60 protein-coding genes and 1 pseudogene (2 of these 61 running past the window's edge) are annotated in these 55,178 nt (G+C 68.1%); 17 read left to right on the top strand and 44 right to left on the bottom strand.

What is annotated here, in order from left to right:
- A protein-coding gene (locus tag ACIA03_RS16090) for a hypothetical protein (RefSeq protein WP_396984159.1) crosses the window boundary here: on the top strand, positions 1-798 show its 3' portion. Its footprint begins 444 nt before the window's first position; the window shows 798 of its 1,242 coding nt (coding positions 445-1,242); its start codon lies beyond the left edge, outside the window; the stop codon is at positions 796-798.
- Positions 799-801: 3 nt separating this feature from the next.
- Here ACIA03_RS16090 and ACIA03_RS16085 read toward each other — a convergent pair whose 3' ends face one another.
- Complete coding sequence (locus ACIA03_RS16085) at positions 802-2,400, bottom strand: ABC-F family ATP-binding cassette domain-containing protein (RefSeq protein ID WP_396984157.1); 1,599 nt, start codon at positions 2,398-2,400, stop codon at positions 802-804.
- Positions 2,401-2,463: 63 nt separating this feature from the next.
- Here ACIA03_RS16085 and ACIA03_RS16080 point away from each other — a divergent pair, with 63 nt between their 5' ends.
- Positions 2,464-3,417 (top strand): neutral zinc metallopeptidase, encoded by a 954-nt coding sequence (locus tag ACIA03_RS16080; RefSeq protein ID WP_396984154.1) that lies wholly within the window; start codon positions 2,464-2,466, stop codon positions 3,415-3,417.
- Between the two features lie 21 nt (positions 3,418-3,438).
- Here ACIA03_RS16080 and ACIA03_RS16075 read toward each other — a convergent pair whose 3' ends face one another.
- Positions 3,439-4,350, bottom strand: coding sequence for a phosphotransferase (locus ACIA03_RS16075; RefSeq protein WP_396984152.1), 912 nt, complete (start codon positions 4,348-4,350; stop codon positions 3,439-3,441).
- Between the two features lie 36 nt (positions 4,351-4,386).
- On the opposite strand from ACIA03_RS16075, the gene ACIA03_RS16070 reads away from it, so the two are divergent.
- On the top strand, positions 4,387-4,815 hold the full coding sequence (locus tag ACIA03_RS16070; protein WP_396984150.1) for a hypothetical protein: 429 nt from the start codon (positions 4,387-4,389) through the stop codon (positions 4,813-4,815).
- 9 nt (positions 4,816-4,824) lie between these two features.
- Here the strand turns inward: ACIA03_RS16070 and ACIA03_RS16065 are convergent, their stop codons facing one another.
- From ACIA03_RS16065 to ACIA03_RS16030, 8 genes are all read right to left on the bottom strand, one after another.
- Entirely contained in the window at positions 4,825-5,439 is a 615-nt protein-coding gene (locus ACIA03_RS16065) for an acVLRF1 family peptidyl-tRNA hydrolase (RefSeq protein ID WP_396984148.1), read from the bottom strand.
- 45 nt (positions 5,440-5,484) lie between these two features.
- On the bottom strand, positions 5,485-6,237 hold the full coding sequence (locus tag ACIA03_RS16060; RefSeq protein ID WP_396984146.1) for an OmpA family protein: 753 nt from the start codon (positions 6,235-6,237) through the stop codon (positions 5,485-5,487).
- Complete coding sequence (locus ACIA03_RS16055) at positions 6,234-6,968, bottom strand: hypothetical protein (protein ID WP_396984144.1); 735 nt, start codon at positions 6,966-6,968, stop codon at positions 6,234-6,236. Before ACIA03_RS16055 ends, ACIA03_RS16060 begins: the two co-directional genes overlap by 4 nt.
- A gap of 229 nt (positions 6,969-7,197) precedes the next feature.
- A complete protein-coding gene (locus ACIA03_RS16050) occupies positions 7,198-7,554 on the bottom strand; it encodes an MmcQ/YjbR family DNA-binding protein (RefSeq protein ID WP_396984142.1) in 357 nt (118 codons plus the stop codon).
- Positions 7,551-8,099 carry an ASCH domain-containing protein gene (locus tag ACIA03_RS16045; RefSeq protein WP_396984140.1) on the bottom strand — a complete coding sequence of 183 codons (549 nt, stop codon included), beginning with the start codon at positions 8,097-8,099 and terminating at the stop codon, positions 7,551-7,553. The genes ACIA03_RS16050 and ACIA03_RS16045 overlap by 4 nt, the downstream gene beginning before the upstream one ends.
- Positions 8,100-8,124: 25 nt before the next feature.
- A complete protein-coding gene (locus ACIA03_RS16040) occupies positions 8,125-8,967 on the bottom strand; it encodes a GNAT family N-acetyltransferase (protein WP_396984138.1) in 843 nt (280 codons plus the stop codon).
- An 11-nt stretch (positions 8,968-8,978) separates the two neighbouring features.
- On the bottom strand, positions 8,979-9,623 hold the full coding sequence (locus ACIA03_RS16035; RefSeq protein ID WP_396984136.1) for a maleylpyruvate isomerase family mycothiol-dependent enzyme: 645 nt from the start codon (positions 9,621-9,623) through the stop codon (positions 8,979-8,981).
- Between the two features lie 12 nt (positions 9,624-9,635).
- Entirely contained in the window at positions 9,636-10,907 is a 1,272-nt protein-coding gene (locus ACIA03_RS16030) for a dicarboxylate/amino acid:cation symporter (protein ID WP_396984134.1), read from the bottom strand.
- Between the two features lie 311 nt (positions 10,908-11,218).
- Here ACIA03_RS16030 and ACIA03_RS16025 point away from each other — a divergent pair, with 311 nt between their 5' ends.
- On the top strand, positions 11,219-11,569 hold the full coding sequence (locus tag ACIA03_RS16025; protein WP_396984132.1) for a WhiB family transcriptional regulator: 351 nt from the start codon (positions 11,219-11,221) through the stop codon (positions 11,567-11,569).
- Between the two features lie 30 nt (positions 11,570-11,599).
- Here ACIA03_RS16025 and ACIA03_RS16020 read toward each other — a convergent pair whose 3' ends face one another.
- The 4 genes and pseudogenes from ACIA03_RS16020 to ACIA03_RS16005 form a co-directional block, all read right to left on the bottom strand.
- Positions 11,600-12,841, bottom strand: a complete 1,242-nt coding sequence (locus ACIA03_RS16020; RefSeq protein ID WP_396984130.1) for a glycoside hydrolase family 32 protein — start codon at positions 12,839-12,841, stop codon at positions 11,600-11,602.
- Position 12,842: 1 nt separating this feature from the next.
- Entirely contained in the window at positions 12,843-13,082 is a 240-nt protein-coding gene (locus ACIA03_RS16015; protein WP_396984128.1) for a hypothetical protein, read from the bottom strand.
- A 76-nt stretch (positions 13,083-13,158) separates the two neighbouring features.
- Positions 13,159-13,248: pseudogene (locus tag ACIA03_RS16010) on the bottom strand (metal-sulfur cluster biosynthetic enzyme); the annotation flags it as partial.
- Between the two features lie 191 nt (positions 13,249-13,439).
- Complete coding sequence (locus ACIA03_RS16005) at positions 13,440-14,180, bottom strand: hypothetical protein (protein ID WP_396984126.1); 741 nt, start codon at positions 14,178-14,180, stop codon at positions 13,440-13,442.
- 157 nt (positions 14,181-14,337) lie between these two features.
- On the opposite strand from ACIA03_RS16005, the gene ACIA03_RS16000 reads away from it, so the two are divergent.
- From ACIA03_RS16000 to ACIA03_RS15990, 3 genes are all read left to right on the top strand, one after another.
- On the top strand, positions 14,338-15,111 hold the full coding sequence (locus ACIA03_RS16000) for a hypothetical protein (protein ID WP_396984124.1): 774 nt from the start codon (positions 14,338-14,340) through the stop codon (positions 15,109-15,111).
- Between the two features lie 584 nt (positions 15,112-15,695).
- On the top strand, positions 15,696-16,658 hold the full coding sequence (locus tag ACIA03_RS15995; RefSeq protein WP_396984122.1) for an ABC transporter ATP-binding protein: 963 nt from the start codon (positions 15,696-15,698) through the stop codon (positions 16,656-16,658).
- Complete coding sequence (locus tag ACIA03_RS15990) at positions 16,655-17,122, top strand: hypothetical protein (protein WP_396984120.1); 468 nt, start codon at positions 16,655-16,657, stop codon at positions 17,120-17,122. The genes ACIA03_RS15995 and ACIA03_RS15990 overlap by 4 nt, the downstream gene beginning before the upstream one ends.
- A gap of 230 nt (positions 17,123-17,352) precedes the next feature.
- Here the strand turns inward: ACIA03_RS15990 and ACIA03_RS15985 are convergent, their stop codons facing one another.
- The 21 genes from ACIA03_RS15985 to ACIA03_RS15885 all read right to left on the bottom strand — a co-directional run bounded on the left by ACIA03_RS15985 (position 17,353) and on the right by ACIA03_RS15885 (position 36,520).
- Positions 17,353-17,934 carry a hypothetical protein gene (locus ACIA03_RS15985; RefSeq protein WP_396984118.1) on the bottom strand — a complete coding sequence of 194 codons (582 nt, stop codon included), beginning with the start codon at positions 17,932-17,934 and terminating at the stop codon, positions 17,353-17,355.
- Positions 17,901-18,389: a hypothetical protein gene (locus tag ACIA03_RS15980; RefSeq protein ID WP_396984116.1), complete on the bottom strand. Its 489-nt coding sequence runs from the start codon at positions 18,387-18,389 to the stop codon at positions 17,901-17,903. Before ACIA03_RS15980 ends, ACIA03_RS15985 begins: the two co-directional genes overlap by 34 nt.
- Positions 18,389-19,693: an MCE family protein gene (locus tag ACIA03_RS15975; RefSeq protein ID WP_396984114.1), complete on the bottom strand. Its 1,305-nt coding sequence runs from the start codon at positions 19,691-19,693 to the stop codon at positions 18,389-18,391. The genes ACIA03_RS15980 and ACIA03_RS15975 overlap by 1 nt, the downstream gene beginning before the upstream one ends.
- 34 nt (positions 19,694-19,727) lie before the next feature.
- Entirely contained in the window at positions 19,728-20,969 is a 1,242-nt protein-coding gene (locus ACIA03_RS15970) for an MCE family protein (protein WP_396984112.1), read from the bottom strand.
- A complete protein-coding gene (locus tag ACIA03_RS15965; protein WP_396984902.1) occupies positions 20,969-22,150 on the bottom strand; it encodes an MCE family protein in 1,182 nt (393 codons plus the stop codon). Before ACIA03_RS15965 ends, ACIA03_RS15970 begins: the two co-directional genes overlap by 1 nt.
- Positions 22,151-22,167: 17 nt before the next feature.
- On the bottom strand, positions 22,168-23,190 hold the full coding sequence (locus ACIA03_RS15960; RefSeq protein ID WP_396984110.1) for an MCE family protein: 1,023 nt from the start codon (positions 23,188-23,190) through the stop codon (positions 22,168-22,170).
- Positions 23,187-24,224 carry an MCE family protein gene (locus tag ACIA03_RS15955; RefSeq protein WP_396984108.1) on the bottom strand — a complete coding sequence of 346 codons (1,038 nt, stop codon included), beginning with the start codon at positions 24,222-24,224 and terminating at the stop codon, positions 23,187-23,189. Before ACIA03_RS15955 ends, ACIA03_RS15960 begins: the two co-directional genes overlap by 4 nt.
- A complete protein-coding gene (locus tag ACIA03_RS15950; RefSeq protein WP_396984106.1) occupies positions 24,221-25,459 on the bottom strand; it encodes an MCE family protein in 1,239 nt (412 codons plus the stop codon). The genes ACIA03_RS15955 and ACIA03_RS15950 overlap by 4 nt, the downstream gene beginning before the upstream one ends.
- A 6-nt stretch (positions 25,460-25,465) precedes the next feature.
- Positions 25,466-26,284, bottom strand: a complete 819-nt coding sequence (locus tag ACIA03_RS15945; RefSeq protein WP_396984104.1) for an ABC transporter permease — start codon at positions 26,282-26,284, stop codon at positions 25,466-25,468.
- A gap of 73 nt (positions 26,285-26,357) precedes the next feature.
- Positions 26,358-27,122 carry an MlaE family ABC transporter permease gene (locus ACIA03_RS15940; protein WP_396984102.1) on the bottom strand — a complete coding sequence of 255 codons (765 nt, stop codon included), beginning with the start codon at positions 27,120-27,122 and terminating at the stop codon, positions 26,358-26,360.
- 138 nt (positions 27,123-27,260) lie between these two features.
- Positions 27,261-27,419: a hypothetical protein gene (locus ACIA03_RS15935; RefSeq protein WP_396984100.1), complete on the bottom strand. Its 159-nt coding sequence runs from the start codon at positions 27,417-27,419 to the stop codon at positions 27,261-27,263.
- Positions 27,420-28,323: 904 nt separating this feature from the next.
- A complete protein-coding gene (locus ACIA03_RS15930; RefSeq protein ID WP_045549967.1) occupies positions 28,324-28,659 on the bottom strand; it encodes a metal-sulfur cluster assembly factor in 336 nt (111 codons plus the stop codon).
- 125 nt (positions 28,660-28,784) lie between these two features.
- Positions 28,785-29,237, bottom strand: coding sequence for a Fe-S cluster assembly sulfur transfer protein SufU (sufU, locus tag ACIA03_RS15925; protein WP_396984098.1), 453 nt, complete (start codon positions 29,235-29,237; stop codon positions 28,785-28,787).
- Positions 29,237-30,490, bottom strand: coding sequence for an aminotransferase class V-fold PLP-dependent enzyme (locus ACIA03_RS15920; protein ID WP_396984096.1), 1,254 nt, complete (start codon positions 30,488-30,490; stop codon positions 29,237-29,239). The genes sufU and ACIA03_RS15920 overlap by 1 nt, the downstream gene beginning before the upstream one ends.
- Before the next feature lies 1 nt (position 30,491).
- Positions 30,492-31,250: a Fe-S cluster assembly ATPase SufC gene (gene sufC / locus ACIA03_RS15915; protein ID WP_396984094.1), complete on the bottom strand. Its 759-nt coding sequence runs from the start codon at positions 31,248-31,250 to the stop codon at positions 30,492-30,494.
- Positions 31,247-32,443: a Fe-S cluster assembly protein SufD gene (gene sufD / locus ACIA03_RS15910; protein ID WP_396984092.1), complete on the bottom strand. Its 1,197-nt coding sequence runs from the start codon at positions 32,441-32,443 to the stop codon at positions 31,247-31,249. Before sufD ends, sufC begins: the two co-directional genes overlap by 4 nt.
- Positions 32,443-33,861, bottom strand: a complete 1,419-nt coding sequence (sufB, locus tag ACIA03_RS15905; protein ID WP_396984090.1) for a Fe-S cluster assembly protein SufB — start codon at positions 33,859-33,861, stop codon at positions 32,443-32,445. Before sufB ends, sufD begins: the two co-directional genes overlap by 1 nt.
- Positions 33,858-34,589, bottom strand: a complete 732-nt coding sequence (locus ACIA03_RS15900) for a helix-turn-helix transcriptional regulator (protein ID WP_396984088.1) — start codon at positions 34,587-34,589, stop codon at positions 33,858-33,860. The genes sufB and ACIA03_RS15900 overlap by 4 nt, the downstream gene beginning before the upstream one ends.
- Positions 34,590-34,695: 106 nt before the next feature.
- The gene (locus ACIA03_RS15895; protein ID WP_396984086.1) at positions 34,696-35,274 is read right to left on the bottom strand and encodes a Uma2 family endonuclease; all 579 of its coding nucleotides are present in this window, start codon (positions 35,272-35,274) and stop codon (positions 34,696-34,698) included.
- A 99-nt stretch (positions 35,275-35,373) separates the two neighbouring features.
- Positions 35,374-35,949, bottom strand: coding sequence for a hypothetical protein (locus ACIA03_RS15890; protein WP_396984084.1), 576 nt, complete (start codon positions 35,947-35,949; stop codon positions 35,374-35,376).
- A gap of 187 nt (positions 35,950-36,136) precedes the next feature.
- Positions 36,137-36,520 (bottom strand): hypothetical protein, encoded by a 384-nt coding sequence (locus ACIA03_RS15885; RefSeq protein WP_396984082.1) that lies wholly within the window; start codon positions 36,518-36,520, stop codon positions 36,137-36,139.
- A 69-nt stretch (positions 36,521-36,589) separates the two neighbouring features.
- Here ACIA03_RS15885 and ACIA03_RS15880 point away from each other — a divergent pair, with 69 nt between their 5' ends.
- A complete protein-coding gene (locus ACIA03_RS15880; RefSeq protein WP_396984079.1) occupies positions 36,590-37,186 on the top strand; it encodes a methyltransferase domain-containing protein in 597 nt (198 codons plus the stop codon).
- A gap of 58 nt (positions 37,187-37,244) precedes the next feature.
- On the opposite strand, the gene ACIA03_RS15875 is transcribed toward ACIA03_RS15880, so the two are convergent.
- The 3 genes from ACIA03_RS15875 to ACIA03_RS15865 form a co-directional block, all read right to left on the bottom strand.
- A complete protein-coding gene (locus ACIA03_RS15875; RefSeq protein WP_396984077.1) occupies positions 37,245-38,444 on the bottom strand; it encodes an RtcB family protein in 1,200 nt (399 codons plus the stop codon).
- A 281-nt stretch (positions 38,445-38,725) separates the two neighbouring features.
- Positions 38,726-39,196, bottom strand: a complete 471-nt coding sequence (locus tag ACIA03_RS15870; protein WP_396984075.1) for a PPOX class F420-dependent oxidoreductase — start codon at positions 39,194-39,196, stop codon at positions 38,726-38,728.
- Complete coding sequence (locus ACIA03_RS15865; RefSeq protein WP_396984073.1) at positions 39,162-39,803, bottom strand: glyoxalase; 642 nt, start codon at positions 39,801-39,803, stop codon at positions 39,162-39,164. The genes ACIA03_RS15870 and ACIA03_RS15865 overlap by 35 nt, the downstream gene beginning before the upstream one ends.
- Positions 39,804-40,050: 247 nt before the next feature.
- Here ACIA03_RS15865 and ACIA03_RS15860 point away from each other — a divergent pair, with 247 nt between their 5' ends.
- The 3 genes from ACIA03_RS15860 to ACIA03_RS15850 are packed head-to-tail and all read left to right on the top strand — an operon-like array spanning position 40,051 to position 42,687.
- Positions 40,051-41,007 carry an ABC transporter ATP-binding protein gene (locus ACIA03_RS15860; protein WP_396984068.1) on the top strand — a complete coding sequence of 319 codons (957 nt, stop codon included), beginning with the start codon at positions 40,051-40,053 and terminating at the stop codon, positions 41,005-41,007.
- On the top strand, positions 41,000-41,791 hold the full coding sequence (locus tag ACIA03_RS15855; protein WP_396984066.1) for an ABC transporter permease: 792 nt from the start codon (positions 41,000-41,002) through the stop codon (positions 41,789-41,791). The genes ACIA03_RS15860 and ACIA03_RS15855 overlap by 8 nt, the downstream gene beginning before the upstream one ends.
- The gene (locus ACIA03_RS15850) at positions 41,788-42,687 is read left to right on the top strand and encodes a heme A synthase (RefSeq protein ID WP_396984064.1); all 900 of its coding nucleotides are present in this window, start codon (positions 41,788-41,790) and stop codon (positions 42,685-42,687) included. The genes ACIA03_RS15855 and ACIA03_RS15850 overlap by 4 nt, the downstream gene beginning before the upstream one ends.
- On the opposite strand, the gene ACIA03_RS15845 is transcribed toward ACIA03_RS15850, so the two are convergent.
- Positions 42,635-43,576 (bottom strand): GNAT family N-acetyltransferase, encoded by a 942-nt coding sequence (locus ACIA03_RS15845; RefSeq protein WP_396984062.1) that lies wholly within the window; start codon positions 43,574-43,576, stop codon positions 42,635-42,637. The two genes, ACIA03_RS15850 and ACIA03_RS15845, sit on opposite strands and share 53 nt — an antisense overlap.
- Positions 43,577-43,630: 54 nt before the next feature.
- Positions 43,631-44,569 (bottom strand): heme o synthase, encoded by a 939-nt coding sequence (locus ACIA03_RS15840; protein WP_396984060.1) that lies wholly within the window; start codon positions 44,567-44,569, stop codon positions 43,631-43,633.
- Between the two features lie 170 nt (positions 44,570-44,739).
- Here ACIA03_RS15840 and tkt point away from each other — a divergent pair, with 170 nt between their 5' ends.
- The 6 genes from tkt (at position 44,740) to ACIA03_RS15810 (ending at position 52,827) form a co-directional block, all read left to right on the top strand.
- Positions 44,740-46,851 carry a transketolase gene (gene tkt / locus ACIA03_RS15835; RefSeq protein ID WP_396984058.1) on the top strand — a complete coding sequence of 704 codons (2,112 nt, stop codon included), beginning with the start codon at positions 44,740-44,742 and terminating at the stop codon, positions 46,849-46,851.
- A 3-nt stretch (positions 46,852-46,854) separates the two neighbouring features.
- The gene (tal, locus tag ACIA03_RS15830; RefSeq protein ID WP_396984056.1) at positions 46,855-47,958 is read left to right on the top strand and encodes a transaldolase; all 1,104 of its coding nucleotides are present in this window, start codon (positions 46,855-46,857) and stop codon (positions 47,956-47,958) included.
- Positions 47,958-49,610 (top strand): glucose-6-phosphate isomerase, encoded by a 1,653-nt coding sequence (pgi, locus tag ACIA03_RS15825; protein ID WP_396984054.1) that lies wholly within the window; start codon positions 47,958-47,960, stop codon positions 49,608-49,610. Before tal ends, pgi begins: the two co-directional genes overlap by 1 nt.
- The gene (gene pgl / locus ACIA03_RS15820) at positions 49,607-50,347 is read left to right on the top strand and encodes a 6-phosphogluconolactonase (protein WP_396984052.1); all 741 of its coding nucleotides are present in this window, start codon (positions 49,607-49,609) and stop codon (positions 50,345-50,347) included. The genes pgi and pgl overlap by 4 nt, the downstream gene beginning before the upstream one ends.
- A gap of 150 nt (positions 50,348-50,497) precedes the next feature.
- On the top strand, positions 50,498-51,688 hold the full coding sequence (locus tag ACIA03_RS15815) for an endonuclease (protein WP_396984050.1): 1,191 nt from the start codon (positions 50,498-50,500) through the stop codon (positions 51,686-51,688).
- 170 nt (positions 51,689-51,858) lie between these two features.
- Positions 51,859-52,827: a type IV toxin-antitoxin system AbiEi family antitoxin domain-containing protein gene (locus tag ACIA03_RS15810; RefSeq protein ID WP_396984048.1), complete on the top strand. Its 969-nt coding sequence runs from the start codon at positions 51,859-51,861 to the stop codon at positions 52,825-52,827.
- A gap of 158 nt (positions 52,828-52,985) precedes the next feature.
- Here ACIA03_RS15810 and ACIA03_RS15805 read toward each other — a convergent pair whose 3' ends face one another.
- The 4 genes from ACIA03_RS15805 to ACIA03_RS15790 form a co-directional block, all read right to left on the bottom strand.
- Positions 52,986-53,345: an RNA polymerase-binding protein RbpA gene (locus tag ACIA03_RS15805; protein WP_008357153.1), complete on the bottom strand. Its 360-nt coding sequence runs from the start codon at positions 53,343-53,345 to the stop codon at positions 52,986-52,988.
- 132 nt (positions 53,346-53,477) lie between these two features.
- Positions 53,478-53,708, bottom strand: a complete 231-nt coding sequence (gene secG, locus ACIA03_RS15800) for a preprotein translocase subunit SecG (RefSeq protein WP_008357155.1) — start codon at positions 53,706-53,708, stop codon at positions 53,478-53,480.
- A 30-nt stretch (positions 53,709-53,738) separates the two neighbouring features.
- Positions 53,739-54,548 (bottom strand): triose-phosphate isomerase, encoded by an 810-nt coding sequence (gene tpiA / locus ACIA03_RS15795; RefSeq protein WP_396984045.1) that lies wholly within the window; start codon positions 54,546-54,548, stop codon positions 53,739-53,741.
- A protein-coding gene (locus tag ACIA03_RS15790) for a phosphoglycerate kinase (protein ID WP_396984043.1) crosses the window boundary here: on the bottom strand, positions 54,548-55,178 show its 3' portion. Its footprint extends 593 nt past the window's final position; the window shows 631 of its 1,224 coding nt (coding positions 594-1,224); its start codon lies beyond the right edge, outside the window; it ends in the stop codon at positions 54,548-54,550. The genes tpiA and ACIA03_RS15790 overlap by 1 nt, the downstream gene beginning before the upstream one ends.

The raw sequence follows: 55,178 nt of genomic DNA, 5'->3' as shown, positions 1-55,178 counted from the left end.
CGCGGCGAGGCCGACCTGGTCCAGGACTACGCCGTGCTGATCCCGCTGCTCTCGGTCGCGGCGATGTTCGGCATGGGCCACGAGGTCGGCGACTCCATGCGCAAGGCGGCCCACAAGGTCCTGGGCGGTGGCCAGCTCGCCCAGGAGGGGGTCATCGAGCTGGCCGTGGAGATCGTCGACCACATCGCCAAGCGCCGCAGGGAGCCCCAGGACGACCTCACCTCGCACCTGATCGACGACCCCGGGCTGTGGGACGACAACGAGGTGATGGAGGCGATGATCGTGATGATCATCGCCGGCAACGAGCTGACCATCGCGACCATCACCCAGACGCTGCTGCTGATGCTCTCCGACGAGCGTTTCGCGGGCCGGCTGCGCGGCGGCCGCCTCGACGTGGACCAGGCGATCGAGGAGGTCATGTGGCGCGACCCGCCCTGCTACAACATCACCCCGCGCTTCGCGCTGCGCGACGTCGAGCTCGGCGGTCAGCTGATCCGCAAGGGTGACGCCGTGGTGCCGTGCATCGCGGCCGCCAACCTCGACCCGCTGATGACCGGCGACGACCCATGGCTCGAGATCGGCAACCGCGCCCACATGTCGTGGAGCGCCGGGCCGCACTCCTGCCCCGCGCAGCGGCCGGCCACGATCATCGTCCAGGCAGCCGTACGCACCGTCCTGGAGCGCCTCCCCGAGGTCACCCTCGCGGTGCCGGCCGACCGGGTCGAGCGCAACACCGACTCGCTCTCCTACCGCTACCCGACCTCGATGCCGGTCAGGTTCGTCCGCACCCTGACCTGAGACTCAGGCGAGCGAGACCAGGTCGGCGTACTCCTCGTTCCACAGGTCCTCGACGCCGTCGGGGAGGATGAGCACCTTGTCGGGCTCCAGCGCGTGCACGGCGCCCTCGTCGTGGGTGACCAGCACGATCGCGCCCTCGTAGCGGCGGATCGCGTTGAGCACCTCCTCGCGGGAGGCCGGGTCGAGGTTGTTGGTCGGCTCGTCGAGCAGCAGCACGTTGGCCGCCGAGACGACCAGGGAGGCCAGCGCCAGCCGGGTCTTCTCGCCACCGGAGAGCACCCCGGCGGGCTTGTGCACGTCGTCGCCGGTGAAGAGGAACGCACCCAGCACGGTGCGCGCCTCGGTGTCGGTGAGCTGCGGCGCCGCGGACTGCATGTTCTCCAGCACCGACCGCTTGGTGTCGAGGGTCTCGTGCTCCTGGGCGTAGTAGCCGACCTTCAGCCCGTGGCCCGGCACGACCTCACCGGTGTCGGGCTGGTCGACGCCGGCCAGGATGCGCAGCATCGTGGTCTTGCCGGCACCGTTGAGCCCCAGGATGACCACGCGGGTGCCACGGTCGATGGCCAGGTCGACGGCGGTGAAGACCTCCAGGGCGCCGTAGGACTTCGACAGGTCGTTCGCGGTGAGCGGGGTCTTGCCCGAGGGCGCGGGCGAGGGGAACTTGATCGCGGCGACCTTCTCCTGCTTCCGCTCCCCCTCGACACCCGCCATGATCTTCTCGGCGCGCTTGAGCATGCTCTGCGCAGCGGTCGCCTTGGTGGCCTTGGCGCGCATCTTGTTGGCCTGGTCGGTGAGCGTCTTGGCCTTGTTCTGCGCGTTCATCAGCTCGCGCTTGCGCCGGGCCTCGTCGGTCTCCCGCTGGGTCAGGTACTGCTTCCACGGCATGTTGTAGATGTCGATCACCTCGCGGTTGGCGTCGAGGTGGAAGACCTTGTTGACCGTCTGGGCGAGCAGGTCGTTGTCGTGGGAGATCACGATGAAGCCGCCCTTGTAGGACTTCATCCAGTCTCGCAGCCAGATGATCGAGTCGGCGTCGAGGTGGTTGGTCGGCTCGTCGAGGATCAGCACCTCGGCGCTCGAGAACAGGATGCGTGCCAGCTCGACACGCCGCCGCTGGCCACCCGAGAGCGTCTTGAGCGGCTGGGACATGATCCGGTCGGGGATGCCGAGCGACTGGGCGATCTGCAGCGCCTCGGTCTCGGCCGCGTAGCCGCCGCCGGCGTCGAGCTCGTCGTGGGCGCGCTGGTAGCGCTTCATCGCCTTCTCGCGCACGTTCGGGTCCTCCGACCCCATCTCCTCCTCGGCGATCCGCATGCGGCGTACGGCATCGTCGAGCCCGCGCGCGGACAGGATGCGGTCCTTGGCGATCACCTCGGGGTCACCGACCCGCGGGTCCTGGGGCAGATAGCCGATCTCACCGGTGTTGGACACCGTTCCGGAGGCAGGCAGATGGTCGCCGGCGAGCACCTTCGTCAGGGTCGTCTTCCCAGCGCCGTTACGGCCTACGAGCCCGACCTTGTCGCCGGGTCCGACTCGGAAAGTGACGTTCTCCATCAAAAGTCTGGCGCCGACGCGGACTTCTAGGTCATGGGCAGTGATCATCTCCGTCACTAGTGTATGGGCGGGGCACTCGGCTCCACACATCACCACCTCCAGGGGGACAAGATGCGGTTCAACCCGAAGGCCAGACTCGACACCAGCCGGACGTCCGGCGGAGGTGGCGGTGGCGGGTTCGGCGGCGGTGGTGCCCGGATCCCGATCCCCGGCGGCAAGGCGAGCGGCGGCATCGGCACCGTCATCGTGCTGCTGGTCTTCTTCCTCATCACCCAGTGCACCGGCGTCGGTCCCCAGGTCCTCGGCGACAGCGGGGGCTCCACCTCGGTCGGCACCGGCACCTTCGGTGGCCTCCAGGCGGGCGATGGCGGCGACACCGGTGACTTCAGCTCGTGCCAGACCGGCGAGGATGCCAACAACGACGAGAACTGCGCCTTCGTCGCCCTGGAGAACTCGATGACCGGCTACTGGGACTCCCAGCCCGATCTCGCCGGCCGGTTCCAGCCCGAGCAGTCGGTGGTGATCTTCGCCGACCAGGTCCAGACCGGCGGCTGCGGCTCCGCGTCGAGCTCCGTCGGGCCGTTCTACTGCCCCTCCGACCAGACCATCTACCTCGACCCGACCTTCTTCGACTCCATCTTCGAGCAGCTCGGCGGGAAGGACACCACCTTCGTACGCGCCTACGTGCTCGCCCACGAGTACGGCCACCACATCCAGAACCTGCTCGGCACCATGGGCCAGGTCCGCACCCAGCAGGGCCCCGACTCCGACGCCGTCCGCTTGGAACTGCAGGCCGACTGCTACGCCGGCATGTGGACCGCCGCCGCCGAGGGCGACGAGTTCATCGTCGACATCACCGACCAGGACATCTCCGAGGGCATCTCGGCCGCCAAGACCGTCGGCGACGACCACATCCAGTCCAAGACCACCGGACGCGTGGACACCTCGCAGTACACCCACGGCTCCTCCGAGCAGCGGATCGCGTGGTTCCAGAAGGGCATGACCACCCCCGACTCGATCGCGGGCTGCGACACGTTCAAGGCGCGGGATCTCGACAACCCGTAGCCGCCCTGGTGGGGGCGCGGCTCACATCTCGAGCAGCGCCTCCACCAGCGGAGCCTGCTTCTGCAGGGTCCGCAGATGGGGCGCGACCGCGGGGTGGCGGAACTTCGCGAGCAGGGGGCCCTCCCCCGGAGTGACCCGGCTCAGCGCCCACTCGGCGCGGCTCAGCGCGGTGTAGACCGCACTGATCTGGGCACCGAGGGTCACCTCCTCGCGGGTCGCGATGCCGGGCGGCAACCCCAGGACGTACGCCTCCAGCAGGGGGTCGAACGACTCCCGGGCGTGCAGCAGGTAGAGCCCCAGATCCCCGCCGACGGGGCCGCGGCCCAGGCTCGACCAGTCGATCGCGACCAGTCGCTCGCCGTCGTCGGTGCGGCCGAGGAGGTTCTGGGGCGCGGGATCGCCGTGCTGGGCGACCTGGGGAAGCTCGTCGAGGAGGTCGGTGAAGCGGCCGCGGCGCTCCCACAGGGTGTGGGCGATGTCCGCGGCGGTCGTACGCATCATGGTCGGCCAGCCGCCGTTGTACTCCACCCGCGCCATCCGGTCGCGGAACTGGTCGCGCGCCAGCCAGCGCGCCTCGCCGAGGTCCGCGCCGGCGAAGCGACCCATCGAGAGAGCCGCGAAGAGTCCCGAGTTGGCGGCGTCCTCGACCCAGTCGGTGGTCAGCGTGATCCCCTCGTCGTCCTCGGCGACGCTCGTGCGCGGGCCGATCATGCCCGGGGTGTCGTCGACCAGGCCCGAGGTGGCGACGTCGGCCGCCCGCCGCCAGTAGGCGAAGTGTCGCCGGCGGTTCAGCTCGGCCGGTTCGTACGTCCCGGGCTCACCGAGCCGCTTGACCACGACCGGCTCCTCGCCCACGGCGGTGCGCCAGACCCCCAGCGTGGAGGGTCCGGTGCCTCCGGGAAGGACGAGCCACCCGGGGTCGGGCTGCCACATGCTTGTCAAAGTAGCGCATCCCGTATCGTTGAGCCGATGTCCGAGACTGACTACTGCGAGCTGTGTGACCTGCCGATGTCACAGTGCATCCATGGGCGGCCCCCGGCCCCGCCGGCTCCGGCTCCGGTGAAGAGGCCGACCACCCGGGTGCGCAAGACCACGACGAGCGCGGCGGCCTCTGCCCCGAAGGTCGTCACCAAGTCCGCTCCCCGCAAGTGGACCCCGCCCGCCGCCTTCGCCCCGCTCATCCTCGAGATCCTGGAGGCCGCGGGTGGCTCGATGTCCGCCGACGCGGTCCTCGACGAGCTCGAGACCCAGCTGTCCGACCAGCTTCTCGCCGGCGACTTCGAGACCACCCCGGAGGGCGAGCTCCGCTGGCGCTACGCGGCGCGGCGCGCTCGCCAGAAGCTCCTCACCGAGGGTCTGATGACCAAGGGCGCGCCAGGGGTCTGGCAGCTCCCCTGACCTCGGGCGTCAGCCGTCGGCGTTGAGGACCTCGATGCGCACCTTCTGGGCGTCCTCGATCGCCTGGTCGAGCACCGCGCGGTTGGGGTCCTGGACGGGGAGCCACGGCCCGGTGACGGTGAGCGCCCGCAGACGCCGGTCCTCGAGCACGTCGTCGACGCCGCCGTGGTCACCGCCCGTGACGAGCGGCCCAGTGACTCCCTCGAGGATCCTGGCCGCGTGCTCAGCGGCCGCCTCGTAGGCAGCACTGGCCTGGTTGGCCCGGCGCCGGGCGAAGCGCTGCTGGCTCCAGCCGCCCGCCTTGGTCTTTCCCTGGACGTGCCGCCGCCCGATCTTGTGGTCGGTGATCTCGCCGCCGCTCATCCGGGCGATCGCGAAGCCGCCCTTGCGCACCAGCAGGATGCCCCACGCCTGCGGGGCGGCCGAGGCGGCGATGAAGGCCTCGACCTCGGCCGGTCCGGCGTACGTCTTCTCGAACGGCAGCGCCGCGATGAACGAGGAGCCGTCGGCGGCGACGCCGGTCAGGGCGCCGGAGTCGACCGCGAGCCGGGTCTCGCCGTGGCGTGCGGCGAAGTTGTCGACCCAGCGCTGGATCCGAGCGACCGGGACGGCAACGTTGGGCATGGCCGTACGTTACCGGCCCCGGTCGCGGGGATCAGTCGGTCGAGATCAATTGGTGATGGCGAACTCGACTCGTCGGTTGCGCGGGTCCGGCGTGTCGGCGACGAGCGGACGCGTCTCGCCGTAGCCGACCGCGGAGAGCCGGTCGGCCACGATGCCCAGCTTCACCAGCGTGTCCAGCACCCGCTTGGCCCGGCGATCGCTCAGGTCCTGCGTATGCGCGAGGTCGCCGGTGATGTCGGCATGTCCTTCGATCCGGACGGTCACCTCCGGGTGCTCCGTCAGGGACGCGGCGACAGCGTCGACGAGCTTCAGCCCGTCGGGGGTCAGTACGTCGCTGTTGTGCTCGAAGCCGATCGACCGCAGCTCGTCCAGCTCGGCCTGTGCCTCTTCACGCTCCTCCGCGCTCGGCGCGGACGACTCCTCAGCAGCCGCCGATTCCGACGGCTCGGGCTCCGCGGTCGCCTCGGCGTCGGCCTCCTCCGAGTCCGACTCGCTCGTGGCTCCACCCGTGACCTCACCGTCCGGACCGAAGGCCTGCACGACGCGTACGCCGCTCACGTCCTCGACGAGAGCGCCGGCCTCGACCGCGGCTGCCTCGGTCTTCGCGGTGACCTCGCCGTCGCGCCCGGTGAAGGCGACCTCCACGTCGTCGAGCCCGGCCTCCGACAGCGCGGCGGCCGCGGTGTCGGTCAGCTTGTTCTCGATCCGGTCGCGGAAGACCGTGTCCTGGACCGCCGTGAGCCCGCCCAGCAGGACGACGCCGACGATCACGGGCAGGACGATCCGGCGCAGCCTCATGCCTTTGCCCCGGAGGCGTCGTCCGCAGCGGCTTCGACAGCGGCGACCTCGGCCGCGTCCTCGGCGAGCGCCTCGGCCTTGTCCTCGGCGTCGGTGATCTCGTCGACGTCGGAGTAGTCGACCTCGTCATGGAACTTGACGCCACGGTCCTGGCCGCCGACCAGATAGTCCTGGAACTCCTTCAGACCGTCCTCGTCGCCGTCGGCGAGGAACTGCGCCTGGCGGGCCCACGAGCTCGCCGACGGAGCGAACCGCACACCCTCCGCCTTGATCGCCGCACGGAGCTCGTCCTCCGTGGCCGCGGCGACACTGGCGTACGTCGCATAGCCCTGCGCCTTCAGGGCTGCGTCGATCTTCGGGCCGATGCCCTCGATCCGCTTGAGGTCCTGCGGCTCCGGCTCCTGCTCAGCCGCCTCGCGCGCGACGGACTCGGCCTCGGCGACGACCGCGGCCTCGGCCGCCGGTTCGTGCTCGGGCTCGGGCTCGGGCTCGGGCTCGGAAGCGGCCGTGTCCTCCGACGCGGCTCGAGGAACGGGGACCGCTGCAGCCTCGACGTCGGTGTCGACCGCGGGCTCCGGGGTGGTGTCGGCCTTCGGCGCCGTCGCGTTCGCCGACTCCTCGACGATTGTGGTGCTCTTGTCACGGCGGCCCCAGATCAGCCAGCCGACGAGCAGTCCGATCGCGAATGCGACCAGGATGAATACCAAGCTCTGGGCAATGAACCAGCCCATGAGGAACCTCCAGATGACGTGCGGTGTGTGAGGGATGAGCGGCCTCTGGCGCCGAACAACGGACGCACTGGAACGGACCACCGCAAGTCGCCCCGCAGACCGCCGAACTCGGCCGAACTCGCGGACGCTCCCACATACCTACGCGGCATGGAAAGCCCCGCCACGCGGTGGCTACCGATCCGTTGCCGAACTGTCGGTCAGGGCAGCACGAACAGCCCGGAGTTCGGCCTCACAGCTGGCGTGACAGGCGTCCCGGCGCGATGTGCCGGTAGGCGTCCTCACAGATCTCGGCGACCTCGTCCCAGTCGACGTCGCCGTCGAGCCGCATGCCGATCCAGCCCCGCCCGCCGACGTAGGGCGGCACGAAGAAGCGCCCGGGGTCGTCGCCGACGACCTCGTCCTGCACCCCGGCGGCAGCGGCCGCCCACAGATGCGGCTCGTCGCGCCCGTGATGCCCCTGCGGCCACAGCATCACGAACTGTTTCTTCACGAAGAACCCCGGCGCACCATGGGTGAGCCGTTCGGCGCTCTCCGGGAACCCGAGGCAGATGTCCCGGACCCGTTCGGTCAGCTGCTGCGGTGTCACTCGGGCTTGGGCCAGACGAGCTCGAAGCGCTCGAGGACGACCGGCATGTCCTGGGCGAAACCGTGGTCGTGGCCGGCCTCTTCGGTGAAGAACCGCTCGTGGACCTCGCGCCAGTGGTCGAGGGAGCCGTCGCCCTCGCCCTCCGCCCGGGCGTGCTCGGCGGAGACCTCGTCGAAGGGCACCACCTCGACCGCGGTCGTCACGACGAGAGCCCGCGGGTGCCCGTCGCCGTCGAGCACGATCCCGAGGGTGCCGATGGTCGGGATCGGCTCCTCGGCGGCCTCGTAGTCCCACAGGGCCGAGGCGGTCGCCGTCTTCACGCCCTCGAGGACGAGCTCGAGGAGCTCGTTGGACTGCTCCGGCGTACCTCCGAAGGCCCAGGCCGGCGGCTGCAGCGCCTCCAGCGGGGACGCGCCGAAGTAGCCCGGCGCGGCGCTGAGGTGGGCGTGGTGTTTCACGTCCTCCCAGAACGCGGCGACATCAGCCTCCTGCTGCGAGTCGGAGACAGGGGCTTCAGGCGCAGGGGTCGCGGCGTCGTCGCTCATAGGCGACACTCAACCACAATTGGCGCTAGCCGTGCCGAGACTCCACGGAGGTAGGCGGCGCGGCTGATCGCGCCGTCACCAGGCGGGCCTCGACTCGCCAGCCGAGGCCGGCGTAGAGCGGCTCGCCCATCTCGCTGGCGACCAGCAGGCCGTGGACGGCGCCCGCCTCACGGGCGGCCGAGACGAGCAGGCTCATCACCGCGCCGCCGAGGCCCCGGCGGCGGTGGTCGGGGTCGGTCTGGATGCGGTCGGCGACGGCGTCGGCGCCGATGACCGCGATCGTTCCACCCGCCGCGGCGGCCTCACCCGCGCGGACGGCCACCGTGATGACGCCGCCGTCGCGCGCCACCTCGGCACGGTAGCCCTCCGGAAGGTCCCGTGCCGCGTGCTCGGCGAGGTCGATCGACATCATCGCCTCCTCGGCCTCGTTGGGCGTCAGGCCGCCCTCGATGAACCACGGACGTACGCCGGCGGGCCACTCGGTCACCACCGACAACCACGCCTCGGGCGTGGCCCGCGCGGTGTCGACGAGTCCGGCGAGCGTGCCCGCCTCATCGGTCGCCACCCACTCGACCCGGCGTCCCGGCTCCCCCACCTCGAGGCGTACGCCTCCGGGGACCGCAGCGGGACGCGGGAAGCCGCGCGCGTAGGCCCAGCCGCGGGCCCACCGTGCGACCAGATCGGGGCGATCCGCTTCCTGTCCGGAGGAGGTGGCGACCTGGCGGCCGCGATACCACTCGCCCAGCACTGTGACGCCCAGCATGACACCGGCCAACATGATGGCGCGAAGGTCCAAAGAGAGGAGTCCTACCAGAACCAGTGCGAGCGCGGCGATGTACCCGAACCAGATCCGACCAGGAGCCTCCACGTCCGGGGAGCCTACCCGGGCCGGCCGACCCGCTCCCGCAACGTCGCGACCCCCGGCCCGTCCAGGTCCGCCACTGCGACCGCACGGCCGGCGAGCGCCATCGCCAGCGCCTCGCTGGGGCCCGACACCTCCGCACCCTCAGCCTCACCCCACGCCCAGTCCTGGTCGCTCGCGCGCAGCGCGAGCCCGTCGAGCCGGCCGGCCGGAACCACCCCGAGCGAGGCCTGCTTCGTCGGCAGCCAGTCGAGCACAGCCCGCCAGTCCTCCAGCGCGACGTCGGTGTCGAGACCGAGCGGCCGGGCACAGTCGCGTAGATGGATGCAGTGGTCGGTGAACTGCCCCATCGGACCGACCCCGGGCGCCGGCACCCGCTTCCCGGCGTACGTCCTCAGCAGCCCGGTCAGCTCGGTGACCGGCCGCCGCGCCTGCTCCTCGGCGATCGCCACGGAGGCGCGGTCGATGGAGCCGCCGGCCAGCAAAGTACGCCACAGCAGCCGCCCGATCCCGACCGTGAACGGCATCGCGCTGTGCCCCAGCACCTCCCTCACGGTCCAGGCCGAGCAGAGGCTCTGGGTCTCCAGTTGTGCCTCGCCGAGGCCCTCGAAGAAGTCGGCGAGCAGGCGGCGGTTGGCTGCGGTGCGGGCGGCTACGTCCATGCCGTCATCGTGTCAGGCCGCGGCCTCCTCCTCGGAGACCGCCTCGACCGCAGGCTTGGTCCCCGCGTAGACGTCCCGGTCGATCTCACCGGCACCGTGCGCGACGAGCAGGGCGACCATGGTGTCGCCGTTGACGTTGAGGAACGTACGCAGGATCCCGGTGAACCAGTCCACGGCGATGAGCAGCCCGGCCGCCTCGATGGGCAGGTCCAGCGAGGTGGCCAGGAAGATCGCGACGACCGGGAACCCGCCCGGCACCGTGATCGTGCCGATGTTGAGCAGCACCGCCAGCGCCATCCCGAGGGCGATGTCCCCGGGCGAGAGCGAGACCCCGGAGGCCTGGGCGATGAAGAGCACCACGATCGTGTAGTTGAGCACCGCACCGCACGAGCCCATCGTCATCCCCAGGCAGAGGGTGAAGTCGGCGACCCGCTTCGAGATCCCGAACTTCTCGACCGCGTTCTTCAGCACCGTCGGGAAGGTCACCGCCGACGAGGTCGTGGTGATGGCCACGACGCTCTGCTCGGCCAGCTTGGCGGGCATGAGCAGCGGGTTCAGCCGGGTGACGGCGACGACCACGACGACGTAGAGCGCGGAGATGATCACCACTCCGGCGAGGGTCGCGCCGAGGTAGGCGAGAGCTGTGGTGACCACGGCGAAGCCGACGCGGCCGGCGAGATCCGCGAGGAGGCAGAAGACGCCGATCGGGGCCAGGAGCATGACGTACCTGATCATCAGCAGGACGATTGCCTGGATCTGCTCGAAGAACGTGAGCACGACGGTGGGGCCGTTCACGGCGGTGTAGCGGTTGAGCGCGAGGCCGAAGATCAGGGCGAAGACGATGATCGGCACCATCGCGCCGGTGGCCATCGCCTCGACGACGTTGGTCGACACGAAGCCGGTGACCGTCTGCTGCCACCCGACCGCCGTCTCCGCCGCCGAGTCGGTCAGGGCCGGGTCGAGCGCGCCGTCATAGCGCATCCCCGTGCCCGGCTGGATCAGCTCCGCGAGCCCCCAGCCGACGAAGGCGGCGACCACGGCGAACCCCAGCATCCAGCCGAAGGTCGCACCCGCCATCCTGCCCGCACCCGCGCCGGTCATCGCGCCCGTGGCGACGATCACCGACGAGGCCACCAGCGGGACGATCGACATCTGGATCAGCCGGATGAAGATGTCGCCGACGAACTTGAGGTTCGCCGCCCACTCCCCCACCACCAGGCCGAAGACGATGCCGGCGATCGCGCCGATGAGGATCAGAACGGCTGGGGATCTCAGGACTTTCATCGGGTCTCCTCCGAGTCGGGACAACGGTCTCCCGGACGCTAACGAGGCCGCGTACGCCGCCGGTTAAGCCGTCGTCACCGGCACGTTTCCCGCGACAAACCAGTGGTCCCGGCTGGGGCGGGGTGAATACCATTGATGTCATGCGCGAGACCACGATCTGCAAGCACCTGGGCCGACCGGTCCAGGACGTGGAGTTTGCGCGCTCGGAGCCGCAACGAACGTAGGTGCTCACCGCACCCACCAGGGCCGCTCCGATCGAATCGGAGGCGGCCCTTTCTCATGCCCAGCAGCATCACCAGGAGGTGAACGAGATGGAGATCATCACACTTTTCGGAGAGGGCAACAGCTCCAAGACCTATGAGCTGACGCTGAAGCACCCGACTCCCCGGACCGACGAGTGGGCCTGCGTGGGCGAGGACCCGGAGCTCTTTCACCCCGACGACCTCGCCCAGCTCGCCGAGGCGCAGGAGGTCTGCGCCGACTGCCCGATGCGCCGGACCTGCCTCGACCTGGGCGTCGCCCGGCGCGAGTGGGGCGTGTGGGGTGGTGTCCTCCTGGAGAGCGGCAGACCCCGGGACACCCCCAGGGTCCCCGGGCGGAAGCCCTACAAGCGCAGTCAGGAGGCGATCGCCCGCGTCGGCCGCACGGGCCGCGTCGCCTGAGCTGACGTGGGAGACGCGGGGCCGGGCGGCTCAGGGAGCAGCAGGTCGCGTCAGCGTCCACATGCGCGATTCACCCTGGGTCGGCATGACCTGCTGAACCGGCTCGATCGCCCCGCCGAGCAGGCCGTCCGCGGAGGCGACCTCGATGACGGGCCCGTCGACGACCACACGCACCGATCCCCCGGTCCACGGCATCTGAGCGCTCTTCTGACCCAGACGATCGAGCCGGAGGATGCCGTCGCGGACCGACACGACGGCCCTCTCCGCGTCCTGGGCCCCGAGGACCAGCAGGTCGCCGTCGGGCGCGGGATCCCACATCACGTCGAAGGCGGTGCGGGTCGCCCCGTCCTGCCCGCGGTGAGCGTTCACGTCCGGATGGGGCTCCGCGACCAGCCGGTCCCCATCGACGGAGAGGACGTACGGGAGGCTCAGACAGCTGGCCCAGCCCTCGGCAGGATCACTGACCCCGCGCATCCAGAACATCAGGCAGGGGCGGCCATCTCGGTCACGGAAGAACGACGGTGCGTAGTAGCTGTCACCGAAGCTGAGCTGGCCCCACGAGTCCGCCTCGAAGCGCCCGTCGGCGAGCTGCCCGATCCCGTAGCCCGCGTGATGGAGGACGTCGTCGTCCCAGATCGAGCTCACCATGATCCAGCGGCCCTCGATCTCGAAGAACTGGGGGCACTCCCACAGTGCGCCCATCCAGACCGGGTCGGTCTCGACGGTCGACCGCGACACCGCCACCCCGTCGTAGCCCCAACGCTCGAGGTCGGCCGAGGTGTAGGTGAGTGCCATGGCCAGGCTGGCGCTGTCGGCCGCCCCCACGAACATCCGCCAACCGTCGCCGTCGCGCATCACGAACGGGTCCCGGTAGGCGATCAGGTCGAGATCGTCCGGAGCCTCGAGCAGTACGTCGCCCTTGACCCATGCCGTCCACGAACCGTCCTCGGGCGTGGCCACCCTGATCCGGCCGATGCCGATGCCGGGCTGGACCACCGACGTGTAGAGGATGCGCGTCGATCCGTCGTCGTCCCGGACGAGGCTTCCGGTCCAGATGCCGTCGTCGCCCTCGCCCGGTGCGATCGCGACCGGACGGCGCTCCCAGTCGACCAGGTCGCCACCGACGGCGTGCCCCCAGTGACAGTTCGGCGCCCAGACCATGCTGTCCGGGACGTACTGGTGGAAGAGGTGGTAGGCGCCGTCGTGGAACGTGATGCCGTGCGGATCGTTGATCCAGCCGGTTGTCGCGGTGAAGTGGAGGATCGGCCGCACGTCAGTTCCGCCCGTCGTACTCGCGCCGGATCTCACGGGCCTGATCGAGGTTTCCCTGCTCCCAGCGGTCGACCTCGATGCGGCGCTCCTCGCGGAGCGCGTCCCGCTTGGCGACGAACTCCGCCATCCTCGCGGCCGCGGCTTCGCGGGCCGCCTGCTGGTCAGCGCTCAGCGGAGGGATCGGAACCTCGATGACGCGATCGATCGGACGGAGAGGAAGCCGATCCTCGACCTCGGGCACCGTCAGGTCGGGCGAGGGACTGTCCAGTTAAACGTACAGACCCGGTGACCTCAGGACTCCCCCGTCGGGCGAACCCTCAGACGTTGAACCCGAGCGCGCGCAGCATCTCGCGGCCGTCAGGGGTGATGTTGTCCGGGCCCCACGGCGGCATCCAGACCCAGTTGATATGGGAGCTTTCGTAAAGAAGAACCCCACAACTCTAGGTCGAGATGGCATCAAGTTCGGTACCCCACCCGCTCAGCAACATCCGCCTGCCCGGCAACATTGTCTGATTTGCTCGGACGTGAGCATCATCTACTCCGCCACCAACAGAGGCCGTTGTCGATACCGGGACAGCGGTCATCGCGGCCGTGTGATTCAGGGGCGCAACTCCTGGACCTCGTTCGCGGGCGGTGCCTCGATCTCGACGTCCTCGCCCCACTGGTCCATCGTCATCACCATGGTCTGCCCGGCAATGGAGATCTCGACCTGGCGCATCAGATCGTCGCCATCGAGGAGTGTTGCGAACTCCATCGCCGGCAGATCCCCACCCGCGAGCGCACCCGGGTCCGCACCGAGTTCCGCGGCCTCCGCCCCGACCTGCTTCCGCACGTACTCCTCGTCGAGGGTGAGCCGGTAGGCGTGCAGCTCGACCCCTTTGATCTTCTCCTCGCCCTCGTAGTCGAGGGCAACCAGGCTCTCGGCGTAGTCCGTTGCCATGGTCTCCGGCGATACGTCCTCGAGCAGGGAGGTCATCATCGTGCTGAATCCGGCTGGCATCCGGTCCCATTTCGCTGCACTGCTCTCGCGTACGTAGAGGTCACCGTCGACCAGCAGCAACGCCGTGTCGCCCAGGTCGCCCTTCATCGCGGCATCCTTGCCGCCAATCTCCATCCAGAGGTCGAGGTCTGGGCCCCCCATGTCGCCGCTGACATGGACCGTCCCGTTCTCGGCCATCGCCTTACTGACGGCCGGCCCGAAGGTCTCCTTCGTCAGCGGCTCGTACGACGCGTGCTCGGTCTCGCTGGACTCATCGTCCCCAGAGCACGCGGCGAGAACGGCGAGTAGGGACACCGCGGCCGCAGCCACCCAGCGACGCCCGAGCGGACGGCAGCTCATCACATGTTCACCCGAGCCGTCTGGGGAGCGGCGCCCGGATGCCACGCCAGCGCCAGGATCGCCATGTCATCCAAGACGGAGAAGACCGCATCAACGTCGTACATCGAACCCTCTGCTCGTCTGGCTATATTTTCCATCCTTACAGTCTCATAATGTGATGACCGTCGCAACGGCGGTCGCCGTCCATCGAAGTGAGGCCCCGCCCATGTACGACCCGCAGACCATCCTCGACGGGATCGACGAGAACACGCTGCCCATCATGATCGGGTTCGGACTCGCCATGGTGCTGCAGAACATCGCCATGGTGACCGCGGTCGTGATGTCCCACCGCGAACACTGGATCTCGATCCCGCTCCCCTGCACCTTCCTCTGGGTCGCTCACGACCTCGGGGTCGTCGCGCGTTTCGATACCTGGTTCAACACCTACGACCACTGGTTCCTCAAGCTGTTCTGGGTCGGCCTCGTCTCCGCTTTCCTCCTGGAGCTGGTCTTCCTCGCACAAGCCGTCCGATACGGCCAGAAGGAGCTCCTGCCGCGCGGGACGCGCGCCCAATGGGCCACCCTCGTCCTCGCTGGCGCGGCACTCACCACGCTGTGCTGGGAATACCAGAAGACGATCTGGGACGACCCGCTCTACCAGGCACTCGCCTCGACCACGCTGTACGTCATCCCGCTCTTCGTGGTGCCGCTCGTCCTGCGGCGCGGCTCCGCCGTGGCACAGTCGCCCATCGTCTACGGCTGCTTCGCCGGGATGGTCATCCTGTGGTGGGCAGTCACCGCCGGGGCGTACGGCGACGCCTTCCGCACCTGGCAGTACCTCACCTCCGGCGTCGCTGCCTTCGTGACCCTGACGACGACCGCAGCATGGATCCACCGACTTCGCCGCGGAGAGATGCGTACGCCCGCCACGCTCGCAGGTCCCATCACATAGGAGTCGAACGTGGCGAGGCTCTGACCATGCCGGCCGCTCTCGCGCAGCGTCACCGTCGCGCGAGAGCGACCTGGGCGGCCATATAGACGGGCGGGTGTGCTCGGCGACGAAGTCAGGATCATCTCCTTCGACACGGGGCCCATGTTGAGCATGCGCACGATCGAGAAGTACGTCGCCAGTTGGTACTCGCGGGTGACGCCATTGCCACGATGGACGCCTATCGCCGCATCGAGCGCCCGCAGATCCGACTCCGCGCCGAGGCACCTCGCGAGGTTTGCGAGCTCACCCACCTCGTGCCCGGCGTCGTACAGGGCGCAGGCCTTCTCCGTTATCTCGATCGTCGCAGTCATGTGGATGTGCGCAGCAGGTTGGCGCCCAGCCGGGTCTGCCGCCCGGCTCCTGCGATCAAGACTGGCGTGAACGACCGCGTCACACAATTAATGAGGCGATACCACTCAGAAAGCACGAAGACCGGTGCCCAGACTATTGACGCGAGGTTGACCGACATTGTTTTATAGACAATGCGTTTCAGAATTATCTGAGGAGTCCGGTTTCGGTTCGGGCGCATAGTCGGGAGCAGAGTCATGGGTGTCGAGATCAAGATCGAAGGGCTCACCAAGAGCTTCGGCAAGCAGCTCATCTGGAAGGACGTCACGCTGACGGTCCCCGCCGGGGAGATCTGCGTGATGCTCGGGCCGTCCGGGACGGGAAAGTCGGTCCTCCTCAAGACGCTGATCGGCCTTCTCAAGCCCGATCACGGTTCGGTGATCATCGAAGGAACCGACATCGCCCACTGCAGTGCTGCCGAGCGTTACGAGCTCCGGAAGCTCTTCGGCGTCCTCTTCCAGGACGGCGCGATGTTCGGCTCGATGAACCTCTACGACAACGTCGCCTTCCCGCTCCGCGAGCACACCCGCAAGTCGGAGTCCGACATCCGGAAGATCGTCATGGAGAAGATGGACCTCGTCGGCCTCAAGGGCGCCGAGTTCAAGCTCCCGGGCGAGATCTCCGGCGGCATGCGCAAGCGCGCTGGCCTGGCCCGCGCACTGGTGCTCGACCCCGAGATCCTGCTCATCGACGAGCCGGACTCCGGCCTCGACCCCGTGCGCACGTCGTTCATCAACCAGCTCTTCGTCGACCTCAACGCGCAGATCGAGGCGACCTTCCTCATCGTCACGCACGACATCAACACCGCCCGCACCCTGCCGGACAACATCGGGCTGCTCTACCACAAGCACCTGGCGATGTTCGGTCCGCGCGAAATGCTCCTCAGCTCGGAGGAGCCGGTCGTGCGCCAGTTCCTCAACGCCCAGACCGTCGGCCCTATCGGCATGTCCGAGGAGAAGGACGCCGACGAGCTCGCCGCAGAGGTGGGCATGGAGCTCCCGTCCCTGCCGCCCATTCCGCTCCAGCTCCAGACGTCCAACGGCATCCCGCGCAAGACGCAGCCGATCCCGGGCGAGTGGTGCCGCCTCAACGGCGTGACCCCGCCCCCAGGCTCCTTCACGGGTGCCGACATCGGCATGGCTCCCGGGATGACCGTGTGAGCATCTACAACCCCGAAGCCACGCTCGACGGTCGCGACGAGCTCTCCCCGGGGCAGTCGCAACGCGTGCACACGCTCCGCGTGCTCGGGGCCGTTGCCGCAGGAGTGATCAGTTGGGCCCTCCTCAAGTGCGCGCTCCACGACCCCCTCTTCCTGCTCAGTTTCATGGGCACCCTCCTGTGGGGGTTGCTGTCCGCCTCCGCCCTCCTGCTTCGACGTCGCTCGGCGGCTGGTCAGTCACTCCTGGAGTGGCAGGCGTTCGCCGTCATGACGTTCTGCTACAGCGCCGCATCGATCTTCTTCTTCGGCGGCGGTTTCTTCCACTCGTGGCAGTACGTCGGGATCTGTCTCGCTGCGTGCACCTGGAGCATCGTGGTGGTGCAGCGCCTCAAGGCCGTCGGAGCAGTGGCGAACTCTTGGTCTCGGGTGCCGACCACCACGCCACGCACGAACATCGCCCTCTGACCGCTGCGCACTTCGGGCCGGTTCAGCGTGACCGTGGCGATGCGGTCGGCGACCTCGAGCAGGACGGCGTCACTCATCGCGGAGCCATCGCGATCAACGGCACCGAGCAGACCTTCTCAACCGCCGCACCCGAAGACAGTCAAGCCATCCTCGACCAACTCAACGCCGTACGTCTCCTCTGTGGAGCTGACGACAGTCATGGCATTCCCCTTCGTTGGGGCGGATGGTGGTCAGATCGGGTCGATCGCGCTGATCAGCCAGTCACCATGGACCTCATCGAGCTCGACGTGGAGCCGGCTTCCCGTGACCTGGGGGTTCACGCCGTCGTCCTGCTGCACGACGACGTTGACGAACACGAGCAATTCGACGTGGCCCCGACCCGACGACTCGACGCCGCTGTCGACCGCGGTCGCCTCGGTAATGAGCTTTACCTTCTTCGCCTCGGGCCCGAACGTGTCGGAGATCAGTGGTGTGTAGGACTTCACGAAGTCGTCGGTCAGCCATTCGCGCTCGCCTGCGAACTCGCCCTCGATGTCGCGGTAGTCATAGCTAAGGAGTTCCTCGACATGCGCGATGCCGGTGGTGCGCGCCTCGTCGGCGGCATCGGCCAGACTGTCGTGGCGCTGATTCACGATGTACAGGGCGGCGGCCGGTACGACCAGCGCCACGACGGCGGCGAGGAGCCGCGAGCGGGACCGCGGCAGGCGCACGCGACCGGCAGTGTCATCGGGTCGGTTACCGGACGGGATGTCACTGATCCTGTCTTCTGTCTTCACGTTCACTGCACGAACTCCATTCCAGAGATCAGCCATGTGTCGCCGGAGCGCTCGAGCGCAACGCTGAAGCGCCAGCCGCGAGCCACCGTCTCCTGCCCGCCGCGACCGATGTCGGCAGCGCTGGCGATAAGCACCGTGGCGCTGTCACCGTCGTAGGCGGAGATCGCCGAGCCCTTGATCTCGCCCTCGGCGGTGATCTTGTCGTCGGTGACCGCTGTCGAGAAGCTGGACGAGAAGCCCTCGAACTGCCGCTTGAAGTCACCATCGAGGCGCGCAGTGAGCTTCTTCATCTTGGACCTGACCGTCGTCGGGTCCATCGTGGTCAGGTCCAGCACCTGCGCCTCGGCGGTCTCGACCGCGGCAGCCCGGCGATCGTCGTCACGCTGGGCGGTACGCCACACCGACGCCTGCCACACGAGGACGCCAAGCGCGAGCAGCGCCATGGCCACCAAGGCCGCCACCGGGACGGCCGGCATCGTGATCCGTCGCATCAGTTCATCAGTCCTTTCAGGAGATCAGTGAGGGTCGTGGCGCCCAACCCCGGCCCGCCGAGGAGGAAGGACCCGCTGTCCGTAGGCTGCCCGGCCGGCGAGTCGGGGGTCGGCGCATTGGCGGAGCCTTCCGGGCTTCCCGAGCGCTTCACCGCGCCCCGGTCGAAGACGAGACCACAGCCCTTGGCGGTCGCGGACCGCCCACCGTTCGGACAGGGGGCGTTGCGCGCACCGCGTGCGACCCGGTCGTCGTTCGACGCAACCTTGCACCAGTCGTGCTGGGACGGGTTCGGCATCGGCGTGATGATCGAGGGATCGCGCATCTTGTCGGCGTCCCGGAAGCCAGTCGTGCACGCTGGGGGGTCGAAACCGAGCTTGAACCAGAGGTTGGCGACGTTCCGCGTACCACGCTGGTTCACCGGAATCGCAGAGAGCACAGTGACGACGATCGCCGGCAGCACGATCAGGATGTGCTCGATGTGACGCACATACACATTAAGCACCTGGCCGAAGTTCGCGAGATCCGTCAGTGCAGCGGTCGCCTCTGGCGTCAGCTGGCTGGCGAAAGCACCGACCTCACGCATGAACGGCGCGCCTGCCACCAGAACACCGCGCAGCTGGGCATCCGCCCCCTCGACAGCACCCGCGAAGGACTTCAGGCTCTTGGCATAAGCACGGATCTCGGGGTCGAGCCCCACCTGGGTCTTCAGGATCGGCTCGGCGTCCTCGAGCAGCTTGATCGTCTCGGGGAGGTTCTTGCTGGCAACCTCCTGGAAGTCGTGGCTGTCCGAGATCAGCTGTCCGAGCTCGTCGCCGACCCCGCTGGTCGCGGTGCCAGCCTCGCCGACCGCGGTCCTGAGGTCGTCGAGCGGGATCGATGCCAGGAGGCCGTCCACCGAGGTGAGGAGCGCATCCGTCGTCGTGGGGATACGCGTGCGGCCAACTGGGACCACCGAACCCTCGCCGAGGAGATCCTCCGACGTCCTGTCCCCGCGCGGAACGAAGTTGACATATTGCTCGCCGATGACGGAGGCACTTCGGACCTCGGCGGTCGACTCGACGGGAATGCTCGTGCCCTCGTCGATCTCGAGGTGGGCCACGACCTCGCCGCCCTTCGCGAGCGACACATCCGTCACCTTGCCCACCTCGACGCCCCGGTAAGTGACGGTCGCCTGGGGGTAGAGGCCCCCCGCGGCCGCAAGCTCGACGTCGACGCCGTAGCGGCCGATGCCGACCTGCTCCGGCAGGCGGACGAAGTTCAACGCCATCACGACGAGCGTCACGACCGTGATCGCGACGAACACACCCAGCTTGACCTTGGTAATTCGGCTCAGCATGTCATGGTCCTTCCAACAGGTCGCCGCCGAGATCTTCGACCAGGCCCGAGGAACCGCTGTCATTGGTCGTTCCGCTGCCGCTGGTCGTTCCGCTGCCGTCGATCGTGGTTCCACTGCGCCCGAGCAGCCCCCCGGCATCGTCTCCGAGGAGCCCCCCGAGCGATCCGGTCTGGTCGTCCACGGTGCCGATCGGGGCGCCGAGCAGGCCGTTGAAGAGTCCGTCGAGCGGAGTCCCGCCCAGCCAGTCGCGAGCCAGGTGCTCGGCGCTGACCTCGATCTCTGCGACCAGGTTGAGGTAGTCGCCGTACAGGGCGCGGTTGCCGGACCGGACCAGGAACGGATAGCCCAGTACATCGGCGTTCCGGGCGATCAGATCGCCGTTCCTCGCCAGCTCGGCAGTCACCGGACGCAGGTTGTTGAGGTTGGTCTCGAGATCCGCCTTGTTGGCACCGATCACCCTGTCGGCGGTCTTGCCGAAGCCGTCGACCGCTTCGAGGGCGTTGACCAGCTCGGTGCGGTCACGCTCAAGCAACTCGACGCCCTCCGGGATCTCGTCGAGTGCCTTGTCGATCTTGTCCTCGTCGCGCACCACCGTGCGGGACAGCTTGTCGAGCTGGACCAGGGTGGTCGCGATGTTGTCGCGCTGGCCATTGAGCCGCTCGGTGAAGCGGCTGGAGGTGCGCATGAAGGACTTGATGTCGCCTTCGCGTCCGCTGAGGGCCGCGTTCAGCTCGTGGGCGGTATCGCGGATCTGCGGCAGACCACCACCGTTGAGGAGCATCGAGCCGGCGGCCAGCACTTCCTCGGTCTCCGGATAGCGGCCCGTCCGTTCGAGCCCGATCACATCACCGCTGGCGAGGTAGCCGCTCGACGCGGAATCGTCACCGGCCGGGTCGGCGAGGGCGAGATATTCGGCGCCGAGGAGGCTCTTCTGGGCGACCTTGGCCGTGACGTCATCGGGGATCCGGACATCGCCCTCGACGCCGACCGTCAGAGTCGCCGTCCAGTCCTTCAGCTCGATCTTGCGCACCGAGCCGATCGTCACCTCGTCGTACTTGACCTCGGAGTTCGCGACGAGGTTCGCGGCGTTGTCGAGCTGCACCGTGATCTCGTAGCTGTCATCCCCGCCACCCTTGGTGAAGGGCAGCGAGATCCCGTTCAGGCCGGACCAGGTGCAGCCCGACGCCGTCACCATCACGGCGGCCAGCGCCGCCACGGACCGAGCGAGTCGTGTGAGTGTCATCATCGCTGTCCTCCGAGGAGCTCGTTAACGAGGCCCGACTCGCGGTTGGACGAAGTGGACTGACGCGGCACGCCACCTGGCTCGATCGACCCCTGGGCACCGGTACTTCCCGACTCCGCACCGCCGGTGCCGACGGGCGGGGGGTTCAGTGCAAGGAACTGGACGAGCGGACCGAGCGCCTCCTGGCACGCGGCACGGTCGCCCCCCATGGCAAGTAGCGCACTGCAGATGATCTGGGCCGGAGCCTTGAGGTTGTTGACCGCCAGCGTGCCCGTGATCAGGGCGCCGTTGTCACCGCGCGTGTCGAGGATGTTGTAGAAGTTCGACGCCGTGGAAGGCGCGACCTGCAGAAGGTTGGCAACACTTTGCCGGTTCTCGGAGAGCAGCGACGTGATCGTGCGCACCTCCCGCACGGTCTTGACCGTGACGTCCCGGTTGTCGACAAGGAACGCGTCGATCTCCTTGAAGGCCCGGTCCAGTCCCTCGAGTGCCCCCACTAGAGCATCGCTGTCCTCGTCGAGGCTGGCCGACACAACGGCCAACCTCTCGTTGAAGAGGCGAACCTGGGTGTCGCTGCCCTTGATGGCCTCGACGAAGACTTGGAGGTTGCGGACGGTGGCAAACAGGTCGCCGCTGTTGTCCGACAATGTGCTCATCGCCTCCGACATGTCACGGATAGTCTGGTTGAGCGAGGCCCCATTGCCCTCAAGGAAGTCAGCGCTCGCGGTGATCAGGTCGCTGGTCGCACCATTGCGGTTGGCACCGGTCGGGCCCAGCGCCGAACTGAGCGCAACGAGCTGGTCCTTGATGTCGTCCCACTCGACGGGAATCGCCGTGCGCGAGATCGGGATCTCGTCACCGTCCTGCAGCGCAGCCCCTTTCCCCGTCACCGGACCGAGGGCGATTGAGCGAACAGCGACCAACGACTGGGCGATGACCGCGGCCTTCACGTCGGCCGGGATGTGGACGTCCGAGTCGATGTCGAAGGTGACCTTCACATGGTCCTTCTCCGGCTCGACCGACGTCACGCTCCCGACCGGAACCCCCCGCACGGTGACGTCGTCACCCTGGTAGATCCCCCTGAACTGGTCGAAGTACGCCGTCACCTCGATCGTGCCGCCGCTCCGGAACGCGAACGCACCGAGGACGGTAGCCATCAACGCGACAAGCACCACGCGCATGGTCAGCTTGGACACCATCACTTGCTCGCTTCCTGCTTGATGAGCCCGGTGAGTCCGCCCGTTACGAGGTCCTCGGGGGACTGTAGGTTGGCCAGATAGGCTTGGAAGAAGGGGCCGCTCGAGACACCCTCACCGAGAGAACGCGCATAGACGGCGACGTTCTTGATGACGTAGTCGAGGGTGTCGCGATACTCCCTGACGAGCTCGGCAGCCTTCTTGATCTCCATCAGCGCGGGCTTCAGGGTGTCCTTGTTCTCACGGACGAAGCCGACCATCTGCTGAGTGGCCGCCTCGATGTTGTGCAGCAGGCGCCCGATGACCTCGCGGCGTAGCTCGAGCTCGTGGAAGAGCGCGCTGCCGTCCGCGACGATCGAGGTGATCTCCTTGTTCCGCTCCGCGAGGAGTCCGGAGACGCTGCTCGCCCGCTCGAGGAGCGTGGCGAGCTCCTCGTCGCGCGAGCTGAGAGTCTGCGACAGCGCACTGACTCCCTCCAACGCGGCCTTGAACTCGTCCGGCGTCTGCGCCAGGACCGCGCTGATCGACTCGAAGGACTCCGCGAGCTTCGCCGTGTCGATCTCCCCCGTGTGCCGGGTGAGCTTTCCGAGCTCCTCGTTCACCGCGAAGCCCGCGTTGGTGCGGGCGCGCGGGATGTGCCGGACGTCGCCGTGCCCAGAAGGATCGATCTCAAGATACTTGGCGCCGAGGGCGTTGTCCGCCTTGACCAGCGCCCGGCTGGTGTCTCCCAGCTCGAGATCACCGAGGCCGAACGCAACCTCGACATGGTCTGCTGCAAGGTCGATCCTCTTGACCTCGCCCACGCTGATGCCCGCAACCCGGACATCGTCTCCGGAGCGGAGGCCACCGGCTTCAGTGAAGTCCGCGGTGTACGTCGCATGACCCACCAGGTCGGTGATCTTTCCGATGTTCAGCGCGGCGGCCATCACCAGGAAAGTCAACGTGAGCCCGACCACCCCGATCAGGCCGAGGTCCATCTCGCCGAAGGCCTTGCGGACCTTCTTGGGCTTCGTTCGCATACTCATCGCTGCTTTCCTCCGCACCGGCCCGTGTTGTCGACGACCCACGGCGTGTAGACGTCGAGGTCCTCTCCGGGAACGTCGATCTTCACCTTCACTCCGCAGAGATAGAAGTTGTAGAAGGCGCCGTAGGCGCCCAGACGGGCGAGCTCGCGGCCGAACTCCGGGTAGGTGTCGAGCACATCGCGGATGTCGTCGGCGTTCGCGTTGATGTCGCCGGCGAGCTTGCCGATCTGGTCGACGTTGGCCTTGACACCGGGGCGGGTCCGCCGGAGAAGGTCTTCGGTCTGCGCCGCCGCAGTGCTCACCGAGGCGAGCGAGGAACCGATCACGACGCGATCCTTCGCGAAGCCGTCCATGAGGCGGGCGAGGCCGACGAGGAGCTCGTCGAACTCCGCGCGGTGGCTGTCCATGACCGCAAGGGCCTTCGAGAGGTTCGTGATCGTGTCGCCGATGATCTCGTCTCGCTCTGCGAGACGGCCGGTGAAACTCGCGACGTCGCTCAGCATCGCCTCGACCGAGCCTGCCTGGCCCTGCGTGACAGCGATGATGTTCTCAGCGAGGTCGTTCATCTCCTGCGGGTCGAGGCCACGCATCAGCGGGTCGAACCCGGCGAAGAACTCGTCAAGGTCCAGCGCTGCCTGGGTCATTGTCAGCGGGATGGTCGCCCCCTCATCCAGCGGTGCGGCATTCTGCGACGTCCCCGGCTCGAGGTCGAGGTAGCGGTCACCGGTCAGGTTCGCGTAGCGGATGCGGGCCGTCGTGGCCTCGGTCAGGTCAACGCTGTCTTCAACGATGAACGTGACCAGGGCGGTGTGGCCCTTGCCGACCTCGACCTCCTTGACCGACCCGATCGCCACGCCGTTGCCGCGGACGTCGCTGCCGCCCCGGAGACCGGAGGCATTCTCGAAGATCGCCTTGAACTCGTTGCTCGCGCCGATCCGGACACGGCCGAAGACCACTCCCACCGCCGCGATCAGCAAGGACATCGTGCCGACGAACGCCAGCACCTTGATCAGTGGAACCGTGTTCAACCTCATTGCTCGACCCCCTCGAGGAATGCTTTCTTGCCGTCCTTACCAAGCCAGTCAGCAAGCAGGTCGCCATAGAGCTTCAGGGGCGTCTCCGAAAGGTGGACGGGCTTGCCGGACTGAGCGTCGGAGTAGACGCCCAGCGAACCGTCGTCGAACCGGACGCGCGGAGGCGTCGGGTTCGCCCGTGTCGGCTCGGGGTAACAGGCCGGGCCACCGCCGTTGATGATCTTCGGCGCGTACTTCCGCATCGTGTACTTCTCCTGAGCGGGCAGGAAGCCGGCCTTTGCGTAGAAGTAGTGCTCGTCCGGGTTCTCATGACCGAAGAAGCGGTTGAAGACCTGCCGGTGCTGGTCGAGCCCGTGGATCACACAGCCGTACTCAGGCACGTACTTCTTCGCCAGCGCAGTAACCGGGAGCCATTCACGGTTGAACGCCCGCAACGGCGCATCGACGGCGAGGAGGAACTTGCGGGCCGCGTCGGCCCCGTCCACCGCCCCCGCCAGCAGGCCGGTGAACTCATCGGCGTTCGCGACCAACGTCTGGCTTGCCGTACCCAGGCTGTCAGCGGCGTCGATCAGCGCCGGTGCGGCCGTGGCGTATGTGCCAAGGACGGCCGGGGAGGTCTCGAGGACGTACTCGAGAGCGTCGAGGTGCGGCTCGACACGCTCGAGGTAGGCGTTCCAGTCCGTGAAGAACTGGCCGAACTCGTCTCCACGTCCATGCAGTGCGGTCGAGACGGAGGTGAGGGTGCTGTTGAGCGCTGCCGGGTCGACCGCGCTGAGGACCTTCACACCGCGATCGAAGACATCGTTGACCTCGATGGTCACAGCGTCTGCGTTGATCGTGTCACCGGCCGCGATCGCCTGCGAGGCGGGGGCGTCGGGAATGTGGAGATCGATGAACTTGGACCCGAAGACCGTGGTGCCCTTGATGCTGGCCTGCACGTTCGCCGGCACCAGATCGACCTTGTCCCCGTCGATCGCGAGCTGGATCTCGACGCCCCCGTCATTCGCGAGCTGGGTGTCGCGGACCTCGCCGATCGCCACACCTGAGAGGCGGACGCGCGCACCCTTGTCGAGCAACAGGCCCGTGCGGTCGGACGCCACTGTCACAGGCACAGTGTCGGCAAACACCTTCAGGTAGGTCGCGACGAGGGTCCCGCAGATGGTCAGGATGGCGACGAGCCCGGCTAAGCCCATGAGCTGGGTCGCCGTGCGGTTCATCTCGAGTTCGTTGGTCACGTCAAATCACCCCGTGATGTTGAGCGAGTGCGACGTGCCGTAGAGCGCGAAGCTCAGCAGCATGTCTGCGAACAGGATCGAGATGAGCGAGAGTCGCACAGCACCGCCGACCGCCCGCCCGACTCCGGCGGGGCCGCCCTTGGCGTTGTAGCCGTAGTAGCAACAGATCGCCATGATCACCACTGCCATGCACATGACCTTCACGACAGACAGCACGATGTCGGAGGGGATGAGGAACGTGTTGAAGTAGTGCTGGTAGGCGCCGCTCGACTGGCCGAAGGCCAAGGTGACCACGAGGCGGGTTGCTGCGTAGGAGGCGAGGAGCGACACGGCGTACAGCGGAACGATCGATACCAGGCCCGCGACGATGCGGGTGCTCACCAGGAAGCGCACCGAGTGGATCGACATCACCTCGAGGGCGTCGATCTCCTCACTCACCCGCATGGCGCCGAGCTGAGCGGTGAAACCAGCACCGACAGTCGCGGTCAACGCGATGCCGGCCAGTGCAGGCGCCGCCAGGCGCGTGTTGATGTACGCCGAGACGAAGCCGCTGAGCGCCTCGACACCGATGTTGCTGAGCTGCGAGTATCCCTGCAGACCCAGCTCGATGCCGGCGAAGGCGGTCAGGAAGGAGACCACCACGACGGTGCCACCGACGAGCGCGAGCGCCCCGCTGCCGAACGCCACGGTCGAGATCAGCCGGAGCACCTCGCGGCGGTATGTCGTGACCGCGTGCGGGATGCCGGCGATGGCACCGACGTAGAATCGGACGTGCTCTCCACTGTCGAGGAGGATGCGCCCCGGGGCGGTCGTGACACGTTTCACCCAGGCCAGCTGATTCGCACGTATCTGCTTGCTGAGTTTGGTGCGCTCTTCGGACATCGAGAGGGTAGCCACTTCAGCCTCCCAACTGGAGATAGACGGTCGTCACGGTCGAATTGATGACGAGGAGGATCATGAGCGTGAAGACGACGGTCTGGTTGACCGCCTCTCCTACGCCCTTGGGGCCACCCTTGGCGTTCATCCCCAGGTAGCAGGCGACGAGAGCCGCAGCGACGCCGAACAGGGCGGTCTTGATCAGCGCGGTGATGAAGGATCCGAAGCCGGTAACCAGCGTCAGGTTCGACACGAAGAGTCCGGGGCTGGCTCCGCCGAGCGTGACCGCGAATACGTAGGTGCCCAGGAGACCGACGACGCAGACGACGCCGTAGAGGCAGAGCGACACGACGACGAACGCGAGGATACGCGGGGCGACGAGCCGCTGCATCGGATCGAGGCCGAGCACCTCCATGGCGTCGAGCTCCTCGCGGATCTTCCTGGCGCCGAGGTCGGCACAGACCGCGGTGGCTCCGGCGCCGGCGACGACGAGCACGCTGCAGAACGGTCCGAGCTCCTGGATGACGACCAGTCCAGCACCTGCGCCTGAGAGATCGGTCGCGCCGATCTCCATGAGCAGCTGGTTGATGAAGAACTGGACGACCACTGTGAACGGGATCGTGACGAAGATCGCCGGAAGGAACGAGACACTGGCGATGAACAGGGTCTGCTCCAGGAACTCACCAAGCGCGAACGGCCTGCGGAACATCGCACGGAGCGAGTCTCCAGCCATAGCGAAGAACCGTCCCAGCGGGGTCAGCTTCGCGCGAATCTGAGCGGCGGTCATGCGTCACCTCCTAGTCAGGAGTAGGTTTATGAGATGGCTCGGCTCACATTAAACGACCAAATGTGACGTTGGCTACGGTCGGCTTCCAAGAAATCCGGCTTTTTTTGAGATTCCGCGATCGCAAATTAACGAAGGCCCTCAGGACCGCGATGGACGGAGGGCGTAGGTGGCCGAGATGATGTCCGGCTGAATCTCGTTCGCGTCTGCGTAGATCGTCGCCGGGATGGCGAGCGGCAGATGACGCTCCATGTCGAAGAGGGTGTAGCCGTAACCACCCATGATCTGGATGCCCTCCATGGCAGCGCGCTTCGCAGGATCGATGTCGATCGCCAGGTCGGCGATCCGGTGCCGGAGCGCCTGGAAGGAACCGACCGGGGCGGGCGAGGCCGCAGGAGATCGCTCGCCGCACGCGGAGGTGGCGCCGTAACACGCGGCTACGAGGAGGCAAAGGACTGGCCGCGGCAGACCGAGCCGACTGGGCCTCGCCGGAGCCTTCGGGTCGAGGACCCGGCCGCGACCAACAAGTACACCACCACCCGTGAGGGCAGCAGCCGCATCCGCTGCTCCCGCCGCCGGGTCACATCGAGCACACATCATCGATCAGCTCGGGCGGTAACTGGGTGGTGAGTTCGCCCAGCCGCATCCGGCGCGAACGCTCCGGATGCGGCTGATATCGACCGACAGCGGGTGGCATCATTCGACACCGAAATCGCTGTCGCGGGGAAGGCAGCCTTGGCGGGCTACCCTCAACTAGGGGTTCGTCCGTTCACACCAGCCCTAAACCAGGCTCGCACGTGTGGCGAACCACGCTGCGGACCTCCTACCAAGGACAAGCCCCGGACACCGTGCTCAACTCCCAGTTCGGCCACTCCCAAGAGATCACCGACAAAGCACTACACCGACACCGCAAGGTCGATGACCTGGCCAACGCGGCCGGACTCGGAACGCCCCAACAGCCCCTGGCAACCGAGCCCTCGCTACACCCATAGGCACGGCCTAAGTCGTGCCTATGGGTCGCTCTTTGACTTGCTCTCTAGGTGGCCGATCGGCCCCTTCGCCCGAGGTCTGCCACCACACCCGACAGATGCCTCGAGCTTGGGGCCGCTGCCCCACGATGGCCTGTCCCGAAACGAGGCGCCGAGAAGACCTAGCCCAGACCAGCCATTCACCAGTGCACGCGTGATACCGACGAAGTATGAGATCAGACGTTGAATCCTAGAGCCCGCAGCATCTCGCGGCCGTCGGGGGTGATCTTGTCCGGGCCCCACGGCGGCATCCAGACCCAGTTGATGTGCACGTCGTTGACCATGCCCTCCAGCGCGGTGGCGGTCTGGTCCTGGATGACGTCGGTCAGCGGGCAGGCGGCCGAGGTCAGGGTCATGTCGATGACCACGTTGGAGTTGTCCTCGATGTGCAGGCCGTAGATCAGCCCCAGGTCGACGACGTTGATGCCGAGCTCGGGGTCGACGACGTCCTTCATCGCCTCCTCGACGTCCTCGATCTTCAGGCTCGCGCCCTCGACCGTGGACGTACGCATCCCCTGCCACTCCGGGGCCTCGTGACCGTGGCCATGGCCGTGACCGGAGTGGTCGTGACCGGAGTGGTCGTGACCGGAGTGGTCGTGACCCGTGTGGTCGTGTGTGCTGTGGTCGGTCTCAGTCATCAGTTCTCCTCAGCGAGAGTCTTCGCGGCGGCGTCTTTCCAGGCCATCCACGACAGCAGCGCGCACTTGATCCGGGCGGGGAACTTGGCGACGCCGGCGAAGGCGATGCCGTCCTCCAGAATGTCCTCGTCGGGCTCCACCTGGCCCTTGCCCTGCATCAGCCTCAGGAACTCCTGGTGGATGACCATCGCCTCGTCGACCGTCTTGCCGACGACCAGGTCGTTGAGCACGGAGGCCGAGGCCTGCGAGATGGAGCAGCCGAGGGCGTCGTAGGAGATGTCCTCGATCTTGCCGCCCTCGACGTGGAGCCGCAGGGTGATCTCGTCGCCACAGGTCGGGTTGACGTGGTGAACTTCCGCTTCGAAGGGGTCGCGGAGACCCTTTCCGTGCGGGTTCTTGTAGTGGTCCAGGATGATCTCCTGGTACATGCTCTCGAGGTTCGCGGCAGTCATCACTGGTCCAACTTGAAGAACGTACGTACGTATTCCAGCCCCTCGACCAGCGCGTCGATCTCGGCGGGCGTGGTGTAGAGGTAGGACGACATCCGGTTGGAGGCCTGTACGCCGAACCGCTGGTGAGCCGGCTTGGCGCAGTGGTGCCCTGCGCGGATGGCGACGCCCTTGGAGTCGAGGACCTGGGCCACGTCGTGCGGGTGCACCCCGTCGAGCTCGAAGGAGATCGCACCGCCACGCTTGGCCGCATCGGTCGGGCCGAGCACGGTCACGCCCGGGACGGTCGCGAGACGCTGCAGCGCGTAGGCCGTGATCGCCTGCTCATGGGCGTGGACGTTCTCCATGCCGACGTGCATGAGGTATTCCAGCGCCGCCCCGAGACCCACGGCCTCGGCGATCGGCGGGGTGCCGGCCTCGAACTTGTGCGGGATCGGCGCGTAGGTCGACTTCTCCATCGTCACCGTGGCGATCATCTCGCCGCCACCGAGGAACGGCGGCAGCGCCTCGAGCGCCGCGCGACGGCCCCACAGGACGCCGATGCCGGTCGGGCCGACGACCTTGTGGCCGGTGAAGGCGAGGAAGTCGGGACGCTCCTCCTCGGCCATCGAGGCCAGGTCGATCGGCAGCACCGGGGCGGCCTGGGCGGCGTCGACGACGACCAGCGCGCCGACCTCGTGCGCCTTCCGCGCGATCTCGGCGATCGGGTTGATCGTGCCGAGCATGTTGGAGACCCAGGTCAGCGCGACGATCTTGGTCGCCGGCGTGATCAGCTCGTCGATGTTGGAGAGGTCCAGCTCACCGGAGTCGGTGAGCCCGAACCACTTCAGCTCCGCACCCGAACGCTGCGTGGCGAGCTGCCACGGAACGATGTTGGAGTGGTGCTCCATCTCGGTGGTGACGACCACGTCGCCCGGGCCGAGCGGAACCGTGTTGGCGACCAGGTTGAGCCCCTCGGAGGCGTTCTTGGTGAAGATCACCTCGTCCCGATCCGGCGCCCCGAGGAAGCGCGCGACGATGTCGCGCGCCCCCTCGAACGCCTCGGTGGCCTCGGCACCCAGGTGGTGCATCGCCCGGGCGATGTTGGCGTTGTGCCGCTCCAGGTGGTCGACCATGGTGTCGATCACGATCTGCGGCTTCTGCGAGGTGTTGGCGCTGTCGAGGTAGACCAACGGGGTCTCGCCGCCATCGAAGGTGCGCTCCAGGATCGGGAAGTCCTTGCGGACCAGATCCAGGTCGGGCAGCAGACCCTTCATGTCAGACTCCTGCCGCGACGTACTTCTCGTAGCCGTTGGCCTCGAGCTCTTCGGCCAGGTCCGGGCCACCCGACTCCGCGATCCGGCCGGCCACGAACACGTGCACGTGGTCGGGCTTGATGTAGCGCAGGATGCGGGTGTAGTGGGTGATCAGCAGGACCGACTTGCCCTCGCGGGCGCGGAAGTCGTTGATGCCCTCGGAGACGACCTTGAGCGCGTCGATGTCGAGACCGGAGTCGATCTCGTCGAGCAGCGCGAAGGCCGGGTCGAGGATGTCGAGCTGGGCGATCTCGTGACGCTTCTTCTCACCACCGGAGAAGCCCTCGTTCACGCTCCGCTGCGAGAAGGACGGGTCGAGGTGCATCTTGTTCATCGCACCGTTGACGTCCTTGACCCAGGTACGCAGCTTGGGGGCCTCGCCGTCCAGCGCCGTCTTCGCGGTGCGCAAGAAGTTGGCGACGCTCACGCCGGGGACCTCGACCGGGTACTGCATCGCGAGGAAGAGACCGGCCTTGGCACGCTCGTCGACCGACATCTCCAGGACGTTGTCGCCGTCGAGGGTGACGGAGCCGCCGGTGATGGTGTACTTCGGGTGGCCGGCGATCGAGTAGGCAAGCGTCGACTTGCCCGAGCCGTTGGGGCCCATGATCGCGTGGGTCTCGCCGGAGTTGATGGTCAGCGTGACGCCCTTGAGGATCTCCTTGGGGCCGTCCTCGGTCTCGACCGAGACCGTGAGGTCCTTGATCTCAAGCGTGCTCATGCGGTTGCGTCCTTCTCGATAAGGGTGTTGCCAGTGAAATTCTGAATCGTCTTGGCGAGCTCGGCCTCGACGGTAGAGGTCAGCTTCTCCTCGAGCTCGGGGACGCCGATCTGGCGGATCAGGTCGTTGAAGAAGCCGTGCACGACCAGGCGCTTGGCCTCGGTCTCGGCGATGCCGCGGCTCTGCAGGTAGAAGAGCTGCTCGTCGTCGAACCGGCCGATCGCCGACGCGTGGCCCGCGCCCTCGATCTCGCCGGTCTCGATCTCCAGGTTGGGCACGGAGTCGGCCCAGGCACCGTCGGTGAGGATGAGGTTGCGGTTCTCCTCATACGTCTCGATGCCCTCGGCCTCCTTGCGGATCAGCACGTTGCCGATCCAGACCGCGTGGGCCTTCTCGCCCTGCAGCGCGCCCTTGTAGACCACGTGGGACTTGGTCTTCGGGGCGGTGTGGTCGACGAAGAGACGGTGCTCGATGTGCTGACCCGCGTCGGCGAAGTAGAGGCCGAGCGCCTCCACGGAGCCGCCGGGGCCGGCGTACTCGGCAGAGAAGTCGTGACGCACCACGTCGCCGCCGAAGCTCACCGAGACGTGCTTGAGGTTGGCGTCGCGGCCGACCTTGGCGTGCTGGGTGGAGAGGTGGACGGCGTCGTCGGCCCAGTCCTGGACCGAGACCACGGTGAGGTCGGCGCCGTCCTCGACGACGATCTCGATGTTGTCGGCGACGACGGCGGAGCCCTCGAAGACCAGCACGACGGTCGCCTTGGCGAACTTCTCCGCGACGATCACCGCGTGGCCGGCGCCGGCGGTCTCCGAGCCGGTGCCGTGGTGGCGGATCACGGTCGCGCCCTCGATCACGGTGTCGGTCGGGATCCGCACGACGGTCGCGCCGGTGCTGGCCGCCCAGGCCCGCGCCGAGACGCGGTCGGTCGGGACCAGACCCGAGGTGCCGCGTACGTCATCGTCGGCCGCCACGGTCTCGACGGTCACGCCCGCGGCCGCCTCGACCTCCACCTTGGTCGCACCGTCGGCGAAGGGCGCCGAGTCGTGGATGCCCTTGAGCCGCTTGAGCGGGGTGAACCGCCAGATCTCCTCGCGACCCTTCGGCACCTCGTGCGCCTCGACGTCGAAACTTCCCTCCGGGTGGAGGTGGCTCTCGACCTTGTTCATCTCGAGAGCGTCAGCTACTGCCGTCATCAGCCGACGGCTCCTTCCATCTGCAGTTCGATCAGGCGGTTGAGCTCGAGGGCGTACTCCATCGGGAGCTCCTTGGCGATCGGCTCCACGAAGCCGCGCACGATCATCGCCATCGCCTCGTCCTCGGCCATGCCGCGGGACATCAGGTAGAACAGCTGGTCGTCGGAGACCTTCGAGACCGAGGCCTCGTGACCCATGGAGACGTCGTCCTCGCGGATGTCGACGTAGGGGTAGGTGTCCGAGCGGGAGATCTGGTCGACCAGGAGGGCGTCGCAGAGCACGTTGGACTTGGAGCCGTGGGCGCCCTCGTTGATCTGGATCAGGCCGCGGTAGGACGTGCGGCCGCCACCGCGGGCCACCGACTTCGACAGGATCGAGCTGGAGGTGTTCGGGGCGGCGTGCACCATCTTGGCGCCCGCGTCCTGGTGCTGGCCCTCGCCGGCGAACGCGATCGAGAGCGTCTCGCCCTTGGCGTGCTCACCCATCAGGTAGACCGCCGGGTACTTCATGGTCACCTTGGAGCCGATGTTGCCGTCGACCCACTCCATGGTCGCGCCCTCCTCGCAGACGGCGCGCTTGGTGACCAGGTTGTAGACGTTGTTCGACCAGTTCTGGATGGTCGTGTAGCGAACCCGGGCGTTCTTCTTCACGATGATCTCGACGACCGCGGAGTGCAGCGAGTCGGACTGGTAGATCGGCGCGGTGCAGCCCTCGACGTAGTGAACGTAGGAGCCCTCGTCGGCGATGATCAGGGTGCGCTCGAACTGGCCCATGTTCTCGGTGTTGATCCGGAAGTAGGCCTGCAGCGGGATGTCGACGTGGACACCCTTGGGCACGTAGATGAAGGAGCCACCGGACCACACCGCGGTGTTCAGCGCGGCGAACTTGTTGTCGCCGACCGGGATCACCGTGCCGAAGTACTCCTGGAAGATCTCCGGGTGCTCCTTGAGCGCGGTGTCGGTGTCGAGGAAGAGCACGCCCTGCTGCTCCAGGTCCTCACGGATCTGGTGGTAGACGACCTCCGACTCGTACTGAGCGGCGACACCGGCGACCAGACGCTGCTTCTCCGCCTCCGGGATGCCGAGCCGGTCGTAGGTGTTCTTGATGTCCTCGGGCAGGTCCTCCCAGCTGGTGGCCTGCTTCTCCGTGGACCGGACGAAGTACTTGATGTTGTCGAAGTCGATGTCCGAGAGGTCCGAGCCCCACGTGGGCATCGGCTTGCGGCCGAAGAGCTTGAGGCCCTTCAGGCGCAGGTCGAGCATCCACTGCGGCTCCGACTTCTTGCCGGAGATGTCGCGCACGACGGCGTCGTTGAGACCGCGCTGCGCGGCGGCACCAGCGACGTCGGGATCGGCCCAGCCGAACTCGTACTTCCCGATGCCCTTCAGCTCGGGGTTGAGCTCCTCGATGGAGGTCATGTCGTGACCTGCTCCTTCTTCTTCGAAACTTCGCCGGACCCGGAGGACCCGGGAGGGATGTGCGTCGTGCAGACTCCGTCGCCGTGGGCGATGGTGGCCAAGCGTTGTACGTGGGTGCCGAGCAGCCTCGCGATCGCCTCTGTCTCCGCCTCGCAGAGCTCGGGGAACTCCTGGGCGACATGGGCGACCGGGCAGTGCTGCTGGCACAGCTGCTCACCCGCGTCATGACCGTTGATCAGCGGCAGCTCCCTGACGGAGGCTGCATAGCCGTTGGCCGTGAACACGTTCGCAAGCACCTGCGCGGGGCTGAGGTCCGTCTCGCCGGCTGCGATCCGGTCCAGTCCCTGCTTGATGAACGCCGCGCGGCGCTCGGCGAATTCCCGCACGGCCTCCTCGCCTGCCACCTCGGAGAGGAACCGGAGCGCCTCGACCGCCAGGTCGTCGTACTTCTTCTCGAAGCCGTCCCGACCCTGGTCGGTGAGCGCGAAGAGCTTGGCCGGACGGCCTCGCCCGCGCGTGGACGCGGTGCGCGGCTCACGCTGCTCCACCGCCTCCTCCTCAGCCAGGGCGTCCAGGTGGCGCCTGACCGCCGCCGGCGTGAGGTCGAGCCGCTTGGCCAGCGTCGCAGCCGTCTGCGGACCGTCGACGAGCAGCGAGCGAGCGACCCGCTGACGGGTGCTCTCCTCGCTGGTCTCTGCGGGCTGCAGAGTGGTCTCGTCGAATTTCACAACACCATTGTGACGTTATTCCCCAACGCGATTCAACGAAGGCAACCCTTACTTGCCCATCGGACGGTGGCGACGTGTCCTACGCCACACTCACGACTCTTGCGAGTCAGCCGTCGCTCCGGCCCGGCAACAGCGTTCGTACGTCGACGTCGACCGATCCGTGCTCACCGACGTTTATGGTGTCGGCCGGATGCTCGTGGTCGAGTACGGCCTGCGAGACCCAGCCGCCGTCGACCAGGTCGAAGACCTCCAGGCGTCGCTGCATCGGGTCGAGGATCCAGTAGTGCTCGACACCTGCGCCGGCGTATTCGTGGGCTTTGGTGACCAGGTCCTGCCCTTGCGTGCTCGGCGAGAGCACCTCGGCCACGAGCACAGGCGGATCGATGATCGTGTCGCCGTCTGGCTCATTCGCGACCAAGGCGACGTCGGGGAGCCTGATCCGGTTGCCGGGCATGCTTGTGAACGACTCGGTCGCGCCGGTCAGCCCTGGGAATGCGGTGGCGAGGAGCACCGACAGCTGGAACTGACCCTTGCCGTGGCCGAACGTCGGCGGGCTCACAGGCCACACCGCCCAGCCGTTGACCCACTCCGCGTGCAAGTCCTCCGGGAGGGCCCGCCACTCCTCGTGCGACATCCGCTTTCGGCGCATGCCCGCACTCGACAGCTCAACCTCAGCCGATGACATGGCACCTCCCTGCCTCGCGTGAACACGACCGACTCCACCCATGATGCCTTGATCACGAGGCCGAGGGAATGAGGGCACGACCAGCGCCTCCGGAGATCCTCACCACCCGCGCCCGATGCGCAAGTCGTCCGGCAGGTCCACCTTCGGCTGGTCGATGACCCATGCACGGAACTTGTCGATCTGCTCCTGATAGGCAAGCGGAGGGTAGGTGCTCCAGTCCTTCACGCCCGGCCACAGCATCTCCACATCCACCTCGTTGTCCTGGACTGTGATGGAGTAGAGCTCGCGATTGTCGCGACGCGATCCCACCACCATTCCGTTGAGGACGTGATCACACGTGAAAGCGTCGAACCCGGCTCGCCCCTGCGCCTGCGCGCCCGGCACCAGGAAGGTCGCCATGAGGAACTTCAACCACGGGATCATGTGGTTGGCCTTGTCCCCGCCGTCATAGCTGAGGCAGCAGCCGTTCGGGCAAGCCGTCCAGTTCGACCAGCCACGCGGCGCCTGGCTGCAGAGTGCCAGGCGAGCTGCTTCCTGATCGTCGACACCGCTCAGTCCGGTGCGCCCTCGATCGAGGTAGACCGAGCCCGAGATCCGGTTGACCAATGCGCGCTCCTCCCCATTGAGTTCCGGTAGCACCTGGAGGTATCCGATGAAGTCGGTTTGATATCCCATGAACGAAACCCTCGATGTCGATGCAGGCCCAGGCAATGCCGTTCTTCCGACCTGTGGATAACCCCGTCACGAGCGACGCCTGTGGACACGTGGTGGCCCGTGGCCGGGAAAGCGGGGTGTTCGCGCGCGAACTGATGGCCGGATGGTGGGCAGGCCTGAGGCGACACCTCCCGGCCGACTGACGCGATCAGCCTGTCGGCATCCCGTCGAGGGTCGGGGAGGCGAGGGCGGCGACGCCGACGTAGACGGTGTCGGGCGGCAGCCAGCGGGTGCCGCGGTCGGAGCGCAGGACCGCGCGACCACGTTCGAGGTCGAAGATGCCGACCCGGATGCGGCCGCCGGAGCGCACGACCGCCACCTCCCCGCGCCTGGGCCGGCGGGGGTTGATCACCAGGTCGGAGCCGGGCGGCAGGCCGCGGGAGGTGAGGTGGGCGCCGACCAGACGGTGGACCTGCGCTCCGCCCTCCGGCGTCGGCGCGGGTGATCGCTTCACGGACGCCGGCGCCACGTCGGGAGCGACGTCGAACGGCAGCGGTACGTCGCGCCGGGACGCGCCGCCAGTCGATCTCATGTTCGAAAGCGTACCGGTCGGCGACGCCACACGGAACCACTCGAGCGCCGGTCAGCGAGACTGTGACCCATGACCGTCAACGATCCCACCGACTGGGAGACCGCATACGTCCGTGGCACGACCGGCTGGGACCTCGGCGCTCCCCTGGCCTACATCGAAGAGGACACAGCACTGTTCGGCGAGCCCGGCACCGCCTTCGCGCCCGGCGCCGGTCGAGGCCACGATGCGGCGGGGCTGGCGGCTGCCGGGTGGCGTACGACGGTGGTCGACCTCTCGCCCACGGCGGCCGCCTTCGCGGCGGAGCACTACCCGGACCTCACCTACGTCGTCGGCGACGCCCTCGACATCGACATCGTCCTGGCCGCGACCGGCGGGCCGGTCGACCTGATGTGGGACCACACCTTCTTCTGCGCGCTGCCGCCCGCCTGGCGCGGCCGCGTCGGCGACCTCGCCCGGGCTGTCGTACGCCCTGGCGGGCGGGTCGCGTCGGGGATCTTCCCCGTCGACCGGCCGAGCGAGGAGGCGGGCCCGCCATGGACGTACGTCCCCGGGGACATGACGCGCGTCCTCGGCCCCGACTTCGATCTGGTCCACCTCTCCGAGCCGCGCCGGTTGAACCCGCGGCTGCCGTGGAGCCACCGCCTCGGGATCTGGCAGCGCCGCTGATCCGCTCGAGAGTTGTGAAGTTGAGAGTGGCCTATAGGTCACTCTCAACTTCACAACCTCAGCCCTTCACACAGAGCAGCGTACGCAGCCGGGTCTCGACGGAGACCAGATCGATCTGCGCCTCGATGACACTCTCCAACGACTTGTACGCTCCCGGGATCTCGTCGACGACCCCGGCGTCCTTGCGGCACTCGACGCCTTCGGTCTGCGCGGCCAGGTCGGCGATGGTGAAGGTCTTCTTCGCCTTGGTACGGGACATCTTCCGGCCCGCGCCGTGGGACGCGGAGCAGAAGGAGGCGTCGTTGCCGAGCCCGCGCACGACGTACGACCCGGTGCCCATCGATCCCGGGATCAGCCCGTACTCGTCGGACTTGGCCGAGATCGCGCCCTTGCGGGTGACCACCAGGTCGACCCCGTCGTAGGTCTCCCGGGCCACGTAGTTGTGGTGGGCGTTGACCTCGCGACCCCACACGACCGACGGGAAGAAGCGCGCGAAGACGCTCTTGACCGTGGCCATCATGATCCGCCGGTTCAGCTTGGCGTAGTCCTGGGCCCAGTAGAGGTCGTGCAGGTAGGCGTCCATCTCTGCGGTGCCGGCCAGGAAGACGGCGAGGTCGCGGTCGGGCAGGCCGAGGTTGTGCTCGAGCCCCTTGGCCGCGTAGATGTGCCGCTCCGCGATCTCCTTGCCGATATTGCGGGACCCGCTGTGCAGCATCAGCCAGATCGTGCCATCGTCGTCGGAGGTCACCTCGATGAAGTGGTTGCCGCCGCCGAGCGAGCCGCACTGCGCGACCGCCCGCTTGTGCCGGTCTCCGAGCTTGGGCGCCCGCAGCTCCTCGAAGCCGCCGAAGAGCTTGTCGAAGGCGACCTTCAGCTTCAGGTCCTTGCGGACGACGCCGGCCTGGCCGTCGTTGGCCTGGAAGCCGACGGGCACCGCCTCCTCGATCGCCGAACGCAGCGCACCGAGGTCGTCGGGCAGGTCGCTGGTCGTGACGGAGGTCTTGACCGCCATCATCCCGCAGCCGATGTCGACCCCGACCGCGCTCGGCGAGACGGCGTCCTTCATCGCGACCACGGAGCCGACCGTGGCGCCCTTGCCGAGGTGCACGTCGGGCATGACCCGTACGCCGTGCACCCAGGGCAGCTTGGAGATGTTGCGCAGCTGGTCCTGGGCTGCGTGCTCGATCTCGTGCGGGCGGGCCCACATCAGGGTCTCGGCCTTTGCGCCGGCCAGGGCGATCGGGAACTCGTTCGTCATCTTTCTCTCCTCGAGTCGTGCCGGGGCATGCGAAAGGGCCGCTCCGGCCGGGGTTCTGTTCGGCGGGAGCGGCCCTTCGATGGGATGCGCTGTGGCTCAGCGCGTCGGCGGCTCCTGGCCGATGCGGTCCGAGCGGAGGTCGGACGGCAGGCAGGCTTCGCTCGCCAGACCGGGGTTCCCGGCGGCGGAGCGGATCTCGACCGACCTGCGCATGCTCATCTCCTTGTGGTGTGTCTGTGTGCCGAAACGGTAGTCAGCGGCGTACGCCCGGCGCCACTGGTTTACGCGAGGCGGGCCGGGAAGCCGCCCGTGGCGACCGGGCCCCAGCGCCTCGGGGTGATCCGGAGGAGGGACTTGCCCTGGTCGACCATGGCCTGGCGGTACTCGTCCCAGTCGGAGTGCTCGCCGGAGATGTTGCGGAAGTAGGTGACGAAGGCGTCCAGGGCGTCCTCCCCCGCGGTCGCGTCGAGCACCTCCGCGTCGCCGTCGATCTGGACCCAGGGGCCGTTCCACTCCTCGGAGAGGACCATGACGCTGACCTGCGGACGTCTGCGGGCGTTGCGGGTCTTGGCCCGCTCGGGGTAGGTCGCGATCACGATCCGGCCGTCGTCGTCGACGCCGCCGGTGACCGGCGAGAGCTGCGGGGACCCGTCGGCTCGGCCGGTCACCAGGATCATCTGGTGGCGGGGACGTACGAACTCCAGGAGCCCCTCGAGATCAACGGTCGTGTTCGTCGCGATCGTGCGTGCCATGGTCCCCAGCCTGCCAGGTGAACCCGTCCGGGTCGGTGAAGGCCTCGCCGCCGCCACCCAGGACGATCCCGTACGCAGCGGCCGGGTCGAGCGCGACGCCGGTCTCCTTCTCCAGGGCGTGCCGGGGGTAGATCGCGAGCTGGACGGCGCCCGGAGCGGCCTCGAACTCGGCGTACTTGCCGCCGAAGCTGCGCTTCACGCCCAGCCCGCGCTCGGCGTAGAACCGCTTGCTGGCCTTGACGTCGGCGACGCCGAGGAGCAGCACGATGTCGTCGATCTCGCGGGTGGCCGGGCCGCGATCCAACTTCCGAGACGTCGCGACCTTCCAGACCGAACCGTCGGGGGCCTGGACGATGCCGCCGTAGCCCCAGAACGACTTCTCGACCGGCTTGAGCGAGGTGGCACCGGCGGCGAGCGCCGAGTCGACGAGGCTGTCGACCGTCGAGGGCTGGCCGACGACCAGCGAGATCGTGAACGGCCGGCCGGTGCCGGTGCCCGGGCCCTGGCGTACGGAGATCTGGTCGGTCAGCCCGAAGGCCTTCTCGTAGAACGCGCGGGCGTCCGTGGGGTCGGTTGCGTCGAGGGTGATGGTCTCAAGAGTGAACATGTCTCGACCCTAGAAATCTCAGGGCCCTCGGGGCTTCTCGATTCCTGACCGCCTTGGTTGTTGATCTCCTGAGCAGAAATTGTGTCTGTGACACCGCGTCATGGCCCCGGGGGCATCGCGTCTCATCCCCGCGTTGGCCGTCCTTCGGTGGGAGTTGGGCGGCCAACGTCCTGATAGACGGCTAAGAATCCCCGGCAGCGCACCCACGCGATTGGGTTGGTGGCGTACGCCTTCTTAGACTGCCGCCGTGGAATCTTCCGTCGCCAGGCCTGCTGTCGAGGTACGCGACCTGCGCATGACCTACGGCGACAAGACGGCCGTCGACGGACTCACGCTGAGCGTCGCCGAAGGCTCGATCACGGCCGTCCTCGGGCCCAACGGCGCCGGCAAGACGACCACCCTGGAGACCTGCGAGGGCTATCGCCGGCCCCAACACGGGACGGTGCGCGTGCTCGGGCTCGACCCGATCGCCGACCGCAAGCAGCTGCTCCCCCGGATCGGGGTGATGCTGCAGGGGCAGGGCGCCTGGAGCGGCGTACGCGCCATGGAGATGCTCAAGCACATCGCCCGGCTGCACGCCCATCCGCTCGACGTCGACTACCTGGCGGAGCGGCTCGGGCTGGGCGAGTGCGGTCGCACCCCTTACCGGCGACTCTCCGGCGGGCAGCAGCAGCGGCTCGGGCTGGCGATGGCGCTGGTCGGCCGCCCGGAGCTGGTCTTCGTTGACGAGCCGACGGCCGGGATGGACCCGCAGGGGCGGCGTACGACCTGGGAGCTGCTGCGCGAGCTGCGCGCCGACGGCGTCACCGTCGTGCTGACCACCCACTACCTGGAGGAGGCCGAGGAGCTGGCCGACCAGGTGCACATCATCGACCGCGGCCGGATGATCGCCTCGGGCACTCCGCTCGAGCTCACCAGGGGTGGCGCGACCGCCACCGTGCGACTGGTCGTGACCAAGCCGTTCCCTCCCGGCGCCCGCGAGTCGCTGCGCAAGGCGCTCGGCGAGGACACCGAGGTCACCCTGCTCGACGAGCGCTCGATGCGGGTCACCGGGAAGGCCGACCCGACCACGCTCGCCAAGGTGAGCCGCTGGTGCGAGGAGAACGACGTCCTCCCGGAGTCGCTGACCCTGGGCCGGCGCTCCCTGGAAGATGTCTTCCTCGACCTCACAGGCGGGCTCACGGAAGGGGTCGAGCATGTCTGAGGTCGCCACGGGGACCTTCACCCCGAAGCCCGGCGGCGCCCCGATCACCCGGCAGGTGGTCGCGCAGGCGCTGATGGAGGCCAAGCTGATGCTCCGTAACGGCGAGCAGCTCCTGCTGGCCGTGGTGATCCCGGTGATGGTGCTGATCGGCGGCGTCACCGCGGGCAACGCGATCGACCTCGACCTCGGCACCGACCGGCCTCTGGTCGACCTCCTCACCCCCGGCGTCCTCGCGCTGGCGATCATGTCGACCTCCTTCACGAGCCTCGCGATCGCGACCGGGTTCGAGCGGCGCTACGGCGTGATCAAGCGGCTCGGCGCCTCCCCGCTCCCCCGGACCGGCCTGCTCGCCGGCAAGGTGCTCGCGCTCGGCTGCGTCCAGCTCGTGCAGCTCTTCGTCATCGGTGGCGTCGGCCAGATCCTCGGCTGGACGCCGGCCGCGGGCTTCGGCACCGTGCTCGCCTTCTTCCTCGCCATCGCGATGGGCACACTGGCCTTCGCCTCGCTCGGGCTCTTCGTCGCCGGCGTACTCCGCGCTGAGGCCACCTTGGCCGCGGCCAACCTCATCTATCTGCTCCTCCTCGCCGGCGGCGCCGTGGTGCTGCCGCTGACGGCCTACGGCGCCTACGGCGAGGTCGCCCACTGGCTGCCGTCTGGCGCGCTGGGAGAGGCGGTACGCATCGCCTTCCTCGACGGCGTCCCCGCCTGGCGAGACCTCGGCGTGCTCCTGATCTGGGCCGTCCTCGGCTCCACCCTCACCGCTAGGACCTTCAAGTGGGAATGACGACCACCGAACCCTCCACCGACCCAGGCCCCTCGGCCCGGGACAAGGTCCTCGCCTGGCTCCGCGCCCATGCGTTCGGTCTGGCGATCGCCAACCTCGTCGCCAACATCGGGATCGTGGTGACCGGCGGCGTGGTCCGGCTGACCGGCTCCGGCCTCGGCTGCCCCACCTGGCCCAAGTGCACCGAGGAGTCCTACGTCGCCCACGAGGCGCTCGGGATCAACGGCGTCATCGAGTTCGGCAACCGGCTGCTGACCTACGTCCTGGCCGCCATCGCGATCGCGGTCGTCGTCGCCGTGTGGAACCGACGCGGTGTCATACGTCGCCTGGCGGTCGTGATCGCGCTCGGCATCCCGCTCCAGGGCGTGATCGGCGGAATCACGGTCCTGACCCAGCTCAACCCCTATGTCGTCGCGCTCCACCTGCTCGCCTCGATGGCGATGGTCGGCCTGTGCGTCTGGCTGCTCGACGAGCTCCGCTCCCCCGAGCGCTTCGCCGCTCCGGGCGCCGTCCGCGTCGCCGCGCTGGTCACCCTCGCCGTCGGCTGGCTCTCGCTCTGGCTCGGCACGGTCGTGACCGGCTCCGGTCCCCACTCCGGAGACCTCGACTCGCGGCGTACCGGCCTCGACCCGGCGCTGGTGTCCCACCTCCACGCCTACGCCGTCTACGCGCTCGTCGCCGCGACCCTGGTCACGCTGTGGCTCGGCCGCAAGCATGCGTACGTCCGGCGGGTCACGATCGTCCTGCTGGTCATCGAGCTGGGCCAGGGTCTGATCGGCTGGGTGCAGTACCTCACCGACCTCCCCGTCCTCCTGGTCGGCTTCCACATGCTCGGTGCCGCCCTCATCTCCGCCGGCCTCGCCCGCGTCGTCTGCTCGGTCCGCGCCCACGCCTAGCCCCGACGTGGTCGGCTCCCGTCAGAGCAGCGCCCCGTTGTGGATGTACGTCGTGGGCGGAGCCATCCCGCGAACCCCCAGGTAGCCGTCGGTTCCGAGGCTCAAGCGACAGGCGAGCCCGACGTCCGTCGCCCACTGGTTGGCGGCGGTGACATGGCCGACGACGGCCCGCTCGTCCGTGGTGCGCGCCAGGCACTCCCACAGCAGCCGGACCGCGGTCGCCTCGTCGAGGGCGGCGAGCAGTGCGGCCGCTGGTGCCGGCATAGGCATACCCACGACCCGCGGTGTCGACGACCAAGGTGCCCATCGACGCCAGTGTCTCGTGATCGGGACCGTGGCCCGCGCCGCGGGCCAGCCGGTCGATGCGGTCGAGGAGCCCGACGTCGTCGAGCGAACCCTGCCGCAGTCCGCCGACGGTGGGGAGGGCTGAACGGTCGACCTGGCCCGACAGGACCATCTGCGGGTGCAGGTCGAAGCCTGCCAACCGGTAGCGCCGAACCGCCTTCGGGTCATCGCTCGCGGACAGCATCCACCGCGGGCAGCCCGCACCGTGCTGGGCGGCGAGGGAGAGGATGCGCTTGCCGACTCCCTGCCCCTGCAGCCCGGGACGTACGGCAAAGGTCGCCAGCGCCCACACCGCATCGTCGCGGCGGATCGAGGTCGCGAAGCCGGCGAGTCCGTGCTCGTCGACCGCGACGACGCACCCCTCCGGGTCGGTGTCCAGGAACCGCTGCGTACGCCGGTTCCATTTCTCCGCCTGCTCGGCGGGCCGCTTCTCCGGCTCGGTCTCGTGCGGCCGCCGGATCCGTACGTCGAGCTCGTAGAACGCCTCCGCGCTCAGCCGCTCCGCCAGCGGGACGTCCTCGGGCTGCATCGACCGGATCTCCACGCCGGAACCCTATCGAGCCGCGCGACGCGTCGTTCAGCTCGGCGGGCGGAGGTCTCAGCGCAGGAGCGGGTCGACCGCGAGGGCGACGAAGAGCAGGCTCAGGTAGAGGTTGCTCGAGTGGAAGAGCTGCATCGGGCGGATCTTGGTGAGGTCCTCGGTGCCGCGAGCACGCGCGTGCAGCTGGTGGGCCTGGACGAGGAAGACGGCGCCGAGGCCGATGGCGGCGACCGGGTAGAGCCAGCCGGTGGGGGCGATGGGCCACATCAGGAGCGAGGTGGCGACCATGACCCAGGAGTACGCCACGATCTGGCCGCCGACGTGGCGGGCGGACTTGACCACCGGCAGCATCGGCACGTCGACCTGCGCATAGTCCTCGCGGTAGCGCAGCGCCAGGGCCCAGGTGTGCGGCGGGGTCCAGAAGAAGACGACCATGAACAGGATCAGCGGCTCCCAGCTCACCGAACCGGTGACCGCGGTCCAGCCGATCAGGGTCGGGAAGCAGCCCGCGATGCCGCCCCAGACGATGTTCTGGGTGGTGCGCCGCTTGAGCAGCATCGTGTAGACGAAGACGTAGAACGCGTTGGCGGCCAGCGACAGGCCGGCGGAGAGCCAGTTGACGAAGAGGCCGAGCACGACGACCGACAGGACCGCCAGTACCGACCCGAAGATCAGAGCGGCCCGCGGGGTGACCACGTGGCGCGGCAGGGCACGGCGTCGCGTACGCCTCATCTGCTCGTCGATGTCACGGTCGTAGACGCAGTTGAAGACCGAGGCAGAACCGGCCGAGAAGATCCCGCCGACGACGGTGGCCGCGACCAGACCGACGCCCGGGACGCCCTGGGCGGCGAAGAACATCACCGGAACGGTGGTCAGCAGCAGCAGCTCGATCACGCGGGGCTTCGTCAAGGAGACGTACGCCGAGACGACATCGCGCATTGACGCGCGGTCGCTACGCTGGTCGAGGTCGGGGACCGGCTGTTCGACGTGCGTCACTGAGAAGATCCTTCTCGATCGGGTTGAGGCGTCACATGCGGCTCATACGAGCAGTTCACAGCATGCGGCTCGCAGTCTAACCCGGGGCGTGAGTAGGCTCGGATTCGGCAGCCCCCACGGCCAGCCCAAGAACCTCCCATGTGGACTCCACCGATTTGAAAAGGCACCTCGTGAGCACCAAACCTGTACTCGAGTGGACCGATCTGGACAGCAAGGCCGTGGACACCGTCCGCGTTCTCGCCATGGACTCCGTGCAGAAGGTCGGCAACGGCCACCCTGGCACCGCGATGAGCCTGGCCCCGGCTGCCTACCTGCTCTTCCAGAAGGTGATGAAGCACAACCCGGCCGACACCGACTGGCTCGGTCGTGACCGGTTCGTGCTCTCCGTCGGCCACTCGAGCGTCACCCTCTACATCCAGCTCTACCTCGGCGGCTTCGGCCTCGAGCTCGGCGACCTGGAGAGCCTGCGCACCTGGGGCTCGCTGACCCCGGGCCACCCCGAGCGCGGCCACACCCGCGGCGTGGAGGTGACCACCGGCCCGCTGGGCCAGGGCGTCGCCAACGCCGTCGGCATCGCGATGGCCCAGCGCCGGCTGCGCGGCCTGCTCGACCCGGACACCCCGGTCGACCAGCCGAGCCCGTTCGACCACAAGACCTACGTCCTGGCCGGCGACGGCGACCTGCAGGAGGGCGTCAGCGGCGAGGCGAGCTCGATCGCCGGCACCCAGAAGCTCGGCAACCTCACGATGATCTACGACGCCAACCGGATCTCGATCGAGGGCGACACCAACGTCGCGTTCACCGAGGACGTAGCCGCCCGCTACCGCGCCTACGGCTGGCACGTCCAGGAGGTCGACTGGACCCACGACGGCACCGGCTACACCGAGGACGTGCCGGCGCTGTTCGACGCGATCAACGCCGCGGCCGAGGTCACCGACCAGCCGTCGCTGATCGTGCTGCGTACGATCATCGCCTGGCCCGCCCCCAACGCGCAGAACACCGAGGCCGCCCACGGTTCGGCGCTCGGTGCCGAGGAGGTCGCCGCGACGAAGGAGATCCTGGGCTTCGACCCGGCCAAGTCCTTCGACGTCGACCCCGAGGTGCTCGCCCACACCCGCAAGCTCATCGAGCGCGGCGAGAAGGCCGAGGAGGCCTGGCGCGCCGAGGAGGCCGCCTGGGCCGAGGCCAACCCGGAGGGTGCGAAGCTGCTCGAGCGGCTGCAGGCCGGGGAGCTCCCCGACGACATCGCCGACGCGCTGCCGTTCTTCGAGGCCGACGCCAAGGGCATCGCCACCCGCGCCGCCTCCGGCAAGGTGATCAACGCGCTCGCGCCGGTGCTGCCCGAGCTGTGGGGTGGCTCGGCCGACCTGGCCGGCTCCAACAACACCACCATCTCCGGCGCGCCCAGCTTCATCCCCGAGGACCGCTCCACCGACGAGTGGAAGGGCGACCCCTACGCCGGCCGCGTGCTCCACTTCGGCATCCGCGAGCACGCCATGGGCGCGATCCTCAACGGCATCGTGGCCCACTCGCCGACCAAGGCCTTCGGCGGCACGTTCTTCCAGTTCTCCGACTACATGCGAGGCGCCGTACGCGTCGGGGCGCTGTCCAAGCTGCCGGTGATCCACGTCTGGACCCACGACTCCGTCGGCCTGGGCGAGGACGGCCCCACCCACCAGCCGGTCGAGCACCTCGCCGCGGTCCGGGCCATCCCGGGCCTCGACGTGGTCCGTCCCGCCGACGCCAACGAGACCGCCGCCGCGTGGCTCGAGGTGCTCAAGCACCACGACCGCCCCTCGGCGCTCATCCTGACCCGTCAGGCGCTGCCGACCTTCCCGCGCGGGGTGGACGGCTACGCCACCACCGAGGGTGTGGCGAAGGGTGGCTACGTACTCCTCGACTCCCCCACCGGGACCGTCGACGTCGTGCTGCTCGGCACCGGCTCGGAGGTGCAGTACGCCGTGGCCGCCCGTGAGGAGCTGGCGAAGGAGGGCATCGGTGCCCGCGTGGTCTCGCTCCCGTGCCTGGAGTGGTTCGAGGCCCAGGACCAGGACTACCGCGACTCGGTGATCCCGCCGAGCGTCAAGGCGCGGGTCAGCGTCGAGGCCGGCGTGAAGCAGGGCTGGCGGGAGTACGTCGGCGATGCCGGCCGGATCGTCTCGCTCGAGCACTTCGGCGCCTCGGCGTCCGGCGCGCTGCTGTTCAAGGAGTACGGCTTCACTCCGGAGGCGGTCGTCACGGCCGCCAAGGAGAGCCTCGCCGCCATCAACAAGGGAGCATGAACTATGTCTGACCGTCTCAAGGCGCTGGCCGACGCCGGCGTATCCATCTGGCTCGACGACCTCTCCCGGGAGCGGATCGAGACCGGCAACCTGGCCGAGCTCGTCAAGGAGAAGTCCGTCGTCGGGGTGACCACCAACCCGACCATCTTCGCCGCCGCGATCTCCAAGGGCGAGCGCTACGACGAGCAGCTCCGCTCGCTGGTGGCCGAGGGCAAGGACGTGGACGAGGTCATCTTCGGCCTCACCACCGAGGACGTACGCAACGCCTGCGACATCCTCGCTCCGGTCGCCGAGGCGACCAAGGACGACGGCCGGGTCTCGATCGAGGTCGAGCCGACCCTGGCCAACGACACCGACGCGACGATCGCCTCCGCGAAGGCGCTGTGGGCCGCGGTCGACCGTCCCAACGCGCTGATCAAGATCCCGGCGACCCTCGAGGGGCTCCCGGCGATCACCGCCACGATCGCCGAGGGCATCTCGGTCAACGTGACCCTGATCTTCTCGGTCGAGCGCTACCGGGCGGTGATGGACGCCTACCTGACCGGTCTGGAGCAGGCCAAGGCGGCCGGCAAGGACCTGTCCACGATCCGCAGCGTGGCGTCGTTCTTCGTCTCCCGCGTCGACACCGAGATCGACAAGCGACTCGAGGCGATCGGCACCCCCGAGGCCACCGCGCTGCTCGGCAAGGCCGCGGTGGCCAACGCCATCGCCGCGTACGCCGCCTTCGAGGAGGTCCACAACTCCGAGCGCTGGACCGCGCTGGCCGGTGAGGGCGCCAACGCCCAGCGGCCGCTGTGGGCCTCGACCGGGGTCAAGAACCCGGACTACCCCGACACGCTCTACGTGACCGACCTCGTCGTCGCCGACACGGTCAACACCATGCCGGAGAAGACCATGGAGGCCTTCGCCGACCACGGCGAGGTCAAGGGCGACGTCGTCACCGGCAAGGGCGCCGAGGCGGCCGCGGTCTTCGAGTCGCTCCGCTCGGTCGGTGTCGACCTCGACGATGTCTTCGAGGTGCTGGAGACCGAGGGCGTGGACAAGTTCAAGGTCTCCTGGGTCGAGCTCGTCGACACCGTGCAGGGCCAGATCGAGGCGGTCAAGTAGTGGGCGGCCCGGTCGACGCGACGACGACGGACGCCTGGAAGGCACTCACCGAGCTGCGAGCCGGTATCACACCTGACCTGCGCTCGTGGTTCGCCGATGATCCCGGCCGGGCCTCACGCTTCACCTATCAAGCGGCCGACCTCCATGTCGACCTCTCCAAGAACCTCCTCACCGACGACCTCCTGGCCGCTCTGCTGGCGCTCGCCGAGCAGGTCGGCCTGGAGGCACGGCGGGACGCGATGCTCGAGGGCGAGCACATCAACGTCACCGAGGACCGGGCGGTGCTCCACACCGCCCTGCGTCTTCCCGCGGACGCCTCCCTCGAGGTCGACGGCACCGACGTCGTGCCCGCCGTCCACGAGACCCTGGCGAAGATGTACGCCTTCGCCGACCGGGTCCGCTCCGGTGAGTGGAAGGGCGTCACCGGCGAGCGGATCCACACCGTCGTCAACATCGGCATCGGCGGCTCCGACCTCGGCCCGGTGATGGCCTACGAGGCGCTGGAGCCGTTCCGCCACCCGGAGATCGAGTGCCGGTTCATCTCCAACATCGATCCCACCGACGCCGGCGTGACGCTCAAGGGGCTCGACCCGGCGACGACGCTGTTCATCGTCTCCTCGAAGACCTTCTCCACGCTGGAGACCTTGACCAACGCCCGCCTGGCGCGCGCCTGGCTCCTCGATGCGCTGGGCGACGAGGTGGACGCCGCCGACGCGGTGAAGAAGCACTTCGTCGCCGTCTCCACGGCGCTGGACAAGGTCGCGAACTTCGGGATCGACCCGGAGAACGCCTTCGGCTTCTGGGACTGGGTGGGCGGCCGTTACTCGGTCGACTCCGCGATCGGCACGTCCCTGGCGATCGCCGTCGGCCCTGAGGGCTTCGCCGAGTTCCTCGGTGGCTTCCACGCGATCGACGAGCACTTCCGCACCACCCCGCTCGACCGGAACGTGCCGGCACTCATGGGTCTCCTCAACGTCTGGTACGTCAACTTCTTCGACGCTCAGACCCACGCCGTGCTGCCCTACTCCCAGCTGCTGCACCGGTTCCCTGCGTACCTTCAGCAGCTGACCATGGAGTCCAACGGCAAGTCGGTCCGCTGGGACGGCACCGCGGTGACCACCGACACCGGCGAGGTGTTCTGGGGCGAGCCCGGCACCAACGGGCAGCACGCGTTCTACCAGCTGATCCACCAGGGCACCCGGGTGATCCCGGCGGACTTCATCGCGTTCGCCAACCCCGCCTATCCGCTCGCCGACGGCGACATCGACGTCCACGAGCTGTTCCTGGCCAACTTCTTCGCCCAGACCCAGGCGCTCGCCTTCGGCAAGACCGCCGAGCAGGTGCGCGCCGAGGGCACCGCGGAGAGCATCGTCAACGCGCGGGTCTTCTCCGGCAACCGGCCCACCACCTCGATCATGGCGCCGTCGCTGACCCCGGGCGTGCTGGGTCAGCTGATCGCGCTCTACGAGCACATCACCTTCACCCAGGGTGTGGTCTGGGGCATCGACTCCTTCGACCAGTGGGGCGTCGAGCTCGGCAAGCAGCTCGCCCTGCAGATCAGCCCTGCCGTCTCCGGCGACGAGGCCGTCGCCGGCCAGCAGGACACCTCCACCCAGTCCCTCATCGCCTACTACAGGGAGAAGCGCACGTGACCAGCGACGGTCATCCCGAGTCACTCATCGAGGTCCACGACACCGCCGGGGCCCTGGCCTCGGCCGTCGCCGGGGAGTTCCTCAGTCGCCTCGCCGACCTGCAGGCTGCCGGCGACATACCCACCATCGGGCTCACCGGTGGCACCATCGCCGAGGCGATCCACCGCGAGATCGCCCGGCTCGCACCCGAGTCGGGTGTCGACTGGGGTGCGGTCGAGTTCTTCTTCGGCGACGAGCGCTACGTCGCCGCCGACTCCCCCGACCGCAACGCCGGCCAGGCCCGCGCCGCCTTCCTGACCTCGGTCGGGGTGCCTGAGCATCGCATCCACGAGATGCCCGCCACCGACTCCGGCCTGAGCGTCGAGGAGGCTGCGGCGCAGTTCTCCCAGGACGTACGCAGCCACGGCTCGGGCGGCTTCGACATCCTGATGCTCGGGGTCGGCCCCGACGGCCACATCGCCTCGCTCTTCCCCGGTTTCCCGCAGCTCGAGGCAAAGGACGCGATCGCTGTCGGCGTCACCGACTCCCCCAAGCCGCCGCCCGAGCGCATCACCTTCACCTTCGAGGCGCTGCGCCGCTCCACGACCGTCTGGTTCCTGGTCAGCGGCGAGGGCAAGGCCGACGCGGTCGCCAGGGCCCACGCGGGCGCCTCGATCACCGAGATCCCCGCGACCGGCGTCACCGGCACCACCGAGACGACCTGGTTCCTGGACCGAGCCGCCGCCTCCAAGCTCTGACCCCCTTCACCGACTCGGCGCGACTGTCCCACCCAGAAGCGCCGAGTCGGCGCAAATGTCTCAGGAACTCCGTTACCCAGGTTGCTAACGGCAGGTAAATCTTTGCCGCATCGGGTTCCGCCCGCATCTGCCGACTGCCACCATCCGGACATGTCCTTCAGCGTCTCTCGGCGGCTGCGCCTCACCCTGGCCAGCCTCGTTGCCCTCGCTCTGGCGAGCTTCATGGCGGTCGTCATCACGACCGCCCCGGCCCAGGCGGCCACGATCACCGTATCCACGGCGATCGCCACCCAGAACGGCTCGACGGCCACCGTGCGCGGCTACGTCGTCGGCCAGCCCACCGCGACGAACACGGTCGTGACCAGCAACTATCCCAACGACTACGCGCTCGCGATCGCCGACTCGGCCTCGGAGACCAGCACGTCCAAGATGCTCTACGTGCAGATCCCCGACACCTTCCGCAGCTCCTGGGGCCTGCAGTCCAACCCGAGCCTGAAGGGCCGCCAGATCGATGTGACCGGCACCCTGACGGCGTACTTCTCCCACCCCGGCCACAAGAACGCCACCGCCTTCGCGTTCGCCGGCTCCACGCCGACCCCGACCCCGACGCCCACTCCGACTGCCAGCCCGACCGCGGACCCGAACATCCCGGCGGGCTACTACGACTCCGCCGCGGGCCTGTCCGGCTCGGCGCTGAAGTCAGCGCTGCACAACATCATCGACGGCAACACCACGCTGACCTACAGCGAGGTGTGGGAGGCACTGAAGGTGCTCGACCAGGACCCGAACAACTCCGCGAACGTCATCGAGTTCTACTCCGGAGTCTCCACACCGAAGACCAACAACGGCGGAGACGCCAACAACTGGAACCGCGAGCACACGTGGCCGCAGAGCCACGGCGACTTCGGCACGAGCAACGGCCCGGGCACGGACGTCCACCACCTGCGCCCCGAGGACGTCACCGTCAACTCCACCCGGGGCAACAAGGACTTCGATCTGGGCGGTTCCGCCGTCGCGGAGTGCAGCGACTGCTGGACCGACGCCGACTCCTTCGAGCCCCGCGACAGCGTCAAGGGCGACCTGGCCCGCGGCATCCTCTACATGGCGGTGCGCTACAACGGCGACGACGGCTTCGCCGACCTCGAACTCAACAACTCCGTCAACGGCTCGACCAACTACCTCGGCAAGGTCTGCGTCCTCCTGGCCTGGCACAACGCCGACCCCGTCACCACGGCCGAGCAGGCGCGCAACAACAAGATCTACGCGACCTACCAGCACAACCGGAACCCGTTCATCGACCGCCCGGAGTACGCCGCGTCCATCTTCGGCGCAACCTGCTGACCCACCCCGCCGAGTCGGCGCGTCTGTCCCAATCAGAGGCGCCGACTCGGCACGTCAGTCCCGTTCGAACGACTCGAGTCGGCGCGTCAGCCCCATCTTGTCCACAGACTTTTCCACAGCCCGCCGATGTCCGGTGGCGGTTCCATGGGCGGGCTCCCAGACTCTGGGCCATGGATATCGACGAGATGCTGTTCAACGGATCCCTCGGGAGCACCTTCCCGTTGCCGGCGACCGAGCCGTTCACCTTCAAGATGGCCCGCGAAGCCGGGATCTCGCGGAGGCGGCTCGGCACGCTTCTCGAGACGGGCCTCCTGCGCCGCCCCATCAAGGGCGTCTATCTGGCCACCGAGGTGGGCGACTCTCTCGCCGTCCGCGCTGCGTGCTTGAGACTGGTCGCACCCGCCGACTGCATCGTCGTCGACCGACATGCCGGCTGGCTTCTTGGCGCCGAGATGATCCTCGCCCCCGGCGAGCACATCAGCCTTCGGCCGCTCTCGTTCTTCCGCCCGGCCGGCCGCGGCCGTCTTCGCAATGACATCGCCAGCAGCGGGGAACGTGACGTGGCGGACAGCGAGACCGACGAGATCGGCGGCCTGAGGGTCACCACTGCGCTGCGTACGGCCTGGGATCTCGGTCGCGTCCGCTGGCCTGACGAGGCGATCGCCGGGGTCTCGATGATGCACCGGCTCGATGCGTACGAACCTGAGGAGTTCATCGAGGGCATTGAGCAGTTCCGCGGTCAGCGATGGGTCACCACGCTTCGCGGAATCGGTCCGCTGGCGGATGGTCGGTTCGAGTCACCGCCCGAAGCGGTGCTGGGCCTGCGCTGCCATCTTGCGCGGTTTCCGATGACGCCGCAGGTCGAGGTCTCCACCGCGACCGGGGAGTTCGTTGCCCGTCTCGATCTGGCCAACGAGGACCTTCTCGCGGCTGTCGAGTACGACGGTGCGGAGTGGCACTCCTCCCCCGGCCAGCAGGTACGCGACCGGGAACGGCGTCTGGACGTGTGCCGAGAAGGGTGGCTGGTCGAGGCGTTCACGAAGAGCGATCTCTTCACGCGGACTGGAACCGCAGACGTACGCATTCGGCAGCTGCACCATCGGGCGCTCCGGCGGCGCGGTCGACGTCTGGCGAGCTGACTGGGACAGTTGCGCCGATTCGCCCGCTCAGGGCGAGACTGACGAGCCGACTCGTTCACTTCAGACGGGACTGACGAGCCGACTCGCGCCCCTTGAGCGGGACAAATGCGCCGAGTCGGCGCGTCTGCGTGGAACAGATGCGCCGACTCGGCGGGGGGTCAGAAGATGATCTCGCCGGACTTCCGGCGGGAGCGGAGGAGGGCGATGGCCTCCTCCAGGATGTCCTCGGCCTCGGCGTCGGAGCGGCGCTCCTTCACGTAGGCGAGGTGGGTCTTGTAAGGCTCGATCTTCGGCGCCGGCGGCGCGTTCTCCTCGTCCAGACCAGCCGGGAGCCCACACTTGGGGCAGTCCCAGGAGTCCGGCGGCGTCGCCTCGACGGCGAAGGTGATGACCGAGCGATGTGCGTTGGCGCAGAAGTAGGTGACGGCCTTCCGTGGCGCAGCTTCGCCGCGCTCCGCCTCACCCATCGGCCCAGCACCGACTCGGGAGCCCCGAATCGCGTTCCCTCCACCTGCCATGGTGCTGCGGTGTCCTCTCTCAACTTAAATTTCGCAGCCCCGAGAGGCCACTTTGGGGGATTCGGACGGCAAAATCTCCGTCCAGCGTCGATGAGTTTAGACGCTATCGCGCGTGCGCTGAAGGGGAATGCTTCAGTAGGCCATCAGCAGGCCGAGCGCGATCACACAGGCGAACCAGATGACACCGATGCCGATGGTGAGCCGGTCGAGGTTGCGCTCGACGACCGAGGATCCACCCAGCGAGCTCGAGACACCGCCACCGAACATGTCGGAGAGTCCGCCACCGCGGCCCTTGTGGAGCAGCACGAGCAGGATCATCAGCGCACTCGCGATGACCAGGATGATGGTGAAGAGAAGTTCCACGTCTGAAATCCTATCTGGAGAGCCGCAAACCTACAGCACCGGTAGGTCGTAGTAGCGGGAGATCGCCGCGAAGTCCTCCACGGAGAGGCTCGCGCCGCCGACCAGGGCGCCGTCGACGTCGCTCTCCTGCATCAGCGCGGCCACGTTGTTGGGCTTCACGGAGCCGCCGTAGAGGATGCGTACGCCCCCGGCGATCTCTGCGCCGTAGAGCTTCTCCAGCCGCTCCCGGATGCCGGCGCAGACCTCCTGGGCGTCCTGCGCGGTGGCGGTCTCGCCGGTGCCGATCGCCCAGACCGGCTCGTAGGCGATGACGACCTGCGCGACCTCGGCGTCGGTGAGGCCGGCGAGCGAGGCCTCGGCCTGACCGGTGCAGTGCTCGAGGTGGTTGCCGGCCTGGCGGATCTCGAGGCCCTCCCCGACGCAGACGATCGGGGTGATCTTGTGCTTGAGGGCGATCTTGGCCTTCTGCGCGACGATCTCGTCGGTCTCGCCGTAGTGCTCACGGCGCTCGGAGTGACCCACGATCACATAGGTGCAGCCGAGCTTGGCGAGCATCGAGGCCGAGACCTCGCCGGTGTAGGCACCCGACTCCTGGGTGGAGACGTTCTGGGCGCCGTAGGTGATGCGCATCTTGTCGCCGTCGACCAGCGTCTGCACCGAACGGATGTCGGTGAACGGCGGGAAGACCGCCACCTCGACGGCCGCGAAGTCGTGACGCTTGTCGGAGAGCGTCCAGGCGAGCTTCTGGACCAGGACCACCGCTTCTTGGTGGTTGAGGTTCATCTTCCAGTTGCCCGCGATGAGCGGGGTGCGCCCACCGGCCTGCTTCTTGGCCGCCATCAGCCTAGGCCCCCGACCACGGTCGCCTCGTCGAGCACGGCGATGCCCGGGAGCGTCTTGCCCTCCAGGTATTCGAGCGAGGCGCCACCGCCGGTCGAGATGTGACCGAACTGGTCGTCGGCGAACCCGAGCTGGCGGATCGCTGCGGCGGAGTCGCCGCCGCCGACGACCGAGAGCCCGTCGATCGTGGTCAGCGCCTGGGCGACCGCCCGGGTGCCCTCGGCGAAGGCGGGCTGCTCGAAGACGCCCATCGGACCGTTCCAGAAGACCGTCTTGGCGCCCTCGAGCGCGGCGGCGTAGGTCTGCGCGGACTCCGGGCCGATGTCGAGGCCGAGCGACTCGGCCGGGATCGCGTTGGCCGCGACCACGCGGGCCGAGGCCTCGTCACCGAAGGAGTCGGCGACCACGACATCGGTCGGCAGCAGGATCTCTACGCCGATCTCCTCGGCGCGCTCGAGATAGCCGAGCACGGTGAGGATCTGGTCCTCCTCGAGCAGCGACTTCCCGACCTCGTAGCCCTGGGCCTTGAGGAAGGTGAAGACCATGCCGCCGCCGATGAGCAGCTTGTCCGCCTTGCCGAGCAGGTTGTCGATCACGCCGAGCTTGTCGGAGACCTTCGAGCCACCGAGG

Origin of the sequence: Nocardioides sp. NPDC051685 (assembly GCF_044453405.1) — a bacterium.
Lineage (GTDB): Bacteria > Actinomycetota > Actinomycetes > Propionibacteriales > Nocardioidaceae > Nocardioides.
This window is presented reverse-complemented; position numbering and strand designations above follow the sequence as displayed.

Coding starts and splice junctions, on each gene's coding strand:
- ACIA03_RS16045 (WP_396984140.1), bottom strand. CDS start 8,099: ATGAGCGACGACGCCGCGACCCCTGCGCCTGAAGCCCCTGTCTCCGAC.
- ACIA03_RS16070 (WP_396984150.1), top strand. CDS start 4,387: ATGTCCGAGACTGACTACTGCGAGCTGTGTGACCTGCCGATGTCACAG.
- sufD (WP_396984092.1), bottom strand. CDS start 32,443: ATGACGGCAGTAGCTGACGCTCTCGAGATGAACAAGGTCGAGAGCCAC.
- ACIA03_RS15885 (WP_396984082.1), bottom strand. CDS start 36,520: ATGAGATCGACTGGCGGCGCGTCCCGGCGCGACGTACCGCTGCCGTTC.
- ACIA03_RS15810 (WP_396984048.1), top strand. CDS start 51,859: ATGGATATCGACGAGATGCTGTTCAACGGATCCCTCGGGAGCACCTTC.
- sufB (WP_396984090.1), bottom strand. CDS start 33,861: ATGACCTCCATCGAGGAGCTCAACCCCGAGCTGAAGGGCATCGGGAAG.
- ACIA03_RS15850 (WP_396984064.1), top strand. CDS start 41,788: ATGACGACCACCGAACCCTCCACCGACCCAGGCCCCTCGGCCCGGGAC.
- ACIA03_RS15815 (WP_396984050.1), top strand. CDS start 50,498: ATGTCCTTCAGCGTCTCTCGGCGGCTGCGCCTCACCCTGGCCAGCCTC.
- ACIA03_RS15865 (WP_396984073.1), bottom strand. CDS start 39,803: ATGTTCACTCTTGAGACCATCACCCTCGACGCAACCGACCCCACGGAC.
- ACIA03_RS16000 (WP_396984124.1), top strand. CDS start 14,338: ATGACCGTCGCAACGGCGGTCGCCGTCCATCGAAGTGAGGCCCCGCCC.
- sufC (WP_396984094.1), bottom strand. CDS start 31,250: ATGAGCACGCTTGAGATCAAGGACCTCACGGTCTCGGTCGAGACCGAG.
- ACIA03_RS15960 (WP_396984110.1), bottom strand. CDS start 23,190: ATGAGTATGCGAACGAAGCCCAAGAAGGTCCGCAAGGCCTTCGGCGAG.
- ACIA03_RS15985 (WP_396984118.1), bottom strand. CDS start 17,934: ATGGCTGATCTCTGGAATGGAGTTCGTGCAGTGAACGTGAAGACAGAA.
- ACIA03_RS15870 (WP_396984075.1), bottom strand. CDS start 39,196: ATGGCACGCACGATCGCGACGAACACGACCGTTGATCTCGAGGGGCTC.
- ACIA03_RS15920 (WP_396984096.1), bottom strand. CDS start 30,490: ATGAAGGGTCTGCTGCCCGACCTGGATCTGGTCCGCAAGGACTTCCCG.
- ACIA03_RS15965 (WP_396984902.1), bottom strand. CDS start 22,150: ATGCGCGTGGTGCTTGTCGCGTTGATGGCTACCGTCCTCGGTGCGTTC.
- ACIA03_RS16085 (WP_396984157.1), bottom strand. CDS start 2,400: ATGATCACTGCCCATGACCTAGAAGTCCGCGTCGGCGCCAGACTTTTG.
- ACIA03_RS15880 (WP_396984079.1), top strand. CDS start 36,590: ATGACCGTCAACGATCCCACCGACTGGGAGACCGCATACGTCCGTGGC.
- ACIA03_RS16065 (WP_396984148.1), bottom strand. CDS start 5,439: ATGCCCAACGTTGCCGTCCCGGTCGCTCGGATCCAGCGCTGGGTCGAC.
- ACIA03_RS15970 (WP_396984112.1), bottom strand. CDS start 20,969: ATGACACTCACACGACTCGCTCGGTCCGTGGCGGCGCTGGCCGCCGTG.
- ACIA03_RS16060 (WP_396984146.1), bottom strand. CDS start 6,237: ATGAGGCTGCGCCGGATCGTCCTGCCCGTGATCGTCGGCGTCGTCCTG.
- ACIA03_RS15980 (WP_396984116.1), bottom strand. CDS start 18,389: ATGCGACGGATCACGATGCCGGCCGTCCCGGTGGCGGCCTTGGTGGCC.
- ACIA03_RS15930 (WP_045549967.1), bottom strand. CDS start 28,659: ATGCGTACGTCCACGGTCGAGGGCGCGAGCCTGAAGATCGAGGACGTC.
- sufU (WP_396984098.1), bottom strand. CDS start 29,237: ATGACTGCCGCGAACCTCGAGAGCATGTACCAGGAGATCATCCTGGAC.
- ACIA03_RS16075 (WP_396984152.1), bottom strand. CDS start 4,350: ATGTGGCAGCCCGACCCCGGGTGGCTCGTCCTTCCCGGAGGCACCGGA.
- ACIA03_RS15895 (WP_396984086.1), bottom strand. CDS start 35,274: ATGTCATCGGCTGAGGTTGAGCTGTCGAGTGCGGGCATGCGCCGAAAG.
- tpiA (WP_396984045.1), bottom strand. CDS start 54,548: ATGGCGGCCAAGAAGCAGGCCGGTGGGCGCACCCCGCTCATCGCGGGC.
- ACIA03_RS16005 (WP_396984126.1), bottom strand. CDS start 14,180: ATGAGCTGCCGTCCGCTCGGGCGTCGCTGGGTGGCTGCGGCCGCGGTG.
- ACIA03_RS15935 (WP_396984100.1), bottom strand. CDS start 27,419: ATGGAGGGCATCCAGATCATGGGTGGTTACGGCTACACCCTCTTCGAC.
- ACIA03_RS16055 (WP_396984144.1), bottom strand. CDS start 6,968: ATGGGCTGGTTCATTGCCCAGAGCTTGGTATTCATCCTGGTCGCATTC.
- ACIA03_RS15855 (WP_396984066.1), top strand. CDS start 41,000: ATGTCTGAGGTCGCCACGGGGACCTTCACCCCGAAGCCCGGCGGCGCC.
- ACIA03_RS16035 (WP_396984136.1), bottom strand. CDS start 9,623: ATGGACGTAGCCGCCCGCACCGCAGCCAACCGCCGCCTGCTCGCCGAC.
- ACIA03_RS15995 (WP_396984122.1), top strand. CDS start 15,696: ATGGGTGTCGAGATCAAGATCGAAGGGCTCACCAAGAGCTTCGGCAAG.
- ACIA03_RS15940 (WP_396984102.1), bottom strand. CDS start 27,122: ATGACCGCCGCTCAGATTCGCGCGAAGCTGACCCCGCTGGGACGGTTC.
- ACIA03_RS15805 (WP_008357153.1), bottom strand. CDS start 53,345: ATGGCAGGTGGAGGGAACGCGATTCGGGGCTCCCGAGTCGGTGCTGGG.
- ACIA03_RS15875 (WP_396984077.1), bottom strand. CDS start 38,444: ATGACGAACGAGTTCCCGATCGCCCTGGCCGGCGCAAAGGCCGAGACC.
- ACIA03_RS15955 (WP_396984108.1), bottom strand. CDS start 24,224: ATGAGGTTGAACACGGTTCCACTGATCAAGGTGCTGGCGTTCGTCGGC.
- ACIA03_RS16080 (WP_396984154.1), top strand. CDS start 2,464: ATGCGGTTCAACCCGAAGGCCAGACTCGACACCAGCCGGACGTCCGGC.
- tal (WP_396984056.1), top strand. CDS start 46,855: ATGTCTGACCGTCTCAAGGCGCTGGCCGACGCCGGCGTATCCATCTGG.
- ACIA03_RS16030 (WP_396984134.1), bottom strand. CDS start 10,907: ATGAAAGTCCTGAGATCCCCAGCCGTTCTGATCCTCATCGGCGCGATC.
- ACIA03_RS15890 (WP_396984084.1), bottom strand. CDS start 35,949: ATGGGATATCAAACCGACTTCATCGGATACCTCCAGGTGCTACCGGAA.
- ACIA03_RS16025 (WP_396984132.1), top strand. CDS start 11,219: ATGGAGATCATCACACTTTTCGGAGAGGGCAACAGCTCCAAGACCTAT.